This is a genomic window from Bacteroides fluxus YIT 12057 (assembly GCF_000195635.1).
GTDB lineage: Bacteria > Bacteroidota > Bacteroidia > Bacteroidales > Bacteroidaceae > Bacteroides > Bacteroides fluxus.
The window spans coordinates 288,356-346,026 of sequence record NZ_GL882689.1; the positions used below are offsets into that span (position 1 = coordinate 288,356).

34 protein-coding genes (2 of these 34 running past the window's edge) are annotated in these 57,671 nt (G+C 47.9%); 25 read left to right on the forward strand and 9 right to left on the reverse strand.

Annotation, left to right across the window (positions count from 1 at the left end; genetic code table 11):
* Positions 1-55: the beginning of an acyloxyacyl hydrolase gene (locus HMPREF9446_RS14960; RefSeq protein WP_009126568.1), read on the reverse strand. It extends 1,142 nt beyond the left edge of the window; only the first 55 of its 1,197 coding nucleotides appear in the window; the start codon lies at positions 53-55; its stop codon lies beyond the left edge, outside the window.
* 108 nt (positions 56-163) lie between these two features.
* On the opposite strand from HMPREF9446_RS14960, the gene HMPREF9446_RS18795 reads away from it, so the two are divergent.
* Positions 164-346: a hypothetical protein gene (locus tag HMPREF9446_RS18795; RefSeq protein ID WP_148345833.1), complete on the forward strand. Its 183-nt coding sequence runs from the start codon at positions 164-166 to the stop codon at positions 344-346.
* Here HMPREF9446_RS18795 and HMPREF9446_RS14965 read toward each other — a convergent pair.
* From HMPREF9446_RS14965 to argR, 8 genes are all read right to left on the reverse strand, one after another.
* Entirely contained in the window at positions 324-1,979 is a 1,656-nt protein-coding gene (locus HMPREF9446_RS14965; protein ID WP_009126569.1) for an AMP-binding protein, read from the reverse strand. The genes HMPREF9446_RS18795 and HMPREF9446_RS14965 overlap by 23 nt on opposite strands.
* A 19-nt stretch (positions 1,980-1,998) precedes the next feature.
* On the reverse strand, positions 1,999-2,553 hold the full coding sequence (locus HMPREF9446_RS14970) for a helix-turn-helix domain-containing protein (protein ID WP_009126570.1): 555 nt from the start codon (positions 2,551-2,553) through the stop codon (positions 1,999-2,001).
* Between the two features lie 65 nt (positions 2,554-2,618).
* Positions 2,619-3,392, reverse strand: coding sequence for a pyrroline-5-carboxylate reductase (gene proC, locus HMPREF9446_RS14975; RefSeq protein WP_009126571.1), 774 nt, complete (start codon positions 3,390-3,392; stop codon positions 2,619-2,621).
* A 127-nt stretch (positions 3,393-3,519) separates the two neighbouring features.
* Complete coding sequence (locus HMPREF9446_RS14980; protein WP_009126572.1) at positions 3,520-4,641, reverse strand: aspartate aminotransferase family protein; 1,122 nt, start codon at positions 4,639-4,641, stop codon at positions 3,520-3,522.
* Between the two features lie 13 nt (positions 4,642-4,654).
* Positions 4,655-5,623, reverse strand: coding sequence for an N-acetyl-gamma-glutamyl-phosphate reductase (argC, locus tag HMPREF9446_RS14985; protein WP_009126573.1), 969 nt, complete (start codon positions 5,621-5,623; stop codon positions 4,655-4,657).
* Entirely contained in the window at positions 5,620-6,831 is a 1,212-nt protein-coding gene (locus tag HMPREF9446_RS14990) for an argininosuccinate synthase (RefSeq protein WP_009126574.1), read from the reverse strand. Before HMPREF9446_RS14990 ends, argC begins: the two co-directional genes overlap by 4 nt.
* A 12-nt stretch (positions 6,832-6,843) precedes the next feature.
* Positions 6,844-7,401: a GNAT family N-acetyltransferase gene (locus HMPREF9446_RS14995; protein WP_009126575.1), complete on the reverse strand. Its 558-nt coding sequence runs from the start codon at positions 7,399-7,401 to the stop codon at positions 6,844-6,846.
* Between the two features lie 32 nt (positions 7,402-7,433).
* The gene (gene argR / locus HMPREF9446_RS15000; RefSeq protein WP_009126576.1) at positions 7,434-7,907 is read right to left on the reverse strand and encodes an arginine repressor; all 474 of its coding nucleotides are present in this window, start codon (positions 7,905-7,907) and stop codon (positions 7,434-7,436) included.
* A 454-nt stretch (positions 7,908-8,361) separates the two neighbouring features.
* Between argR and HMPREF9446_RS15005 the strand changes: the two genes are divergently transcribed.
* From HMPREF9446_RS15005 to HMPREF9446_RS15120, 24 genes are all read left to right on the forward strand, one after another.
* Entirely contained in the window at positions 8,362-10,887 is a 2,526-nt protein-coding gene (locus HMPREF9446_RS15005) for a glycoside hydrolase family 88 protein (protein ID WP_009126578.1), read from the forward strand.
* A gap of 85 nt (positions 10,888-10,972) precedes the next feature.
* A complete protein-coding gene (locus HMPREF9446_RS15010; RefSeq protein WP_009126579.1) occupies positions 10,973-13,774 on the forward strand; it encodes an alpha-L-rhamnosidase in 2,802 nt (933 codons plus the stop codon).
* Between the two features lie 5 nt (positions 13,775-13,779).
* Complete coding sequence (locus tag HMPREF9446_RS15015) at positions 13,780-15,669, forward strand: rhamnogalacturonan lyase family protein (RefSeq protein ID WP_009126580.1); 1,890 nt, start codon at positions 13,780-13,782, stop codon at positions 15,667-15,669.
* A 260-nt stretch (positions 15,670-15,929) separates the two neighbouring features.
* Positions 15,930-17,450, forward strand: a complete 1,521-nt coding sequence (locus tag HMPREF9446_RS15020; protein ID WP_009126581.1) for a glycoside hydrolase family 28 protein — start codon at positions 15,930-15,932, stop codon at positions 17,448-17,450.
* Positions 17,451-17,488: 38 nt separating this feature from the next.
* Positions 17,489-20,662, forward strand: a complete 3,174-nt coding sequence (locus tag HMPREF9446_RS15025; RefSeq protein WP_039969718.1) for a glycosyl hydrolase — start codon at positions 17,489-17,491, stop codon at positions 20,660-20,662.
* 116 nt (positions 20,663-20,778) lie between these two features.
* Positions 20,779-22,248, forward strand: coding sequence for a rhamnulokinase (locus HMPREF9446_RS15030; protein WP_039969720.1), 1,470 nt, complete (start codon positions 20,779-20,781; stop codon positions 22,246-22,248).
* Between the two features lie 26 nt (positions 22,249-22,274).
* Positions 22,275-23,528: an L-rhamnose isomerase gene (locus HMPREF9446_RS15035; RefSeq protein ID WP_009126584.1), complete on the forward strand. Its 1,254-nt coding sequence runs from the start codon at positions 22,275-22,277 to the stop codon at positions 23,526-23,528.
* A 68-nt stretch (positions 23,529-23,596) separates the two neighbouring features.
* Positions 23,597-24,628: an L-rhamnose/proton symporter RhaT gene (gene rhaT, locus HMPREF9446_RS15040; RefSeq protein ID WP_009126585.1), complete on the forward strand. Its 1,032-nt coding sequence runs from the start codon at positions 23,597-23,599 to the stop codon at positions 24,626-24,628.
* Between the two features lie 63 nt (positions 24,629-24,691).
* Positions 24,692-25,501: a rhamnulose-1-phosphate aldolase gene (gene rhaD, locus HMPREF9446_RS15045; protein ID WP_039969722.1), complete on the forward strand. Its 810-nt coding sequence runs from the start codon at positions 24,692-24,694 to the stop codon at positions 25,499-25,501.
* A 32-nt stretch (positions 25,502-25,533) separates the two neighbouring features.
* Positions 25,534-26,859: a glycoside hydrolase family 88/105 protein gene (locus tag HMPREF9446_RS15050; protein WP_009126587.1), complete on the forward strand. Its 1,326-nt coding sequence runs from the start codon at positions 25,534-25,536 to the stop codon at positions 26,857-26,859.
* A gap of 161 nt (positions 26,860-27,020) precedes the next feature.
* Complete coding sequence (locus tag HMPREF9446_RS15055; RefSeq protein WP_009126588.1) at positions 27,021-27,944, forward strand: AraC family transcriptional regulator; 924 nt, start codon at positions 27,021-27,023, stop codon at positions 27,942-27,944.
* 485 nt (positions 27,945-28,429) lie between these two features.
* Entirely contained in the window at positions 28,430-31,669 is a 3,240-nt protein-coding gene (locus HMPREF9446_RS15060) for a SusC/RagA family TonB-linked outer membrane protein (RefSeq protein ID WP_039969724.1), read from the forward strand.
* A gap of 13 nt (positions 31,670-31,682) precedes the next feature.
* Positions 31,683-33,827, forward strand: a complete 2,145-nt coding sequence (locus HMPREF9446_RS15065) for a RagB/SusD family nutrient uptake outer membrane protein (protein WP_009126590.1) — start codon at positions 31,683-31,685, stop codon at positions 33,825-33,827.
* Between the two features lie 154 nt (positions 33,828-33,981).
* The gene (locus tag HMPREF9446_RS15070; RefSeq protein WP_009126591.1) at positions 33,982-37,302 is read left to right on the forward strand and encodes a glycosyl hydrolase; all 3,321 of its coding nucleotides are present in this window, start codon (positions 33,982-33,984) and stop codon (positions 37,300-37,302) included.
* 23 nt (positions 37,303-37,325) lie between these two features.
* Positions 37,326-38,558, forward strand: coding sequence for a family 43 glycosylhydrolase (locus HMPREF9446_RS15075; protein ID WP_009126592.1), 1,233 nt, complete (start codon positions 37,326-37,328; stop codon positions 38,556-38,558).
* A gap of 250 nt (positions 38,559-38,808) precedes the next feature.
* Positions 38,809-42,051 (forward strand): SusC/RagA family TonB-linked outer membrane protein, encoded by a 3,243-nt coding sequence (locus HMPREF9446_RS15080; RefSeq protein ID WP_009126593.1) that lies wholly within the window; start codon positions 38,809-38,811, stop codon positions 42,049-42,051.
* A 12-nt stretch (positions 42,052-42,063) separates the two neighbouring features.
* On the forward strand, positions 42,064-44,061 hold the full coding sequence (locus tag HMPREF9446_RS15085) for a RagB/SusD family nutrient uptake outer membrane protein (protein ID WP_009126594.1): 1,998 nt from the start codon (positions 42,064-42,066) through the stop codon (positions 44,059-44,061).
* A 155-nt stretch (positions 44,062-44,216) separates the two neighbouring features.
* On the forward strand, positions 44,217-47,078 hold the full coding sequence (locus HMPREF9446_RS15090; RefSeq protein WP_009126596.1) for a glycoside hydrolase family 2 protein: 2,862 nt from the start codon (positions 44,217-44,219) through the stop codon (positions 47,076-47,078).
* Between the two features lie 29 nt (positions 47,079-47,107).
* Positions 47,108-48,484: a pectate lyase gene (locus HMPREF9446_RS15095; protein ID WP_039969771.1), complete on the forward strand. Its 1,377-nt coding sequence runs from the start codon at positions 47,108-47,110 to the stop codon at positions 48,482-48,484.
* Between the two features lie 112 nt (positions 48,485-48,596).
* Positions 48,597-50,744, forward strand: coding sequence for a hypothetical protein (locus HMPREF9446_RS15100; protein WP_009126598.1), 2,148 nt, complete (start codon positions 48,597-48,599; stop codon positions 50,742-50,744).
* A 223-nt stretch (positions 50,745-50,967) separates the two neighbouring features.
* The gene (locus HMPREF9446_RS15105; RefSeq protein WP_039969726.1) at positions 50,968-54,180 is read left to right on the forward strand and encodes a DUF4450 domain-containing protein; all 3,213 of its coding nucleotides are present in this window, start codon (positions 50,968-50,970) and stop codon (positions 54,178-54,180) included.
* A gap of 60 nt (positions 54,181-54,240) precedes the next feature.
* Positions 54,241-56,304: a polysaccharide lyase family 8 super-sandwich domain-containing protein gene (locus HMPREF9446_RS15110; RefSeq protein WP_009126602.1), complete on the forward strand. Its 2,064-nt coding sequence runs from the start codon at positions 54,241-54,243 to the stop codon at positions 56,302-56,304.
* A gap of 7 nt (positions 56,305-56,311) precedes the next feature.
* The gene (locus tag HMPREF9446_RS15115) at positions 56,312-57,325 is read left to right on the forward strand and encodes an aldo/keto reductase (RefSeq protein WP_009126603.1); all 1,014 of its coding nucleotides are present in this window, start codon (positions 56,312-56,314) and stop codon (positions 57,323-57,325) included.
* Between the two features lie 103 nt (positions 57,326-57,428).
* Positions 57,429-57,671, forward strand: partial view of a DUF4136 domain-containing protein gene (locus HMPREF9446_RS15120; protein WP_009126604.1) — the start only. The gene runs 396 nt beyond the window's last position; only the first 243 of its 639 coding nucleotides appear in the window; its start codon is at positions 57,429-57,431; its stop codon lies off the right edge, out of view.

Here is a 57,671-nt window from a genome sequence, read left to right on the forward strand (position 1 = left end):
AGAACATCACTGTTAGGAAAGCTACAATCTTCCAAGCCTGCTTTTTATTTTCCATATGCCGTGTCCGTCTTCATTGTTTTATTAATATTGGGGATAAAGTCTAAATTCCTCGCAAATATAAGTTTTTTATCCATTGGGTCTGTATAAAAAATCTATATTTGCAATGTTAATAGTCAATATGGAGGCACGTTGCTCTGATGCCTTTTTCCGTGTATTGGGTATCTGCCGAACGAAGCGAAGCATCCCCTCTTCCATGACAAAAGAGAGAGGATGCTTCGCTTCATTCTATCTGAAGAGTAATCGTGGCGCTCAGCGGCGGCACTTTACTTCTCGTCGTTCTTCCTGATTTCTACACGGCGGATTTTTCCGCTGATGGTTTTGGGAAGTTCATCTACAAATTCAATGACACGCGGATATTTATAAGGTGCGGTTACTTTCTTCACATGATTTTGTAACTCCTTGATCAGGCCCTCTCCCGCACGTTCCTTATAGTCTTTAGCCAGTACAATGGTAGCTTTTACCACCTGGCCGCGGATCTCGTCCGGTACTCCGGTGATGGCACACTCCACGACAGCCGGGTGGGTCATCAAGGCACTTTCTACTTCGAACGGGCCGATGCGGTAACCGCTGCTCTTGATGACGTCATCCGCACGGCCTACAAACCAGAGGTAACCATCTTCGTCTTTCCAAGCCACGTCACCGGTGTAATAGATGCCGTCGTGCCATGCTTCGTGGGTACGGTTGGCGTCACGGTAGTATTCTTTGAACAATCCCAGTGGCTTGCCCTTGTCCGTACGGATTACGATTTGTCCTTGTTCACCTGCTTCAACGGAACGCCCGTCATAGTCTATCAAGTCAACATCGTATTGCGGGTTAGGCAACCCCATGCTGCCCGGTTTGGGTTCCATCCAGGGCATGGTAGCAACGGTGAGGGTCGTTTCGGTTTGTCCGAAACCTTCCATCAACTTGATGCCTGTCAGTTTTTTGAAGGTTTCGAATACGGCGGGATTCAGTGCCTCTCCGGCAATGGTACAATATTTCAGGGAAGAAAGGTTGTACTTTGTCAGGTCCTCGTGGATAAGAAAACGGAATATGGTTGGCGGTGCGCAGAGGGAAGTGACGTGATAATCCTGTATTTTCTCCAGTATATCGGCGGGGGTGAACTTCTCATGGTCGTACACGAATACATTGGCGCCTGCAATCCATTGACCGTAAAGTTTTCCCCATACGGCTTTTCCCCAGCCGGTATCGGCGATGGTGAGGTGCAGGCTCTCTTCTGTCAGATTATGCCAGAAACTGCCCGTGACGATATGTCCCAATGGATAAGTAAAGTCATGGGCCACCATTTTCGGTTCACCGGTAGTTCCGCTGGTGAAATACATCAGGGAGATGTCATCGTTGGTGTTCGGCTGTTCCGGTTTGACAAAAGGAGCGGCAGTCCCGATTCCTTTATGGAAGTCCTCGAATCCTTCGGCTATTTCCGGGCCTACGCTGACAAGTTTCCGGACGGTGGGTGATTCCGGCATGGCAGCCGTGATATGGTCGGTAATGACACTCTCGCCTGCACAGACAATCATCTTGATGTCGGCGGCGTTACAGCGGTACACGATGTCTTTCTTGGTCAGCAGATGAGTAGCGGGAATCACTACTGCGCCCAATTTGTGTAATGCGACAATGCTGAACCAGAATTCGAAACGGCGCTTCAGTATCAGCATCACCATGTCTCCGCGACCGATGCCGAGGCTCTGAAAATAGGATGCCGTCATATCGGTATATCGTTTCATGTCCGCAAATGTGAATTGCCGGTGCTCGCCTTTGTCATTGGTCCATAACAAGGCGGGTTTGTCCGGTTCTGCTTCTGCCCATGCATCTACTACATCGTAGCCGAAGTTGAAATTCTCCGGTACATTTATCTTGAAGTTTTTGATAAAGTCCTCTTGGGATGTAAAGGACGTTTGTGATAAGAATCTTTCTACCATAACTCTGTTTGGGTTGTATTTACATAATGATGGCGAGGAAGCGTACTGTCTTTCCGTCCATCGCTTTCATTCCATGCGGCAGTTTGGAGTTGAAGTACAAGCTGTCTCCTTCATTTAAGATTAAGTCTTTGCCGTCTATGCTGATCATCATGCGGCCCTCGAGCACGAGGTTGAATTCCTGTCCGGCATGGCTGTTGTAGTGTATCGGCTCGTTGTCCGGTTTCGGCTCGACGGTTACGATGAACGGGTCGGCGGTGCGGTTGATGAAACCGGCGGCAAGTGATTGGTATTTATACGCTTTGGTACGTTCGATGCTTGTTCCTTTGCCTGCGCGTGTCAGGAAGTAAGAACTCATTTTCGGTTCCTCGCCGAACATCAGTGCGTCCAATGAAATGCCATAGTGGCGTCCTATCTTCTGCAACATACTGACGGAGATGTCGAATTCTCCGGTTTCGGCAAGACGGTATTCTTCGGCGGAGATGTCGCAGTCGCGGGCGATGTCTTCGGCCGTGAGTTCCAGGACGTCACGCAATCCGCGCAGACGTTCGGCTATTTGTCTAATCTGTTCATCCATAATTTATATGTATATATTAGTATCATTGATGCCCATTGGGTATTCAAGTTCAATCGCCTGTTTTATCAGACACTTTTCTTTATCGCTTTGATTACGGCGGAAGTGAATCCTTCATGTTCAAGCTCGTTGATTCCCTTGATGGTGATGCCGCCGGGGGTACATACCTTGTCAACCTCAACACTGGGGTGCGTGTCATTGTTCAGTATCAGTTCGGCGGCGCCTTTAACGGATTGTGCCACCATGCGCATGCCGTCTTTAGGGCAGATGCCCAGCTCGATGCCTGCCTGCATGGCTGCCTGGATGTATTTCAGCACGTATGCTATGCCACAGGAAGTCATGGAGGTGGCGGCAGCGAATTTCTCTTCGGGAATCAGCATGGCAAGTCCCATCTGGTTAAAGATATCCAGCAGCAGTGACTCCTGTTCTTTGCTTGCGTTGCGGCTGGCGATGAGCGTCATGCTTTCCAGCTCGCTGATAGCCGTGTTGGGAATCAGACGGAACATGGTCATTTCTTTGTCGGCCACGTAATGCGCCAATTCTTCGAAGGGGATGCCGGCTGCCACGGAGACCAGTATCTGCTTGCTTTTCAGTTTCAGCTCTTTTACAACAGGTTTCATCAGCCAGGGCTTTACGGAAAAGATAATCATGTCTGCGCCGGTAACGGCTTCCTGGTTATCGTTTGTCACCTGTAAAGCGGGGAATTCCTTTTGCAATTCATCCAGTTTTCCCTGTGAAGGGTTGGAGACAATGATATCACTGGCGGGGATAATCGTTCCTTTTGCCAGCCCGCGGGCGATGGAACCGCCCATGTTTCCTGCACCGATAATAGCTATTCTCATGTCTTCTTGTGGTTAAAAGATTCATTGATAGGCAAAGGTAGATAATTTTTCCACAAAAAACGACCGAAAGAGAAAGGGATTATTCTTTTCGGTCGTTTCTTTTGCTGGCTGATTATTTCCTCAAATATTAAAGTACTTTCTGAAAACGTTCCAAGAATGTGTCTGCTTCCCCCATGCTGAGGCAGAGGGGCGGCAATAAGCGGAGCACATTTGTGCCGCTGACACCGGTGAACACGTGCTGTTCCTTCAGCAGTTTCAGGCGTAGTTCTTTGATGGGTTCCCCGAATTCCAGGCCGATCATCAGTCCTCGTCCGCGGACGTCTTTGATTTGCGGGAACTTTTTCAGTTCTGTCATCAAGAAGTCACCTACTTGCGCCGCGTTCTCTACCAAGTCTTCCTGCTCTATCACGTCCAGCACGGCAAGGGCGGCACTGCAGGCGAGGTGATTTCCGCCGAAGGTAGTTCCGAGCTGTCCATATACAGGGGTAAACATCGGGCTGATCAGTACGCCTGCCATCGGGAAGCCGTTGGCTATCCCCTTGGCTACGGTGATGATGTCAGCTTTGATGCCGTTGTACTGATGGGCGAAGAACTTGCCGCTGCGTCCGTAGCCGCTTTGGATTTCATCGAGAATCAAGACGGTGTTATGTTCCGTACAAGTCTGGCGGAGAGCCTGCATGAATTCGTCTGTCGGCAGTTGGATGCCGCCTACACCTTGTATGCCTTCGATAATCACTGCGCAGACATCGCCTTTGGCCAACTCAGCCTTCATGGCTTCGATGTCGTTCAGAGGCAGATAGGTTACATGACCGCAGTCATTGATAGGCGCGATGATTTTAGGATTGTTGGTCACTTCTACCGCCAGTGAAGTACGTCCGTGGAAAGCTTTGGAGAAAGATATGACCCGTGTCCGTCCGTTGTAGAATGAGGACAGTTTCAGAGCGTTTTCGTTGGCTTCCGCACCGCTGTTGATAAGGAACAGCGAGTAGTCATCATAGCCGCATGCCTTTCCCAGCCGCTCCGCCACCTGTTGTTGCAGCTTGTTGATGACCGAGTTGGAATAGAATCCCAACGTGGCTACTTGTTTGCTTATCATCTCTACATAATGCGGATGTGCATGCCCGATGGAGATGACGGCATGCCCTCCATAAAGGTCGAGGTACTCCGTACCGTTCTCGTCCCATACGTGGCAGCCTTTTCCTTTGACGATGTTGATGTCAAAGAGAGGATATACGTCGAATAAATTCATCTTTCGTTCTTCTTTAAAAGGCCGACGGCTTCAGCTTGAGGCCTACAGTCTCTTCCAGGTTAAACATTAAGTTCATGTTGTGGACGGCCTGTCCGCTGGCACCCTTCAGCAGGTTGTCGATGCAGGAAATGATGAGCAGCTTGTCGCCGTGCTTTTCCAGGTGGATGAGGCACTTGTTGGTGTTCACCACTTGCTTCAGGTCGATGTTCTTCTCCACGATGTGGGTAAAGGAATCTTTGGCATAGTATTCTTCGTACATGTGGATGATTTCTTCCAAAGCCACTTTGGTCTTTACTACAATGGTGGTGAAGATGCCGCGCGGGAAGTCGCCGCGGTAGGGGATGAAGTCGATGTCCGCGTCGAAGCTGTTCTGCAGCTGTTTGAGCGATTGCTTGATTTCGGGCACATGCTGGTGCTCAAAAGCTTTATATACGCTCATGTTGTTGTTGCGCCAACTGAAGTGGCTCGTGGCACCCGGTTTCACTCCGGCACCCGTACTTCCGGTGATGGCGTTCACCATGATGTCATCGTTCAGCATCAGATGTTTGGCGAGCGGCAGCAGGCCCAGTTGTATGCAGGTGGCGAAGCAGCCCGGATTGGCTACATGCTTGGCTTTACAAGTGGCACGGCGGTTCAGTTCCGGCAGGCCGTAGATGAAGTCGTGTTCGGGCGAGGCTATGCGGTAGTCCATGGAGAGATCGATGATTCTCAGTTCCTCGGGCACGTTGTGGCTTTCGAGGAACTTCTTCGTGTCACCATGTGCCGTACAGAAAAAGAGTACGTCGATTTCTTCCAGCGGGAGCTGGTCGGTAAATACCAAGTCTGTTTCGCCGTACAGTCCTTCGTGTACGTCGGTTATTTTGTTGCCGGCGTTGCTTGAGCTGTTTATGAATACGATTTCCGCTTCCGGATGGTTGAGCAGCAGACGTATCAGTTCGCCTGCCGTGTATCCGGCTCCGCCGATGATTCCTACTTTAATCATATGCCCTCCTTCTCGTCTTTGTGGTTTGAATAATAAGCGCGCAGCGCTGTGGAGGTTACTTTGATGAAGCCCTTGGCGTCTTCTGCCGTCCATCCTTTCTGCATCTCACCGTATTCGCCGAACTTGTTTTTCACAAGGTCGTCCTTGCTTTCTACACCTACGGTAGAGAAGCAGAGCGGGTGGAGTTCGAGGATAGCCGTACCGTTCACGTTGCGTTGCGAGGATTCCAGCATGGCTTCGATGTCACGCATTACCGGTTCCAGATATTGGCTTTCGTGCAGGAACATGCCGTACCAGTTGGCTACCTGGTCCTTCCAGTATTGCTGCCATTTGCTCAAGGTATATTTCTCCAGGAACTTGTGTGCGCCGATAATCAGCATGGGTGCGGCAGCTTCGAAGCCTACACGGCCTTTGATACCGATAATCGTGTCGCCTACGTGCATGTCGCGGCCGATACCGTATGCCGCACCAATCTCTTCTACCTTCTGGATGGCTTTGATGGGGTCGTCGAATGTCTCGTCGTTCACGGCTTTCAGCTCGCCTTTTTCAAAAGTGAGGCGCAACTGCTCGCTGCCCTCTTTGGTGCAGTGTTTCAGGTAAGCGCTTTCGGGCAATCCTTGCGCGGAATCCAGAATCTCGCCACCGCAGATGGAGGTACCCCACAGACCCACGTTATAGGAGTATTTCAGTTTGGTGAAGTCGGCGGCAAAGCCGTGTTTATTCAAATAGTCTATTTCTTCTTGACGGCTCAGTGCCATGTCGCGTGTCAGCGTGATGATTTCCACGCCCGGAGCCATGACGAGGAAAGTCATGTCGAAACGAATCTGGTCGTTACCCGCGCCCGTAGAACCGTGGGCAATGGCGTCTGCGCCGATTTCGTTGGCATAACGTGCGATGGCCAATGCCTGGAAGATACGTTCGGAACTTACAGAGATAGGATAGGTGCCGTTACGCAGCACGTTGCCGAATACCATATATTTCAAGCTCTTCTCGTAATATTCCTGCGTCACGTCAATCGTGACATATTCTTTGGCACCCAGCTTGTAGGCATTCTCCTCGTTAGTCTTCAACTGTTCGGGGCTGAAACCGCCAGTATTGGCACAAGCTGCATATACTTCGTATCCTTTTTCTTTGGCAAGATACATGACCGTGAATGAGGTATCCAAACCGCCGCTGAATGCGACTACCACTTTTTTCTTCTTTTCCATATCCTTATATTTTTATATTTTATCTTCTTCGTGCAGCTTCGGGTCGTAAAGCATTGCCGTGCAGATGCAGAATTTACGGTTCTTGGCTACCAATATATCGTGGTTGATACAGCCTTCGCAACCTTTCCAGAACGATTCGTCATCGGTCAGTTCGTTGAAGGTGACGGGCACGTATCCCAGCTCGGTATTCATTTTCATGACGGCAGCTCCACTGGTGAGACTGAAAACTTTGGCATTGGGCCAGCGTAGGCGTGCCAGGCGGAAAGAGGCGGTCTTGATACGTTTCGCCAGTCCCAGGCCCCGGTATTTGGGGTGCACTATCAGACCGGAGGTTGCTACATATTGCTTGTTGCCCCAGCTCTCTATGTAGGTGAAACCTGCAAAATCGTCTCCACACAAGGCTATGATGGCCTTTCCCTCTCTCATTTTAGTAGCTACGTATTCGTGTGTGCGTTCTGCGATGCCCGTTCCGCGTACCTTGGCAGCTTCCCGGATGGTATCCAAAATCTTGTCCACGTAAACTTCATGTGAGGCATCAGCCACCATCACATCAATTTGTTTCGAATCCATTTCTCTGTTCAATTAATATTTTTCTTTCTTCTTTATTTAATGTTCGGAATGATCTGTGACAGAAAAGCACGCACTTCTTCGTGGGATGCCGCTTCGTGCACCACCAGCATGATGGTGTCGTCTCCGGCAATCGTGCCCAGGATGACGGGGCATTCGCGGTTGTCGATGTCATAAGCCATGCTGCTGGCATAGCCGGGACGGGTACGGATGACGGCGATGTTGCCCGAAAATTGAAGTGAAACGAATCCGCTGGTCATCAGCATCTCACTGGCACTTTGGTCGTTGGAACGCTTGTACATGATGTTGTTCGGCAATACATATACATATTTCCCGTTCATGTTGGCTGCTTTGGCAACCTTCAGTTGTTTCAAGTCGCGCGACAGGGTGGCTTGTGTCAGTTCAAAGCCTTCTTTCTCCAAAGCCTGCAGCAATTCTTCCTGGGAACTGATGTCTTTGCTTGAGATAATCATCTTGATGGCGTCTAACCGATTGGCTTTTTTCTTCATGTTTCTGTATAATTATTCTAAGAATGGCGCAAAAGTAGGGATAATTTTGGAAAGAATATGCAGAAATCATGGAATTTTTATTCTTTTTATACTATGGACTATTTGAGTGCCCCCGGAGATTTATTCCCGTTGCTAAGCGGACTAATGTTTTCCTTGCTAAAAACTAATCGTCCGACAATTGTTGCATCATCATCCGACGGCTGTTGAATTATCGTCCGACAACTGTCGGACGAAAAGAAAACAACTATGGGACGATTAATTTTTAGTGGACGGGGATGTAGTTTGTGGCAAGGTGGAGGCTTGAAGTCAGGGAGTTTGTCCGAAACGGCAAAAACAATAAGAGAACTGCCAAAACAATAAGGTGATAACTGCCGGAAACTTTTTATATTTGCCGTGCCAACTTTTTGGCGCAAAGAGAATTATTGGATCTTGTAATTTAAACTATTTAAAGCACATGAAAAAGTTTTTAGGGCTAACGGCCTTTTTCCTTTCTTTTATTCTGTGTCCGATAACGGCAAAAGTAACGCTTCCTGCTATCTTCTCCGATAACATGGTTCTGCAGCAAAATACGCAAGTCAATGTGTGGGGCAAGGCGGCACCCGGTGAAAAAGTCACGGTAAAGGCCTCGTGGGCAGACAAGGCTGTGACGGCAAAGGCCTCCGCAAACGGCAAGTGGTCGGTGAGGCTCAAGACGCCTGCGGCTGCCAGGAATCAGTCCGTGACCGTCAGCGGTGAAAATACGATTATTATTAATAATGTGTTGATCGGTGAAGTCTGGCTTTGTACCGGCCAGAGCAATATGGAATACCCCGTGTGCAAGCATCCGGACATGAAATGGATGACGGGCATGACTACCGAAGCCGAGGAACTGAAAGATGCCGACTATCCCGAGTTGCGGCTATTCCGTGTGGAACACCAGTTGGCGCCGGAAGGGGAAATGGACGACTGCAAGGGAGAATGGCTGGTTTGCAGCCCGAAGAACATCTATGATTTCTCTGCAATAGGTTTTGTGTTCGGCCGTAAGCTGCATAAGGAACTGCATGCCCCGGTGGGTATGATACAGTCCACCTGGGGCGGTACACATGCCGAATCGTGGACAAAGATGGAGGTGATGAAGAAAAACCCGCTTTATGCCGGTGTGCTGAAAGATTTTGCCCTGGAGAATGTGAAGCAGAAAAAAGGTTACTGCAAGGTGCCTGCCACGTTGTGGAACGGCATGATCAAGCCTATCCTGGGATATACGGTGAAAGGCAATATCTGGTACCAGGGTGAGTCCAACTCGATTCGTTACGAAGACTACCAGCAGGTATTTACCAATCTGATAAACAGTTGGCGCAAGGAGTGGAAGCAGCCCGACATGCCTTTCTACTTTATGCAGATCGCTCCTCATAAAGGGCAGCCTGCCGGGATTCGTGAAGCACAGCTCAAGACATGGCAGGGCGGACTGAAAAATGTAGGCATGAGCGTAGTGACGGATGCCGCCGATTCTACGGACATCCATCCGCGCGGGAAGCGTGTGGCAGGTGAACGCCTGGCATTGTGGGCGCTTGCCAGGCAGTATGGAAAAGAGGTAGCCTGTTCGGGCCCGCTTTTCAAGACTCTGAAAGTGGAAGGCAATAAAGCTGTCCTGGACTTCGACTATGCCGAAGATGGATTGATGACACCGGATCATGAGCCGGTGAAAGGTTTCCTCGTAGCCGGAGCCGACCGGCGTTTTTATCCGGCTACGGCAGTGATACGTGGCAGTCGTCTGGAGGTGTCTGCTCCGCAGGTTGCGGTTCCGGTAGCTGTGCGCTATGGGTATTGTAATTTCTTCCGTGTGAATTTATATAACAAGGCAGGTCTGCCTGCCGTGCCTTTCCGCAGTGATGCTTGGGAGCCGGGTTCGTATGCACGTTGGTTTGCCGATTCTGAGATGTTGCGTTTTCCGCAGGCTTACCGGCTGGACCATGGCAAGCGCCTGTTCTTCGGCTATGCGCAGGGAGTGGGCTGCTGCGCCATGCTGCAGATGTGGAAAGCTACCGGTGAACGCCGTTATTATGACTATGTGAAGCAGTGGGCCGACTCGCTGATTAATGATAAGGGAGAAATTCATCTGTATGATAAATCTACTTATAATCTGGACTTTATCAATTCCGGAAAAGTCTTGTTTGACCTTTACCGTGAAACGGGTGACGGACGGTATAAGAAAGCGATGGATACGCTTGTCGGGCAACTGAAGAACCAGCCCCGTACATTGCAGGGAGGGTTCTGGCATAAACTGATTTATCAACATCAGATGTGGCTGGACGGTTTGTATATGGCCTCTCCTTTTATGGCCCAATATGGTGCGGAATTCAATAAACCGGAATGGATTGACGAGGCTGTGAAGCAATTCCGCCTTTGCCATGAGCATACGTATGATGCCAAGACCGGTTTGTATCACCATGCCTGGGACGAAAGCAAGAGCCAGCGTTGGGCTGACCCGGCAACCGGACATTCTCCTAACTTCTGGGGACGCAGCATCGGCTGGTGGTTCATGGCGATGGTGGATGCGCTGGATTTCATTCCTGAAGGTCATCCGGGGCGTGCCGACTTGATCGGTTATATCAAAGGCCTGGCGGAAACCTTGCCGAAATACCAGGATAAGAATGGTTTGTGGTATCAAGTGATAGACCAGCCCAAGCGCAAGGGCAATTTCCCGGAAGCTTCCGTAACCACTCAGTGCATGTATGCTTATGCAAAAGCGGTAAATAAAGGGTATATCGATGCAACATACCGCGCGGTGGCTGAAAAGGCTCTGCAAGGTTTGAAAGATAAGTTGCTGGTCGAGAAGCAGGACGGTACGCTGACCTTGACACGCTGTTGCCAGGTAGGCGGACTTGGCGGACATCCGTATCGTGACGGCAGCTTTGAATATTATATAGGTGAAAAGATGCGGGATAACGACGCAAAAGCCACAGGACCATTCATTATGGGATGCCTGGAACTGGAGAAATGAGAAATAGTTGAATTTACGGTCTGACGGCGTACGATTGAAAATCCTTGTTCCGCCGGATGCCGTCAGATGGTAAATAGTACGGTGTATGAAGAAACAGATTTTTTTGATATTGGCTTTGTTTGCCGCCGGTACTCTTCCGGCGCAGGACATTGCCTGGCCTGAGGCCAAGACGGAAGCCAAGCCTGCCGCCCGCTGGTGGTGGATGGGGAGTGCTGTAGATAAAGGGAACCTTACCCGTAATCTGGAAGAGTATGCCGCGGCAGGTATGGGAACGATGGAAGTGACGCCTATTTATGGAGTGCAGGGCAATGATGCCAATGAAATTCAGTTCCTCTCTCCCGAATGGATGCGGATGCTGCAACATACAGAGAGTGAAGCATACCGGCTGGGTATGCAGATTGATATGAATACAGGTACAGGCTGGCCTTTTGGAGGACCGGAAGTGGCGGTAGAAGATGCTGCCTGTAAACTGTTCATTACGGAATATAGATTGAAGGGGGGAGAACGGCTGGCCTGTAAGGTGGAGGTGGCGGATGCCAGGCAGCGCCCTTATGCCGGGCTGGAACGGCTGATGGCTTTCGGACCTGCCCGGTGCCTGGATTTGACGGCAAAAGTAAAGGACGGTGTACTTGACTGGAAAGCTCCGAAAGGAGAGTGGCGCCTGATAGCTGCTTTCTGTGGGAAAACCTTGCAGAAAGTAAAACGTGCGGCTCCCGGCGGGGAGGGATATGTAATGGACCATTTTTCCGCCCGTGCCGTCCGGAATTACCTCGGACGCTTTGAACGGGCTTTTTCCGGTCATGCGGCAGGGACTACCCGGCTTGCCGCTACTGCCTATCCGCATCATTTCTTCAATGATTCCTATGAAGTCTATAAAGCCGACTGGACTGCTGGGCTTTTTGACGAGTTCTTTGCCCGTCGCGGTTATAAGCTGGAAGAACATTTACCGGAATTCCTTGCTGAGGGCGAACGGACGGAGGCTGCCAGACGCATCATTTCCGATTATCGTGAAACGCTTGCTGAACTTCTCCAGGAGAATTTTACCCGCCAGTGGACCGAATGGGCGCATCGGCACGGTTCCAAAACCCGTAATCAGGCACATGGCTCTCCCGGAAATCTGATAGATCTCTATGCTACGGTGGATGTGCCCGAATGTGAAGGTTTCGGGTTGTCTGACTTCGGCATCCGCGGGTTGCGCAAGGACTCTCTGACACGTCCCAATGATTCGGACCTGTCTATGTTGAAGTATGCGTCCTCTGCTGCCCACATTGCCGGGAAGCCCTATACCTCCTCGGAGACCTTTACCTGGCTGACTGAACATTTCCGGACTTCTTTGTCGCAATGCAAGCCCGATATAGACTTGATGTTTGTATCCGGGGTGAACCATACTTATTTTCATGGTACTACTTACTCGCCTGCCGAAGCCCCATGGCCGGGATGGAAGTTCTATGCCACTGTGGATATGAGCCCCACCAATAGTATCTGGCGGGATGCACCGGCGTTTTTCCAGTATATCACCCGTTGCCAGAGTTTCCTGCAGGCGGGCAAGCCGGACAATGATTTCCTGGTTTATCTTCCCGTGTATGATCTTTGGCAGGAGCAGGACGGGCGGCTGCTGATGTTCGACATTCACAAGATGGCGAAGCGTGCTCCCCGTTTTATAGAGGCTGTACACCGTATCAACGATGCGGGATATGATATGGACTATATCTCTGATAACTTTATCCGTACGGCAAAGGTTGCCGGCGGAAAGATCGTAACCTCCGGCGGGACGGCCTATAAGGCTCTTGTCATCCCCGGAGCCAGACTGATGCCTGCGGATGTGTTGGAGAAACTGATGAATCTGGCAAAGGAAGGAGCTACTGTCGTTTTCCTTGACCAATATCCGGAAGATGTGCCCGGCTATGCCCGGCTGAAGGAGCGCCGTGCCGAATTTAACCGTATATTGGGTGATGTCCGGAAAATGGGCAGTACACCGGGCACGGCCGGACGTGTAATTTTCGGTACGGATTATGCCGGGACACTGGCGCAGACCATGGCTGTTCCCGAAGCGATGAAAACCGGGTTTGGCTTGAGTTGTATCCGTCGTGCCCATGCAGAGGGTGCCCATTATTTTATTTCGGCCTTGACTGCCGAAGATACTGAAGCCTGGATACCTTTGGCCGTATCCGCCCGTTCGGCAATGCTCTACAATCCGATGGACGGTACGTCGGGAAAAGCCCGTATCCGCCGGAAGGACGGCAAGACGGAGGTCTTTCTGCAACTTGCTTCGGGAGAGTCGGTACTCTTGAAAACTTTTGCGGAAGTTGATGTACAGGCTCCGGCGTGGAGATATTACACTCCTTGCGCCACACCGGAAAGCGATTTGGCCTGGAACAAGGTACCCGACCGGCGTTGGGGATTCCGTTGGGTCGAGAGTATTCCTGCTGTGGGGAATGTGCCCGACTCGATCTCTCTCGGCTCATGGACGGATTTATCTTTTGAAGGCGCGGAGACTGCGATGGGAACGGGTGGCTATACCACTACTTTTGTGGTTGAAAATCCCGCTGCCGCCGAAGACTGGCTGCTTTCGCTCGGTGATGTGCGTGAAAGTGCGCGCGTGCGCATCAATGGGCGGGAGGTGGCTACGCTATGGGCTGTACCGTACCGCTGTTTCATCGGGCCGTATTTGCGTCCGGGGAAGAACACTCTGGAAGTGGAGGTTACCAATCTCCCGGCAAACCGCATAGCCGATATGGACCGTCGCGGAGTGAAATGGCGCATTTTTAAGGATATAAATATGGCGGCACTTGGCTATAAGAAAGGTACGTATGCCGGATGGCAACCTGTTCCAAGCGGATTGTTGGGGCCTGTGCGTATTGTACCTGTCAGAACGATAAAAGAATAGACATCATGAAAAGACACTTTTTTACGTGGGCAGTGCTTGCTTGTGCCGTCTGCGCTTTGTACGCCCAGGATCCGCGTGAACGGCATTATTTCTATGAAATACTGGATCCCAAGCATGAACCGAAACCATTGGTGGAAGGGTTTGCGCAACAGCGGATTACAGAACAACTGAATCGGGGACTGGTGGCTGTTCCTGCCCGGGATGGCAAGTCCGTGTATCTGAGCTGGCGTTTGTTGGCGTCCGATGCACCGTCCACGGCTTTCCATATTTATCGGAAGGCAGATGGAAAAGTACGGCGTTTGACGAAGAAAGCGATTGGCCGGACTTGTGATTTTGTGGATACTGCCCCTTGTGCCCAGGCCTCCTATTGGGTAGAAGCCATTGTGAAGGGAAAGAAACCTGCTGTTTCGGAAAAGCGGGAGGCAGCGCTCCGGGACTTGAAGGCTTATACTTCCATCCGCTTGAAAGACGGTGCCAAGGCCGGGAAAATAGCTCTTGCCGACTTGAATGGTGACGGTACTTACGACTATATCGTCCGTACTCCCGAAACGAATGTCGATCCGGGCATGCCGGGTGACACTACCGGGAAGACGTATAAGATTTCTGCTTATCTGAGTGACGGCACTTATCTGTGGACATACGATATGGGACCCGGCATCGAACCGGGTATCTGGTATTCCCCCTTCATAGTCTATGACTTCAACGGCGACGGCAAGGCGGAGGTAGCGATCAAGACTGCCGGTACCGATTTTGTGAAAAACGAAAAAGGACGTGTCTGCGGAGGCAGTGAATATCTTTCGGTGCTCGATGGAATGACCGGGAAGGAGATAGACCGTGTGGATTGGCCCGAACGCAATGACCGTTACGGTAATCTGATCCGCCAGAACCGCAATCAGATGGGAGTGGCTTATCTGGATGGAAAGACACCGTTTATATTGGCTGCGCGCGGTACTTATAAACTGATGGTTGTCGATGCCTGGATGTTGAAAGACGGTAAGCTGCAGCGTGCCTGGCGTTGGGACGGTGACGAGGAGAATCCGATTGTCCGCAGTATGGGGGCACACAGTATGGTTACTGGGGATGTGGACGGTGACGGCCGTGATGAAATCTTGCTGGGCTCGTGCATGCTTGACGACAACGGAACGCTTTTATGGTCTTCCGGTTTGGGGCATAGTGACAAGGCGTATCTTTGCAAATTGCACCCCGGTATGGAAGGCATGCAAGTGTTTATGGTCAGCGAACCTAAGAAAGAAGACGGCCGCGGCGTCTCTGTTGTAGATGCCGCTACCGGAAAATTGGTTTGGGGCATCGGGCACGCTACTTATCATGTGGGCGATGGCATGGTGGCCGATTTTGATGCTGCCCATCCCGGTCTGGAATGTTTTGCCAGCGAAGACCGTAAAGGTGGCAGTACGGATAGATATCTGCTGACTGCCGACGGAAGGAAACTGGAAGTGCCCAGAGAGGAAGTGCCGGGATGTCGCAACTGGATATGGTGGGATGCGGATTTGCTGCGTGAGACTTTTAAAGGGGATGACAACCGTTGGGGAGCAGGTTCTTCTTCGGGCGGGCGTAAGCAAAGTATCTGGAAATGGAAAGGCGAAGTCCTGACGGAAGGAATCGAAGGAGATATCTTGCTGATGGCGGATATGGAAGGCGACTGGCGGGAGGAACTGGTTACGGCTTTACCCGGGGAATTGCGTATCTATCACACGAATATTCCGGCCTGTGACCGCCGTGTGACGCTGATGCAGGATGCTTTGTACCGTAGCTATGTGGCACATCGCAGTATGGGGTATCCGCAGGCTCCCGTACCTTCTTATTATTTGGGAAGCCTTCCCGCCGGTTCTTCTCCGAAAGAGAGAGGAGGAGTGGATAGCGCTGCTGCTGAATAATGGTAGGAAAATCTTTTCTAACCGGTTGCTTGATGAATAGCTGATAACGTAAATATTAACATGCCTTTCTCTTCTGCAGGTGTGCCAAAATAAAGATTTAGAACACAAATAATACGAATTACACAACCCCTGCTTTTTAATGACTCCTGATAGTCAGCGATTATCAGATTCGCTTTTTTGGCGTAATTTGTGTAATTTGCGTTCTTTTATCAGTTTTGACACACCTCCGCGGAGGTGAGGCTTCAAAACATTATAAAGAAATGACGAAACAATTGTATGTAATTGCAACTATTTGCTTGTGGATACTCTGTTCCTGCCAGTCTGCAGAGTATAAGTATGAAGCGGTTTATCGTGACCTGCCTTTCGATATGCCTCGCGTAGTGGCTCCCGAATTTCCTGACCGTACCGTCAACCTGAAAGACTTTGGTGCCGTAGGTAACGGTAAAGATTTGTGTACGGAAGCTTTTGCGAGTGCCATCAATACCCTTTCCGGACAAGGTGGAGGGCATCTGATTGTTCCTGCCGGTGTCTGGTTCACCGGTCCTATCGTATTGAAAAGCAATATCGATTTGCATCTGGAAAAAGGGGCTGTTATCCTTTTTTCTCCCGATGTAGATCTCTATCCTCTGGTGGAGACCGTGTTCGAAGGGTTGGATACCCGCCGTTGCCAGTCTCCCATTTCCGGCAGAAACCTGGAGAACGTAGCCATTACGGGAGAAGGTGCCATTGATGGCAACGGTCATTTTTGGCGTCCTTTGAAGCGTGAGAAGGTGACGGAGAGCGTATGGAAACAAACTGTCAGCCGTGGCGGTGTGTATAAGCGTCCCACTTACTGGTTCCCTTATCCGGAAACCTTGAAGGGGGATACTATCAGTAACATGAATGTACCCCGGCACTTGATTACGGAAGAAGAGTGGCAGAGTGTCCGCCATTTCCTGCGCCCTGTAATGGTGAGTCTGATAGAATGCAGGAACGTCTGGCTGCAAGGGGTTATTTTCCAGAATTCCCCGGCTTGGAATCTGCATCCGCTGATGTGTGAGAATGTATTGGTTGAGGAGGTGCAGGTGCGCAACCCGAGTTATGCGCAGAATGGTGACGGGCTGGATTTGGAGTCTTGCCGGAATGCGTTGATTGTCAATTCTACTTTTGATGTGGGAGACGACGGAATCTGTTTGAAAAGCGGTAAGGATGAAGACGGGCGGCGTCGTGCGCGTGTCTGTGAGAATGTAGTGGTAGATGGCTGTACCGTATTTAAAGGTCATGGCGGTTTTGTGGTAGGCAGCGAAATGAGTGGAGGCGTACGCAATGTTTCCGTCAGCAACTGCCAGTTTCTGGGTACGGATGTAGGCTTGCGTTTCAAGAGCAAGCGTGGACGCGGAGGCATTGTAGAGAATATCTGGGTAACCAACGTCTCTATGATGGATATTCCGACGGAGCCGATTACCTTCAATCTCTATTATGGAGGCAAGTCTGCTGTAGAAGTTCTGGAGAGCGGCGAGACAGTTCCTGCTAAAGTGGAACCGCTGCCGGTTGACGAAACCACTCCTTGTTTCCGCAATATTCATGTCAGGAACCTTGTATGTGCCGGTGCACGTCGTGCCTTGTTCTTCAACGGTATTCCCGAAATGCCGATTGACGGCATTGTATTGGAAGATATTGATATAACTTCACGTTTGGGTGCGGAGTTTATCTATAGCAAGAATATCAGTATGAAGAATGTCACTATCCGCAATACGGAAGGGGAGAAGATCGTGACACGCTATTGTGAGGGAATAGAATAGATTTGCCGGTTACCATGAAACATCAAACAAAAGTAAACATGAAAAAACGATATCGTATGGTTGCGCTCTGCTTATGTTTGTCTCTTGTATTTATGGGATGTAAACAAACGGCAGATACGATGGAAGTGGATTTCAAGACCCCTCCGGAGCAGATCCAGACCTCTGTTTATTGGTATTGGATAGCCGGAAATGTTTCGGAAGAGGGAGTGGTGAAAGACTTGCATGCGATGAAGCAAGCCGGAATCAATCGCGCTTTCATTGGTTGTATAGGAAATAGGTCGATGAAGTCTCCTTATCCCAAGGTTGCTTTTGGAAGTGAGGAGTGGTGGAAAGTGTTGCATACGGCTCTGAAGACAGCTACGGAGTTAGGCATTGAAATCGGCATTTTCAATTCCCCGGGGTGGAGCCAGTCGGGCGGTCCTTGGGTGAAGCCCGGACAGGCCATGAGATATCTTACGTCTGTCAGCCGCCAGGTGTCAGGAGGACGGAAAATCAATATAACGTTGGAAAAGCCTGCCGATGACTTTCAAGATGTTAAAGTCATAGCTTTTCCGGCGACTGAAGAAACGGCCGTTCTGTCGTCGGGCAAGGTAGTCTTGCCTCAAGCATCCGGCAAAGCGGCTGTTATCGATTTCTCGGCCGCGGAAGATTTTACGCTGAGAAGCATTCGGGTATATCCGTCTGCCAAGGCTATTCAAGCCAATGCGCGTTTGTCGGTGAAAGAGGAAAACGGATACCGTGAGTTGGCGGAGTTTCAGATTTCCCGTTTTAATGCTGCCTTGAATGTTGGTTTTGAGCCTTATGCTCCGGTTGTGGTTTCCGTTCCCGCCACGGTGGGCAGAAACTTCAGATTGGAGTTGGAGCAGAATGCTGAAAGGTATGAACTGGAAAATGTAGAATTATTGTCACAACCTTTGGTGGAGCGCTATCCGGAAAAATTGTTGGCTAAAATGTATCAGAAGCCCCTTCCGTATTGGCATGAATATCAATGGCGGGATCAACCGGTGCTGGATGACGCTTCTCTGGCGGTTGATCCGGATCGGGTATTGGACATTTCTTCGTCTTTGCATGGCGATAATCTGGAGTGGGATGCACCTGCCGGAAACTGGATTGTCATGCGTATGGGAATGCGCCCGACCGGAGTTAAGAACAGTCCGGCTGATCCGGAGGCCACCGGTTTGGAGACGGATAAAATGAGCCGCAAACATGTGGAAGCGCATTTTGAAGCATTTATGGGAGAGATTTGCCGCCGTATTCCGGAAGCTGACCGCAAGAGTTGGAAAGTAGTTGTACAAGATAGTTATGAGACCGGAGGGCAAAACTTTACCGATGATTTTCTGGCGTCATTTCGTCAGCGTTATGGTTATGATCCATTGCCGTTCTTGCCCGTCTATAAAGGATATGTAGTGGAAAGCCAGGACCGTACGGACCGTTTCTTATGGGACATGCGCCGTCTGATAGCCGACCGTATAGCTTACGACTACGTAGGCGGGTTGCGTGATGTCAGTCATAAATATGGGTTGCATACATGGCTTGAGAACTACGGGCATTGGGGATTTCCCGGTGAATTCTTGCAGTATGGTGGCCAGTCTGATGAAATTGGAGGGGAGTTCTGGAGTTTAGGTGAGTTGGGCGATATTGAGAACCGGGCTGCTTCTTCTTGCGGACACATTTATGGGAAGAACAAGATATCTGCCGAATCTTTTACAAGCGGCGGCCGTCCGTTTACATGTTATCCTGCGGCTATGAAACGGCGGGGAGACCGTTTCTTTACAGAAGGCATTAATAATACGTTGCTGCATGTGTATATTTCCCAACCGTCGGACGAACGGGTTCCGGGGATCAATGCTTCTTTCAGCAGTGAGTTTAACCGTTTGAATACATGGTATCCCCAACTGGATTTGTTCACTTCTTACCTGAAACGCGTAAACTATATGTTGCAACAAGGGGTAAATGTGGCAGACGTAGCCTACTTCATAGGTGAGGATGCTCCTAAAATGACAGGAGTGACAGAACCGGCCTTGCCTGAGGGATATCAGTTTGATTATATCAACGCTGAGGTGATTGAACGTGACTTGTTTGTGAAAGACGGTCTGTTGACGTTGCCCCACGGCACACAATACCGTATATTGGTATTGCCGGAACTCAAGACTATGCGACCGGAATTATTGGCTAAAATCAAACAATTGTTGCATGACGGAGCTGTAGTTTTGGGACCTGTCCCCGAACGGTCACCCAGCGGACAGAATTATGGAGAGGCGGACAGGCAAGTGAGGGCATTGGCTGCTGAACTTTGGAATGGGCTGGACGGTAAGCGGAAAAAGATGTCCCGTATAGGAAAAGGGCTTTTAATGGTGAATATGGATATGGCCGAAGCTTTGGCTGCCATTGGCTGCGTGCCGGATTGTAAATTCCCTGAAGATGTACAATGGTTGTATGGACACAGGAATGTGGGGCGAACGGAAATATATTTCATATCCAATCAGGAAAATAAGGAAGTGACGGCCAGTCCGGAATTCCGCGTGCAACGGATGCAGCCGGAACTATGGAGTGCCATTGATGGAAAAATCCGTTCTTTACCGGCTTACCGGCAGACAGATACAGGAACGGTCGTGCCTCTGAAACTTCATCCGTACGAGAGTGTTTTCATTGTGTTCCGTAAATCTGGCGGGAAACCTGTAGGTGACTTGCTGGCACAGAACTTTCCAAATCCAAAAGTCTGTTCCCGGATCGACAAGCCTTGGAAGCTGACTTTTTGCGATACCTTGCGGGGACCTAAAGGCGTACAGACCTATACGGTACTGGAGGATTTGAGTCAAAGTGGCCGGGAACCTATACGTTATTATTCAGGAACCATTGTATATGAAACGGATTTTACGTTCACGGCTAAACCGGAAGGTTGCGTCTATCTGAACTTAAATCGTGTAGGTGTAATGGCGAAGGTAAAGGTAAACGGGCGGTATGCCGGAGGAGTGTGGACATCGCCCTATCGGGTTGAAGTAACGGATTTGGTAAAAAACGGTGAAAATCATCTGGAAGTTGAGGTGGTTACTACTTGGCAAAATCGTTTGATTGGCGATAGCGGTTTACCGGAATCCGAGCGGAGCACCTGGATACCGGTCAATAACTGGACTATTAAGGATTCTCTGCAACCATCGGGCTTGATGGGGCCGGTAGTGCTGGAAACGGAAAATTACCTTTGGGATAATTGATTCCCCTTTTTCCGCGGATTGTCAAATCTGATACCCTTTCAGTCAAAATCAGTACAGAAGGTAGGGGAGCAATCCCCTATTTTTGTATCATCAAATTGCGACTAAAACTAATTACCATGAAACAATGCTTTTTTGCGGTCGATTTGGGAGCTACCAGTGGCCGTACCATTTTGGGGACTTTTACTTCAAATGGTTTGGAGATGGAAGAGGTGAATCGTTTCCCGAACCGGCTGATTGAAACCGGAGGACATTTCTACTGGGATATTTATGAGCTTTACCGCCACATCATTGAAGGGCTGAAGAAAGCGGCACGGATGGAAGATGTCGAGATAACTTCAATAGGGATAGATACTTGGGGGGTGGATTTTGTCTGTGTAGGCCGTGACGGAGCTTTCCTTCGCCTGCCTTACTCATATCGTGACCCTCATACGGCAGGGGGGCCAGACGCCTTTTTTACGCGTGTACCCAGAAAGTCTGTTTATGAGTGGACGGGGATTCAAGTGATGAATTTCAATTCGTTATTTCAGATGGATACCCTACGCCGGAATCATGACAGTGCGTGGGAAGCGGCGGATAAATTATTGTTTATGCCCGATGCCTTGAGTTATATGCTGACAGGGGAGATGGTAACTGAATATACTATTGCCAGTACTGCCCAGTTAGTGAATGCCCGTACCCGTAGATTGGAAGATAGCCTGCTGCGCGAACTTGGACTGACGCAGGCGCATTTCGGGCGTTTTGTCTATCCGGGCGAGAAGGTTGGAGTATTGACACCGGAAGTGCAACGGATGACAGGACTTGGTGCCGTACCGGTAATTGCCGTGGCAGGGCACGATACAGCTTCGGCAGTGGCTGCCGTACCGGCAATGAACCGCAACTTTGCTTATTTGAGTAGTGGCACTTGGTCGTTGATGGGCGTTGAAGCAGATGTTCCGGTCATCAATAAAGAAACCGAGAATCTGAATTTTACCAATGAAGGCGGTGTGGAAAACACAATCCGGTTGTTGAAAAATATTTGCGGCATGTGGCTGTTGGAACGCTGCCGTGCTTCTTGGGAGGAGACCTCTTATCCGGAACTTATTGCTGAGGCCAATGCTTGCGAGCCTTTCCGCAGCCTGATAAATCCCGATGACCCTTTGTTTGCCAATCCGTCGGATATGGAGCAGGCTATCAAGACTTACTGTTCCGACCATCGGCAGTCCATTCCCGGAACACGTGGGCAGATAGTACGCTGTATTTTTGAGAGCCTGGCTTTACGCTATCGCCAGGTGTTGGATAATTTACGCAGTCTTTCCCCTCGTCCGATAGAGGCATTGCACGTGATAGGGGGAGGAAGCCGCAACGATTTGCTAAACCAGTGGACAGCCAATGCGGTAGGCATCCCGGTAATTGCAGGCCCGTCTGAGGCTACGGGCATAGGCAATGTCATGATTCAGGCATTGGCCGCCGGAACAGCCAAAGACATCGCTTCTATGCGTCAGCTCATTAACCGTTCCATTCCGTTAAAGACTTTCTTGCCGGAAGATGCGGAGGTCTGGGATGCCGCTTATCTGCACTTTAAGCAACTGACAGCGAACAATTCATAATTTATAACTCATATAAATCATATATCATGAAAGAAGAATTGATAAACAAGGCGTATGAAATCGCCAAGGAACGCTATGCCGCCCTTGGTGTAGATGTAGAGAAAGTAATGGAGCAACTCCGGAAAGTGTCTGTCTCCATGCACTGTTGGCAGGCAGATGATGTGCTTGGTTTTGAATCGGCCGGTTCGTTGACGGGTGGCATCCAGACTACAGGAAACTATCCGGGCAAGGCTCGCAATATGGAAGAATTGCGTGCTGACATTCTGAAGGCTGCTTCTTATATTCCTGGCAAGCATCGCTTGAACCTGCATGAAATCTACGGTGATTTTGGCGGTACATTTGTGGACCGTGACCAGGTAGAGGTAAAGCACTTTGAAAGTTGGATGCAGTGGGCCGCCGAAAACGGAATGAAACTGGATTTCAATTCCACTTCTTTCTCTCATCCGAAGAGCGGGAATCTCTCCTTGGCTAATCCGGACAAGGGCATCCGCGATTTCTGGGTGGAACATACGAAACGCTGCCGTGCCATTGCCGAAGAAATGGGACGCCGCCAAGGGGACCCTTGTATCATGAACCTTTGGGTGCATGATGGAAGCAAGGACATTACGGTGAACCGTATGAAATACCGGGCGCTTTTCAAGGACTCTCTTGACCGGATTTTCGCGACGGAATACAAGAATATGAAGGATTGCCTTGAATCTAAAGTATTCGGAATCGGTCTTGAAAGCTACACGGTTGGTTCCAATGAGTTCTGTGTAGGTTATAGTGTACAAAACCAGAAGCTGATTACGATTGATACCGGCCACTTCCATCCTACGGAAAGCGCAGCCGACAAGGTTTCGTCCATGCTGCTGTTTGTTCCGGAACTGATGCTTCATGTCAGCCGTCCGATACGTTGGGATTCCGACCATGTAACGATTATGGATGATCCTACCCTTGAACTCTTCCAGGAAATCGTTCGCTGCGATGCATTGGACCGTGTGCATATCGGCCTTGACTATTTCGATGCTTCTATCAACCGTATCGGTGCATACGTGATCGGTACGCGTGCGGCACAGAAGTGCATGTTGCGTGCGTTGCTCGAACCGTTGGCTAAACTTCGTGAGTACGAGGCGGCCGGCCAGGGCTTCCAGCGCTTGGCTCTGCTTGAAGAAGCAAAAGCCCTTCCTTGGAATGCTGTTTGGGATATGTTCTGCCTGAAGAACAATGTTCCGGTGGGTGAAGAGTTTATTGCCGAAGTAGAGAAATATGAGGCTGATGTGACTTCTAAACGTAACTAATGATAGTCTCTCCCCTGAACCTCCCTTTACATGAGGAGGAAAGGGGGAGAACCTTTAAATGATATATTATGAATACACTGATAGGATTACTTATCATTGCCGTCGGCAGCTTCGGACAGAGCAGTTCGTATGTCCCCATAAAAAAGGTTGACGGATGGTCTTGGGAGAGTTTCTGGTTGGTACAGGGGCTTTTTGCGTGGTTGGTCTTTCCGTTGCTGGGAGCGCTGCTTGCCATACCTGCCGGTAGTAGCCTGATGGAACTTTGGGGGGCAGGAGGTGCATTGCCCGCCATTGTATATGGTGTTCTTTGGGGGGTCGGCGGCCTGACGTTCGGTCTGAGCATGCGTTATCTCGGTGTAGCCTTGGGACAGAGCATTGCCCTCGGTACCTGTGCGGGTTTCGGGACACTGTTCCCGGCTCTGTTTGCAGGGAAGGATCTGCTGCATGGAGATGGGCTGATGTTGCTTGTCGGTGTTTGCATAACGTTGGCAGGGATTGCGGTAATCGGTTATGCCGGTAGTTTGCGTTCCAGGAACATGAGTGAGGAAGAAAAAAAAGCTGCAGTGAAAGACTTTGCGTTGACCAAGGGGCTGTTGGTAGCTTTGCTGGCAGGTGTGATGAGCGCTTGTTTTGCGCTCGGACTGGATGCGGGTACTCCCATAAAAGAAGCTGCATTGGCCGGTGGAGTCGCTCCGCTTTATGCCGGACTTCCTGTCATCTTCCTGGTGACCTTGGGAGGCTTCTTTACGAATGCCGGGTATTGTATCCAGCAAAACATAAAGAATAAGACAGGACATGAATATTTCTCTGTAAAAGGCGCTACTTTTATCAATAATCTTTTATTTTGCGCTTTGGCCGGTGTGCTGTGGTATTCACAATTCTTTGGCCTTGAGATGGGAAAGAGCTTTTTGACAGACAGTCCGGTACTCCTGGCATTTTCCTGGAGCATCTTGATGTCGCTCAATGTTACGTTCAGTAATGTTTGGGGGATTTTGTTGAAAGAATGGAAAGGCTGCGGACAACGTACCGTCGGAGTCCTGCTCCTCGGGCTGGCCATACTGATTGCGTCTATTATAGTGGTAGCTATGGCGCAGGCATGAGACAAGTGACAAACAGTGCGGTAGTTTCAATCGTAAATCGTTAAATTGTAAATGAAAAATAATATGGAATCAATATTGAATAATCGTCCGGCATTGGCTGCTGAAGTAAACAAAGTGGCCGAAGTAGCCGGTTATCTCTGGCAGAAAGGCTGGGCAGAGCGTAATGGCGGTAACATTACGGTAAATATCACCGAATTTGTAGATGATGCTGTCAAGGCTATGCCTGCTATCAGTGAAGTAAAACCTATCGGCGCTACTTTGCCTTATCTGAAAGGTTGCTATTTCTATTGTAAGGGTACCAACAAACGTATGCGTGACTTGGCCCGTTGGCCGATGGAGAACGGCTCGGTCATCCGTATCCTTGATGATTGCGCCAGTTATGTCATTATTGCGGACCAACCGGTACAGCCTACTTCAGAGTTGCCTTCACATCTCTGTGTGCACAACCGCCTTATCGAAAAAGGTTCCCCTTATAAGGCATCCGTACATACACACCCTATCGAATTGGTCGCCATGACCCACAACAAGAAGTTCCTTGAGAAGGATGTGGCTTCTAATTTGCTTTGGAGCATGATTCCCGAGACGAAGGCTTTCTGTCCCCGTGGCCTGGGCATTACTCCTTATGAACTTCCAAGTTCCGTAGAATTGGCTGAAGCTACCATCCGCGAACTGGATGAATACGATGTCGTGATGTGGGAGAAACACGGGGTCTTTGCGGTTGATGTGGATGCGATGGCAGCCTTTGACCAGGTGGATGTCCTCAATAAATCGGCGCTGATTTACATGGCTGCCAAGAATATGGGGTTTGAACCGGATGGAATGAGCCGGATACAGATGAAAGAAATGTCTGTTGCTTTTAACTTACCCAAATAACAACACCCTGCAATATTATTTAAAACGTTATTATGAAAAAAATATTTATATCTTGCATGCTGCTGCTGTCTGCTGCCGCACTTTCCGCACAAGTAGAGCTGAAAACAGCTGCTCAGGCAAAACTTTCTGCAGCGGATGTTGCAGTGAAAATAGCTGACCGTATTTTGGCCGCTACTACCTACGAATTCAAGAATACAAAGACGGGCGAGACTTATAAATCAGTGAAGAACCTGCCTTTGGATATGAATGTCCGGGTGGCTTGCAAGTACAATAACTGGCATTATACCAATGGGGTGACTCATATTGCCCTGATGGAGTTGGCAAATAAAACCGGTGAGAAGAAGTACGATGACTATGTCCTTAAGAATATGAATTTCGTATTCAATGAAGGAAATCTGGACTTCTTTAAGAAGCAGTATGACAAGGCTATGAAGGATGGAGGATGGTATGGCGTCCGCAAACTGAGCTGGCACATGATTTTCCGTGGCAAACGTCTGGACGACAACGGGCCTATGGGGGCTTCTCTGATTGATTTGCAGATGAAACACCCTAATAAGTCTTTCTTGAATTATATCAATGAGACTGCCGATCACCTGAACTATGCGGAACCTCGTCTTGAGGATGGAACCATCGCCCGCATTTGGCCGCATGTCAACACTATTTGGGCGGACGATGCGTTTATGGCCATCTCTTTCTTGGCGCGTATGGCTAAAATGACCGGTGACAAGAGATACATGGACGATGCCGCCAACCAGGTAGTGAAGTACCATAAATACCTTTGGTGTCCTGAAAAGCAGATATTCTATCATTGTTACCATACGGACAACAAAGAGCACGGTGTTGCTCATTGGAGTCGCGCCAATGGTTGGGTTTTCATGGCTACCGCCGATTTGCTGGAAGTAATGCCGGAGAATCATCCTTTGCGTGCGGAAGTGCTGGAGTGCTTCAAGCGCCAATGTAGCGGTGTGGCACGTTACCAGGGCAAGAATGGCCTTTGGCACCAGTTGCTCGACAAGGAAGATTCGTATGAAGAAATCACCGGGACTTCCATGTTTGTTTTTGGTATAGCTCGCGGTGTGAAGCATGGATGGCTGCATCCGGACTTTATCTATGTGGCAGAGCAGGGCTTGAAGGGCATGCTGAGCAAGATTTCCGAAAATGGAGATGTCACTACTATTTGTGTAGGTACGGGCATCATGCCGTCCCTTGCATATTATTACAATCGTCCTACTCAGGTAAATGACCCGATGGGAGAAGGCCCGGTGCTCCGAGCTTTGATTGAGATGATGGACGCGCCGAAATATACGGAGATTAAAGCGGAACACCAGTACGATAAAATTGTGGTTTCTAAAAAATAAGCACCTCATATCAGGTCGTTTTGTACTCCCTCTGCTGTAAACTGAACCACGGCAGAGGGAGTTTTGTTTTCACGTTTTTCCTATGAAAATTGCAGGCATTACATCTTATTCTCAGAAATAATCCCTATTTTTGTCCCAAAGCATCATGAAGGACACGTATTATGACCAAGGATTATAATGATTTAGGAGTAGAGTTCAAGTATCTTATTGTAAATGACATGGACCAGAGATATGGTCTGTGGGTAAATACAGTAGGTTTCCAGTCCATCCAGCCGAATACGCCTTATCCCTTGAAGGACCATCCTTCCGGTTATTTCTTTAATGCCCAGAAAGGGCGTGTCCTGCGCGAATATCAATTGGTATATATAACGAAAGGCAGAGGGCTGTTTTCTTCGGAGACAACTCCTGAGAAGCAAGTCTGCAAGGGACGGCTGATGGTGCTTTTTCCCGGACAGTGGCATACGTATCATCCTTATCAGCAGACGGGATGGAATGAATATTACATTGGTTTTGAAGGGCCTGTCATTGATGATCTGATGAAGGGCGGCTTTCTTTCACAGGAAAACCAGGTGCTTGAAGTAGGACTGAACGAGGAACTTGTCTCACTTTTTTCCAGAGCCTTGGAGATTGCGGAAGCTGATAAGATTTCTTCCCAGCAATATCTTGCGGGAATCGTCCTGCACATGGTGGGAATGATTCTTTCTATCTCCAAAAACAAGATATTCGAGTTGGGGGATGTTGACCAGAAGATAGAGCAGGCCAAAATCATAATGAATGAGAATGTCTTCAAGGATATTGATCCGGAAGAACTTGCCATGAAGCTGAACATCAGTTATTCTTGGTTCCGTAAAGTCTTCAAGGATTATACCGGTTATGCTCCTGCAAAGTATTTTCAGGAGTTGAAGTTGCGCAAGGCCAAACAACTGTTGGTAGGCACTTCACAGTCTGTGAAGGAGATATCCTTTATGCTCGATTATAAATCTACGGAACATTTCTTTTCCTTATTTAAAAAACGTACAGGGTTTACTCCGTTGGAATATCGTTCTTTCGGCAGGGAAACGGAGGTTGAGGAAAGTGAATTGTGATTTTTACTGATATATATACCATGTAAAGGATTCCCGGGCAAATGTACAAAGACCCGGTAGTCGGAATTCTTTTTTTGTATGGAAGAACTTTGTTCAAAGCTTGTGAATATCCGTTCGCAGGCTGTGAATATGTGTTCGCAACCTTTGAATATCCGTTCGCGCACTGCGAACAGAGATTTCTCTTAACTCCGCTAACTTTTAGTCTTAACTCCGTAAGTCTTTTCTTCAGCTTCCCGTAAAGTTTTCAATAGGTAGTTTCCTGCAGGGGCATACGGTATCTTTCAGGTACTAATTACGTTAACGGTGTATAAAGAGTTTGGAATAAGAACGGGCGATAAAAATCAAAAAGTGAAGTATTGCAGTCAAAAAATGTAAATAGCGCAGCTATTATATTTTATAAATTTGCGCTTACAAACCCTGTGTTCGATAACGGATGCGATATTTGTTAGGCTTGAATTTATTAATCAAATATATATTAATAATCTATGAGAATCTTACACAAAAATCTCTGCCTGTTGATGCTTCTGCTGATAGGCTTCCCTCTCAGCCTTTGGGCTCAGAACAAGACGATTACCGGTACGGTCCGTGATGCGCTGGACGTGGTGATTGGCGCTTCTGTAACAGTGAAAGGTAATAGCGCCATCGGTACTATTACCGATATGGACGGTAAGTTTACACTCTCTGTACCGGCTTCCGCCAAAGAGCTGGTAATTTCGTTCATCGGTTATGATAATCAGACTGTGACTATCGGTAACAAGACTCATTTTGATGTGACTATGAAAGAATCTTCCGTGATGTTGGAAGAGGTTGTAGCCATCGGTTATGCAAAGGTTAAGCGTAAAGACTTGACGGGAGCCACTTCTTCTGTTTCCTCCGGTGAACTGGCCGCTGTTCCGGCCATGACGGCTGCACAGGCCTTGCAGGGTAAGGCTGCCGGTGTGAACATTGTCACTAAGAGCGGTGCTCCGGGAGCCGGTGCCAATATTACGGTTCGTGGCGGTACATCCATTACACAGAGTACAGAACCGCTTTACATTGTGGATGGTTTTGAAATGAGTGACGCCCTTAGCAATATAGATGTTGCCGACATTGAGAGCATCGATATCTTGAAAGATGCTTCTTCTACTGCTATTTATGGTGCCCGCGGTTCCAATGGTATCGTTTTGATTACTACCAAGTCCGGCAAGAAAGGCAAGACGCAAGTAAATTATAATACGTATTTCTCTTTTGATGTCCTCAGCAAAAAGTTGGATGTGATGTCCAATGCGGAAGACTTTGTGAAATACCAATATGAAATGGCTGTTTTGCAGGGTGGTACAACCAACTTCAGTACGGTATTTGATAATGTGGCCTCCGATGCTGCGGATTTCTATACGGGAGCTTACGCTCGTATTGCTGACCGTTATGCAGGTGCACAGACGCTTGATTGGCAGGATGAAGTGTTTGGCGGTTCGGCTTTGACACAGAATCATAATGTAAACGTGTCTACCGGAACGGAAAAGACCCAGGTTATGTTGAGCTATAACTATAGTGGTCAGGATGGTCTTTTGGCTAAGCATGGAGTAAATAAAAGTTCTTTCCGTGCCAAAATAAATTCTGAACTTTGGAAAGGTATTCGTGTAGATGTGAATACAATGTTTTCTTATAAAAAGACATTGGGTGGCGGCGCTTACTCCGGAATGAAGAGTGTGCTTTTGCAGCCTATCATTGGAGGTACGAAATATACTTTGGATGAATTGCTGAACACGCAGACTTATCCGGACCTGTCGGGACTGGATACCAGCTATGACACGGCCAACCCGATTATAGCCAATGATGCTTCTACTTCTCAGAAACGTTCCCGTTTATATACTATTAATGCCGGCGTTGAATTCGATTTGTTAAAGCACTTTACTTGGCGTACGGCGGGCAGCTATACTTGGTCCAGCAGCAAGGATACATCCTTTGCCGATGAAAAATCCACCTCGTATATTATGGATGCGGCAAATACCGGTATTAATGGTAGTATCAATAATGGTGAATCTTTCAAATGGCAGATTACCAATACTCTGAATTATAACCAGACATTTGCTCAGAAGCATAAATTAGGTGTGCTTCTGGGACATGAAGTTACTTATTCAGAATCGGAAGGCAATAAACTGTCTTTGGTAAAATTCCCGTATCCTAATTTCGGATTGGATAATATTGACCAGGCTACGGTAAAAGATAAATCTGTAAGCCATTCTCACAATGGGATTGTCTCTGCTTTTGCCCGTGTAAATTATACATTCGACGAACGTTACCTTTTCACTGCCACGGTTCGTGGTGACGGTTCCTCCAAGTTTGCCAAAGGTAACAAATGGGGTATCTTCCCTTCTGTTTCCGGTGCATGGCGTATTTCAGAAGAAAATTTCTGGAAGGAAAATGCCATTTCAAATACAGTCAATAATTTGAAATTGCGTGTAGGTTATGGTGCTACCGGTAACTGTAATATCAGTGACTATATGTACACCACTTCTTTCAAGCAAACCGATTATCCGTTGAACAATACGGAAGGTAATCTGGCCTATACATTGGATGAAACACTTGGTAACAGGGATCTGAAATGGGAAACAATGCATTCTACCAATATCGGTTTGGACTTTGCTCTTTTCAACAGCCGTGTGAATGTTACTGCCGAATGGTACAATAACCAGGTAAATGACTTGTTGCTGAAATGCATTATTCCATCTACCACGGGTTATAAAAGCCAATTCCAGAATGTAGGTAAGATTCGTAACCGTGGTTGGGAATTCTCTGTGAATACGGTGAATATACAGACCAAGAACTTCCGCTGGACAAGTGATTTGAATTTGGCATTCAATAAATCCAAAGTCATTTCTTTGGAGGACGGGCTCGACACAAAGACTTTCAGTGTAGGTGGCAACCGTTCCGGACAGGTAAACTATTATGCAGTGGTAGGCCAGAGCTTGGGGGAAATGTATGGCTATATTTATGATGGCGTTTATACCACCGATGATTTTGTTCAAGGTGCTGATGGAACATTGACTTTGAAAGAAGGAGTAGTCAGACCCAACAGCGGTACTCCGCAGCCGGGTGACATTAAGTTTGCTGCCGATGGCGTAGATAAGAACGGCAATCCGCAATTTACTCAACAGAAGGTGAAGATCGGTAATGGTACTCCGGATTGTATCGGCGGTTTCAATAATACTTTCCAATATAAAGGTTTCGACTTGAGTGTATTTATGAAGTTCTCTATCGGTAACGATGTATATAATGCTACCAAACACAGTATGAGTCCGTACGCCGCTTTCCAGAATGTACCTACTGAATTCGGTGACAACTATTATCGCTTGATAGATCCCGTCACAGGCCAGAAAGCCACCTCTCTGGAAGTTATCAAGTCATTGAATCCGAATGAAAGTGCACGCAACTGGAGCTTGAGCAAGACGAACTCAAGCTATATCACATACCCTTCTTCTTATTATGTGGAAGATGGTTCTTACCTGCGTATTGCACAAGTAACTTTGGGCTATACTTTGCCGAAGGTCTGGCTGAAGAAATTCTTTATCTCCAATGCCCGCTTGTATTTCACCGCCAATAATCTGGCTACCATTACGGGCTATTCCGGTTATGATCCGGAGGTTTCTGCCGGCAGTGATCAAGTGGTTTGTACGCCGGGGTATGATAATTCTACGTATCCGCGCTCCAGAAGCTATGTAATTGGTCTTAACTTAACATTCTAAACTTTACAATGTCATGAAAAAAGTAAAATTAAATATGAAGAAGCAGTTGATATTGCTGCCTGCCCTGGCATTATCATTAGGAATGACTTCCTGTTCAGATTGGCTGGAGATGCCTTCTTACACCTCCGCCGATACCGAAACCGTATTTGCCAATGAGGCTACGGCCGATGCATACGTGTTGGGATGTTACAGGGGGATCATACCCACTGATATGATTTATCAGTTGGCCGAGGGCGAAACGGTGAGCCATCCCAGTGAAGATGGTTCGACGAATAACTCGAAGTATAACCTTGCCAACTGGTTTTATGGCAGTGGTTCTCCCGACTGGACTACCACCACGCTTTTCAATGAGGAATATGGTGCGATCGAGTCGGCCAATATCGGTATCAAACGTCTGAAAGCCATGCCTGAAACGGCAAAGCGCAACTCTATGCTGGGTGAAGTGCTGGGGCTCCGTGCGTTTGCATACCTCAATCTGATCAGTATTTATGGGGATGTGCCGGCTATTTGGGAGCCTTTGGAAGATATGGACGCGAATGACGAAAATACATTCTATCCCAAACGTACGTCCCGCGATGTCATTTATGACCAGATTATAAAAGACTTGCAGGAGGCTGTAGGTTACTTGCCTTGGTTCAGCGAAAGCGGCTATGTCACTACCGAACGCTTGACCAAGCAGGGGGCGTTGGCTTTGCTGGCCCGTACTGCTCTTTATGCGGGCGGTTATTCTTTGCGTTGGAATCTTGAAACCAATGATCCGGCTACTTTGAAAGTGGAGCGTCGCAGTGACGAGGCACGGGTTCGTGAGCTTTACCAGATTGCGAGTGATGCCTGCAAGGAGATTATAGGCCATGGTGAGAACTCGTTGATTCAGGCAAAGAACGATATGAGCGGTTTCCAATATATGTGGTATAATTTCTGCCAGCGTAATTTTACTTCCATCAATAATGAAATGATTTTCAGTTTGGCTCAATACGGATCTACCACAAATTCCAAGTGGGGGGTATATGCCCATCCTGGTACCCGTGGCGGTTTGTTTGGGTCCCGTAAGGCTATGATTTCTATCTTGCCTACTTATTATTTGTCCTTTAAACCGGAGGATACCCGTCGTGATGTGACCTGTACCTCATACAGCATCTATTTCCTGGAAAAAGGAAAGGCGGATGATACATGGGTGGATGTAGGTACTACTTATTCTTGCATTATGTCTGGCAAGTTCCGTATCTCCTGGTGTGTGGCTCCGGCTCCTGACGCTACCAAACGTAATCTGAATATTCCTATCATCAGCTATCCTGATGTGTTGCTGATGTATGCGGAAGCACAGAATTTCTTGAATGGCGGTCCTACAGGAGAAGCAGTCAGTGCCTTGAAACAGATTCGTGACCGTGCCGGTATCGGTTCCCTTGACATCCCCTCTTCTAAAGAGGCGTTTGACGATGCGTTGGCTCAAGAACGTAAATGGGAGTTGGGCGGTCAGTTGTTCCTGCGTACGGATTTAATCCGTATGGGACGTATCTCAAAAGAGATCAGAGCCACACAGCAAGCTATGAAGGATCTCTCGGACCGTAAGGGAGAATATGCGGACGTTCCTGTTTATCGCTTGTATAAGTTCCATAAGGATGCTCAGGAATATGGTGATAAATTCCTTGCCCTTGAATATATCGAGCTGACCGACGCACAGGAGATTGCCATTGCGACAAATGTTCCGAATGAGGTGAAAGTGAAGGATGATAAAGGAAAAGACGTGGTGGATAAAAAGGCTACTCAGCAATTGTATGATGCCTATCAGGCTGAGCTGCTTGATATTGTCCGTGCCCATGGCATGAAAGTGTCGGAGGGTGATAAGTGGTATCCTTGTAATATGTTCCAGGCATACACCAGTACGTTTAATGGCAAGGCTCGTAAGGCTGTAGGCTTCGGCGGTGGTTTCAACGCTTTGCAGATTGGCAAGATCCTTTATCAGAACCCTACCGGTTCTTTTGAAAATGGTGGTAAATATCCGAATTGGATTGCCGCTCCTGATGGCAGTGATGGTATCTACTACGGCTATAAAGAGAACTTCTCGGAGTTATTGCCGTTAGCGGACAAGTCATCCGGTCATCCGTTGGTTGACAATCCGAACCTGACGCAGCTTCCCGGTTATACAAGCTCAAAATAAGCGGTAAAGCTGTCTGTTATGATTGAATTTTAGGTTAGTAAATGAAAAAAGGGCGGACGCTTTGATTGTGTTCCGCCTTTTTTTGTACTATGTTTGTCTCTAAGGGTAAATAGCCTTGCCAAGGGTGCCGTTAAATTATTTTCTTGTATAAAATATGAAAAATGAATATACGATGAAGTATATATCCTATTTACAGATGTATGTGTGTCTGATAGCTGCACTGTTTCTTCTATACGGTTGTACCTCTGCTACTCTTCCTTGTCAGCCGGTTTTGGCCGATGTGCTGCATGGCTTTGAAAATCCGCAAGATTCTACACGTACAAAAGTCTGGTGGTTTCATGGTGAAACTGAAACTACACGTGAAGGAATTACTGCCGATTTGGAGGCTTTCCGTCATGCAGGTGTCGGTGGAGTGGTTTACTATGATCAGGTACATTCTAAAAAAACGGAGGCACTGGATGCTTTTTCAGATGAATGGTGGTCTATGCTGTATTTTGCAGCCCGGGAGGCTGAACGTCTTGGATTGAGCTTTGAAGCACACGTCTCTAATGGATTTGTTGCCGGTGGTCCGTGGATTACGGAAGAATTGGGTATGCAGATGTTGGCTGCTACTGATACTTTGGTGCATGGTAGGCAAAGCTTCTGCGGAAGATTGTCTCTGCCACAAAATAAATACAATTATTATCATGATGTTGCGGTATTGGCTTTTCCTGTTTCCGGAGATCAATGGATAGCGAGTGATGCCCTTTCTCCTGTCATAACGTCTAACTTACCGAACTTCCCGGCAGCGGAAATTTTTTCAAAATATGGCTCATTAGTATGGATCCCTGCCCAGATTCCAGGCAGATCGGTTTATCTGAATCTGGATTTTGGTAAAAGGTTTACTGCACGAAGCATTACTTATCAGGTACGTCCACGGGGAAAAGCTACAACAAGTGCGACAAATGTTCCTGCTCCTCCAGGAGATGTATTTGTGGGAACGGGATATCAAGTATTGCCGGATTTGGGAGAACTGGAAGTATCCGATGATGGAATACATTATACTAAAGTTTGTACATTAACCCCCATTTATAAAGCTCATTCCTCCTGGAAACAGAAAACGGTGTCATTCCCTGCTGTAACAGGACGATATTTTCGTTTGAATCTGCATGACTGGTATATGGAAAATGACAGTCGCCGGAATATACAATTGGGTAATGTGGTATTGTCTCCACAGGCAAAGGTTGACCAATGGGAAGAGAAAGCGGGATTGTTTTCTGAGTATATAGAGAAAGACCATACACCTTCTTACCGGCCAAATGAAGTGATAGACCGGAACAAGATTGTGGATATTTCTCAATTTATGAAGGCGGACGGGACACTCTCGTGGAATGTACCGGCAGGGGATTGGGTGATAATGAGGTTTGTCAATATTCCTACCGGCGGAAAGATCAAACATGGCCGCGCCAATTTGATGGGACTGGAATGTGATAAAATGTCAGTGGCTTCAACAAAAGTACAATGGAATAATTATTTTAAAGTTATTCTAGACTCTTTGGCGAAACATGGCTTGCCGTTACATGGGATGGCAATGGATAGTCATGAGGCGGGTTCTCAGAATTGGACTCCCGGTTTTGATGTTGAATTCCTAAAAAGACGTGGCTATGATTTGAAAGGTTTTCTGCCTGCGATGTTAGGGCATGTTGTGGGGAGCTCGGAAGAATCGGATGGAGTTCTGTATGATGTTCGCCGTACGATAGCAGATTTGATTTCAGATAACTATTATGGAACTTTAAATGAACTTTGCAGGGAGGCAGGAGTACATTTTACGGCACAAGCTACAGGTAATGCACTTTGTATTGTAGCTGATCCTATTCAGGCAAAGGGGAAGGTGGATATTCCTCAAGGTGAATTTTGGGCCATTCATCCGGATGGGAATTATGATATTAAAGAAAGTGCTTCTGCCGCTCATATATATGGTAAAAAGATAGCTTCTGCAGAGGCGTTTACCGATGTGAAGTTCAGTCAATCCCTTGCGTATATGAAGTCTCTGGCTGATTATGCTTATTGTTATGGAATCAATGAGTTTGTAGTATGTGCTTCAGCTTACCAGCCTTGGTTAGATAAATTGCCGGGTAGTACAGGTGGCGGACGCCATTATTGCTTGAATAGAAATAATACTTATTGGGATTATAGCAAGCCTTTTTGGGATTATCAGGCGCGTTGTGCTTATATGATGCGGCAAGGGATGCCTGTAGTTGATCTGTGCATTTATTTAGGTGAAAATGCACCGGTAAAAATACTGACACATCGTTTACCGGATATACCAGGTGGCTATGACTTTGATGCTTTTACTTCAGATGCTCTGTTTAACAGAATGTCTGTAAAGGATGGAATGGTTTCCTTACCTGACGGCATGAGTTATCGGATGATGATTTTACCCCGGAATGGGGAATTGACTTTGGCGGCATTAAGAAAAATTGCGGCATTGGTCAAACGGGGTGTGAAAGTATATGGGCATAGAGCTATTTATTCTGGTTCCTATACTGATATTGCAGAGAAAGAGGAATATAAAACCTTAGTGGAAAAACTTTGGGGGAGTAAATCTGCTTCCTCAGGGATCAATCGTTATGGAGAAGGGGCCGTATGTTGGGGGATGACATTGACTGAAGCCCTGAAGGAGACTGGCTTGAAGCCGGACGTCCAAATGAATAGAGGGGATATGAAAAAAGATAAGATCTGGTTCGCCCATCGTCGATTGAAAGATGCTGATGTTTATTTTCTGAACAATCATACAGATCAGGCAGTAGCCGATACCTTCTCTTTTAGGGCTTTGGGGAAAGTAGCTGAGTTATGGAACCCGGTTACCGGATTAAGATATGCCTTGCCTTCAACAACGTCCGGCGAAGGTATGCAGGTCTGTTCGTTGGCCATGGCTCCCCGTGAAGCTTATTTTGTGTTTTTTTCGGAACATAAATCCGGAGATTTATCTTTGCCTTTGACGGGAGAGAGGAGAATAGAAAAAATAGAAGGAACCTGGAATGTGTATTTTGATCCTAAAATGGGTGGTCCTGGAGAGGTGAGGTTTGACGAGTTGACAGACTGGACTTTAAATACCGATACTGATATCCGTTATTATTCTGGTACGGCTGTCTACAGGAAGGTTGTTAACATGCAGCAAGTTGATGAGGGTGGACGTTTGTTTCTGCAGTTTCCTATTTTGGCAGATATAGCCCGCATACGGGTAAATGGCCATGAAGCAGGTATTGTCTGGTGTTCTCCCTGGCAGATTGACATTACGGATTGGGTGCTTCCTGGAGAGAATAAACTGGAAATTGAGGTAGCCAATTCATTGATGAACCGGATGACAGGTGATGCCTCTCTGCCGCAGGCAAAACGTATTACATATGCTGTTCCGGAAATAGCATCACCGGAGGATGAATTACTGCCTTCCGGTATCATTGGAGATATGATATTGATTTATTATAGGAAATAATATAGCGAATAATTACAATACTTATGAAACGAATATTTTTATTGTTTGTGATGGGATGTGTTTGCCGGGTTTGGGCATATTGTCAGGAAACTGCTTATACCGCCCCTCTTGCTGAAATGGCATGGGCCAAACAGTTCTCGGGGGTCAGTGGTCCGGGCGTTGCCGTGGAAGGTGACGGCAGGGGCGGTTGGCGAAGTGGAGCGGATGGAGTTCTGTACTATGGCAACCGGCCTCGTCCGGAATATAAGGAGGGAACTCTGCGGATGTGTACAGGCTCCGCTGTGGAATCAGGGCTGGTGCCTCCGATAAAACCCGCTTGGGAACTGCATCTGCGCGACGGTGTAGTGACTTTAGGAGGAGATGGCAACTATTACCTGACGGGATCTTCCGGTGATAATATCTGGGCCTGGGCAAAGGGCATTGAACTATGGAAATCTGCCGATTTGCATAAATGGGAATATGTAGGTTTGGTTTGGGATATAGATAAGGAAGCCGATGATTGGGTCAAGGCTTGGCGCAAGCATCCGCGCCGTGCCGTACGGGCTGTCTGGGCGCCGGAGATACATTATATAAAAGGCAACTATTTTATTTGCTTCAGCATGTGTCCCGATGGTATCGGGATATTGAAAAGTAGTACAGGAAAACCGGAAGGGCCTTATGTTAACGCCTTCACAATAGACCGTCCCATTGTAAAGGGTATCGATGCTACCTTGTTTGAGGATGAAGATGGTAAGGTTTACTTTACTTATGGCCGTGCGGACGAGATAGCCTTGCTGAAAGAGGATATGAGTGGATTGGCCGAACCTTTCCGTAAAATAGTGATAGAGGATCCGGACCACAATCCCGCGCACCATGCAAAAAAATGTGTCGGGCGTGGTATGAATGATTTGGGACATGAAGGGGCGGTTCTTTTCAAGCGCGATGGAAAATATTATTTGGGGGCGGCAGATAATTACGAAGGCAGGTATTCTACATGTCTTGGTATTTCCGATAATATCTATGGCCCTTACAGGAAAAGGCATGAATCTATACCTTGCGGTGGAGGAACAGGCTTCTTTAAGGACAAGGACGGTAATTGGTGGTGCAGTTATTTTGGTAATGACAGCCAATCGCATTTTAGGGAAAAGATAGGCTTCATCCGTACGGATTTTACAGAAGAAGGATTGGCGTATCCTGCCAAGGAGCAGCCTTTTGTCCAGCCGAAGGACCGGAAAGAGTGGGAGCGTACTTGGAATAAAGTTTGGAAAAACAATTAAATTGTCTTGCTTTTTGTAATCTATTGATTATTAATGATTAATCCTCCGCCATCTATTTGCGGAGGATATTTTTTGTTATTTTATAGCTAATTGGATTTAAATAAAATCAAAAAATAAATAATAACAGCCAAAATGAGCATGGTGAATTCATAAAAGCTTCTCTACTTTTGCATTCACAATATTCGTGTCCGATAACGGAGTTGCTTGGTTAATCTTAAATTTATTTATTAAATCTATATATTAATAATCTATGAGAATCTTACACAAAAATCTCAGTCTGTTAATAGTTCTGTTGATAGGCTGTCCTCTAAGCATTTTTGCTCAGAACAAGACGATTACCGGTACGGTCCGTGATGCATTGGACGTGGTGATTGGTGCTTCTGTAACTGTGAAAGGTGATAATTCTACCGGTACAATTACCGATATGGATGGTAACTTTAAACTTTCTGTGCCGGCTTCTGCCAAGGAGCTGGTGGTTTCCTTTATTGGCTATGAAAATCAGACGGTGGTTATTGGCAACAAGACTCATTTTGACATTACGCTGAAGGAATCTTCCGTGATGTTGGAGGAGGTAGTGGCTATCGGTTATGCAAAAGTTAAGCGTAAAGATTTGACGGCAGCTACCTCTTCGGTAGGAGGAAAAGACCTTGCCAAGGTGCCTGTTACTACTGCTGCTCAAGCATTGTCCGGTAAAGCTGCCGGTGTGAATGTGGTACAGCAGAGCGGTGCTCCGGGAGCGGATATTCAAATTACTGTCCGTGGAGGTACATCTATCACGCAAGGATCCGAACCCCTTTACATAGTGGATGGATTCCAGATGGACAATGGACTTCAGAACGTTGATATAAATGATATTGAAAGCATTGATGTAATGAAAGATGCTTCCGCTACAGCTATCTATGGTTCTGCCGGTGCCAATGGTGTTATCTTGATTACGACAAAGTCCGGTAAGGCTGGTAAGACGGAGGTTAATTACAATAGTTTCGTTAGTTTTTCAAAACTGGGAAAGAAACTGGACTTGCTGAGTGTGGAAGACTATGTGAAGTATCAGTATGAATTCCAGCTGTTGCGCGGCAATGAGGATAATTGGGCTGGGATTTTCGGTGGCGATGTCAATTCTTCTGATTTCTATACCGGTGTATATGACCGTATTGCTGATGGATATGGCAACCGTGCCGGCATAGACTGGCAGGATGAAGTGTTCGGAAAGACAGGTATCATGCAGAATCACAATGTGAATATCAATGGAGGTAGTGAAAAAACTAAATATATGTTGAGTTATAACTACACTGGTGAAGATGGCATTATGGCGAAGCATGGTTATGAGAAGAACAGTATCCGTGCCAAAATCAATCACGAGTTATGGAAAGGTGTCCGTTTTGATTTTTCTACCAGTCTGCAAATGACAAAAGTTGATGGTGGGGGTTCTTTGGGAGGTACGCTGAAGCAGACCATCCTGCAGCCTGTAACCGGAGGTGAGCGATGGACCAATGACCAGTTGTTGGGAATGGATTTGGGCAGTCTTTTTGATGAGATGCCGGGTAGCAACAATTATGATACCAACAATCCTATTCTCAATAACAATGCCATCACAAACGAGAAATACACCCGTATGGCGACTGTAAATGCGGGACTTGAAATAGACATTATTAAGAACTTGACTTTCCGCACTGCAGGAAACTATCAATGGAAGCAAATACGTCATGATTATTGGGATGATGGCAGTACAAAAACGGCTGCTTCTAATCAGAGTCCCAATGGGTATGGTTACCGTAACAATGATGAGGCATTCCAGTGGCAGATAACCAACACGCTGAATTATGCTTTCGATGTGAAAGAGAATCATCATTTCAATGTTTTGTTGGGACAGGAAACTACTTATTGGGAGTCTATGAACTTGGATAATGAATACCGTAAGTTCTCTGACGGAAACTTCGGACTGAATGATGTGAGTATGGGTACTCCCAATACATGGCAATCAGGAAAGAGCAAAGTGGGATTGGTTTCTTTCTTCGGGCGTCTTTCTTATAACTTCAAAGACCGTTATTTGTTGAATGCTACTTTACGTGCTGACGGCTCTTCCAAGTTTGCTAAAGGAAATCAGTGGGATTATTTCCCTTCTGCCTCTGCGGCATGGCGTATTTCCGAGGAAGGTTTTATGGAAGAAGTGAAAGATGTATTCCAAAACTTGAAATTGCGCGTGGGTTATGGCGTGGCCGGTAATAACAAAATTGACAATAATATGTACGCTACTTCTTACGGTTCCGGTCATTATGGATATAACGGGAACGATTATATCACGTATGTACCGGGCACTACCCTTGGCAATAAAGATTTGAAGTGGGAGAAGACCAAGACTGTCAATGTAGGATTGGATGTGTCTGTATTGAACAGCCGTGTAAACCTTTCGGTTGATTGGTATAATAATGAATCAGCCAATTTGTTGATAAAAAACAAGATTCCTACTTCTACCGGTTATTCCAACCAGTTCCAGAACATTGGTTCTATCCGTAATCGTGGAGTAGAAATCGTATTGAATTCTACCAATATCCGTACCAAGGACTTTACTTGGTCAATGGACTTTAATATTGCTTTCAATAAGTCAAAAGTATTGGAGATTTACGGAGACGCCGAGACTGACCATTTTATTCAGGACTATGAGTCTCGTATGGGTTTTAAAATACAGAAAGGTAAGTCTTTGGGTCAATTTTATGGCTTGATTTATGATGGAATATACACGACTGATGATTTTACTCAGAATGCTGACGGAGGGTACACACTGAATCCTGGTGTTCCTTATCTGAAAGGTTCCAATCGTGATAACGTGAAGCCGGGAGATGTCAAGTATAAACCTACAGCCGGTGAAACTGATGACAATGGAAATCCGGTATGGAGTGTGAATGACCGTACGGTGATTGGTAATGCCGCGCCTAAGTTTACGGGAGGATGGAACAATACTTTCACTTACAAAGGATTCGACTTGACTATTTTCATGAACTTTGTTGTAGGTAATGATGTGTTCAATATGAGTACTCAACGTTTTATAGGTCCGTATCTGGCCAATCAGAATACCATAGCCAAGATGGCGAACCGCTTCATGCTGATTGATCCTCAGACCGGAAAGGAAAGCACAGACCTGAACCGTCTGGCAGCGATGAACCCGGGACAATATAGTAAGGATATCATGTGGAATATATCCGGCAATAATAAGACCGCCATCAGTGATCATAGCAGCTACTATCTGGAAGACGGGTCTTACCTCCGCCTGAATACTATTACATTAGGATATACATTGCCCAAGGCTTGGGTGAACCGGGCTAAAATAAGTAATGCGCGTATTTATTGTACATTGAATAATATCCATACGTTTACCGGGTATGAAGGTTACGACCCGGAAGTGTCTGCCTCAAGCAGTGCCTTGACACCGGGTATTGATAATTCTTCCTACCCTCGTGCAAAGAGCTGGGTAATCGGTTTAAACTTAACATTTTAATTCAAAAGAGATATGAAAAAGATATTTACGATATTGGGCATATCTGCCTTGGCGCTGGCTTTTGCTTCTTGCGAAGATTGGTTGGATATGCCTTCCGAATCAAAGGCGGACAGTTCTTCTATTTTCAATACGATAGGCCGGGCGGAGATGACTACCGTAGGCGCTTATACTTACTTGCATTCTCAGGAATTGGGTTATCAGTTGCTGATGGGAACGGATGAGTCGGCTTCCAATGAGAGTAATTCCAAGTATAATGTATCCAATTATGACTATACCAATCTGACGGGTATGTTGAGCAAGACTTATACTTGGATGTATCAGGCTATTGAATATTCCAATGTCTGCATCAGTAATTTGCCTAAGATGAAGGGGGCGACAGAAAGTGAGCAGAAGAAGATAAACTCTTTGTTGGGCGAAGCTTTGGCTATTCGTGCGTATGCTTATTGGAATCTGGTGCGTTTCTATGGAGATGTTCCTTATGCCGATGTTCCCACTGCCGAACTGGCTACTTTTTCTTCCTCACGTGTAAGCCGTGATACAATCTATGATCATTGCGTCTCCGACTTGCAGCGTGCTGTGAAATTATTGCCTTGGCGAAGCGAAGGGATGGTTGATACTCCCGAGCGTTTTACGAAGAATTCGGCCTACGGTATTCTGGCACGTGTGGCTTTGTATGCTGCCGGTTACTCTTTGCGTTGGGATTTGAATACGGTGCCTTATAATGCCGGTACGGTTGAGATAGCTCAACGTAGTGATGCGGCCCGTATTAAGGAACTGTATCAGATTGCGGCGGATGCTTGCAAGGCAGTCATCACTAAGGGGGAAAATGGTTTGGTGGAAAATTACGACCAACTTTTCCGCGATTTGGCCAATCAGCAATACAACAGGGAGACGATGTTAGAGTATGGCATGTTCGGCACGAATGCACAGGATGTCCGTACGGGTTATACCAATGGCATTCCCACCAGTGGAACAGATAAGGCCGGTTTGGGTAAAGGTGGAAGCCAGATGTTTGCTTTTCCTACATTTTATTTTGAGTTTGACGAGAACGACCAACGTCGTGACGTGTCAGTTTGTAACTATGGACTTCGCTTGTCCGATAAGGGAAATGCTTATCAGATGGAGACATTCATAGGAATGGGAGTAGGCAAATATCGTATTAACTGGAAGAAAGTAAGAGGCGCTTCAGATAGTAAACGTGACATTAATTGGCCATTGTTGCGTTATTCGGATGTTTTATTGATGTATGCTGAAGCTTTGAATGAATTGAATAACGGGGCTACGGCTGAAGCAGTGGATGCCGTGAAGAAGGTACGTATGCGTGCGTTCCGTGACAATGCCTCACTAATGGGCGAGATACCTACCGGTTATCAAGAGTTTAAGGATTTTCTTATCAAAGAACGCAAGTTGGAACTTTCTAATGAAGGATTGCGTAAAAGTGATTTGGCGCGTTGGGGTATATTGGTGGATCACTTGACTGCTGAAAAGGAAAAATTGGTTCAGTTGGCAAAGCGTGAAGGGGAGTATGCCAGTGTAGATGTATATCGTGCCTACAAACTGACATCGAAGCCGGACTTTGAAGACCCTACCATTGCATTGCCGTATATATCCATGACTGAGCAGGATTTGGTGGATATGGGATTGAACGAGGAGGCTTTGCAGATTATGCATACCTTGAATAATGGTTCTAAAGGCGCTTTGAAGACTAACTTTTATGAAGCGGACGGGAAAGTTTATTTTAAGAAAGAGGATGTGCCTGCTGGTGCAGGCAAGGTGGAGGAAGTGGAATATACCATTTTGAATATGTTCAGTATCAATTCCATCAAGCAGAAAGGAAACCTCTGTGTGGAAGATGTGGAGGGGATATCCTCTAACAATGCGTGGATTACAGGCAAGACCGGTGTATTTTATGGCATGAAGAAGAATATGGTTGAGATCTTGCCATTCAATACAACGAATATAATTGATGTAAATCCGGGACTTGCCGGTCAGCAGCATCCCTGCTATTAATGATTGTTTGATTTTCAGGTTAGTGAAGAGGGAGAGGCGGACACTTTTCGGTGTGCCGCCTTTTTCTTGTCATTTTGTGTAGCTGGAAAGTCATTCTTCTTATCTCTTTTTTGATAGATATTTTATTACTTCGTATCCTTAAATTGAAATACATTATGAAGTATCAACCTGTTTTTTTGTTTTTCTGGTTTCTTCTTTTATGCAGTGGTGTATCTGCTCAGCAGACCGAACGCCAATACCTTTCAGGTACAGGATTAAACAACACTGTAACTTGGCGGTTCCGTTGTTCCGAAGGCCGGAACAGTGGAAAATGGAGCAAGATAGAAGTACCTTCCCAATGGGAGTTGCAAGGTTTTGGTGAATATACCTACGGGCGTTGGTATAAAAAGAAAGGGGTGAAGAATCCCAGCATGGAGGAGGGCGTTTATCGTCGCACGTTTACTGTGCCGGCCGGTTGGAAAGGGAAAAATATACGCTTGTGGTTTGACGGGGTAATGACGGATACGGAGGTGCTTGTGAATGGTTTTTCTGCCGGAGAGACGCATCGTGGAGGCTTTTATCGTTTTTCTTATGATGTGACTTCGATGGTGAAGTATGGCGCTTCCAATAAGATAGAGGTACGGGTCAGAAAACATTCGGACAACAAGTCTGTGAACGCAGCCGAACGAAAGGCTGACTGGTGGCTGTTCGGCGGTATATATCGTCCGGTATGGCTGGAGGCTAAGCCGGAGATGCGTATTGAGCATATAGCGGTAGATGCGCGGGCAGATGGCGATATGCGGCTCCATGCCACCTTGAAGGGGTTGAGGGGGAAAGAAAAACTTGTAGCTGCCTTGCGGTTGGCGGGAGAGGTGGATGAGACTCCACAGAGCCGGACCTGGGAGATTGGGCACGACAGTGTATTCACCCATTTTTGGAACGATATCGAGCCTTGGACTCCGGAGGCTCCTCGGCTCTACGACTTGGCTGTTTCCTTATTGAACGGGGAAGGGGAACAAGTACATCAGACAACTGTCCGCATAGGATTCCGTACCGTTGATTTCCGGCCGCGTGACGGCATCTATCTGAATGGTACCAAATTAGTGATGAAGGGAATCAACCGCCACTCTTTCCATCCCGATGGCGGGCGTACTACCGACAAAGAAATCAGCATTCAAGATGCCTTGCTTATCAAGGAGATGAACATGAATGCCGTACGTTCCCATTATCCGCCGGATGAACATTTCCTGGATGCTTGCGATTCATTGGGGTTGCTTTATGTCGATGAACTTGCCGGCTGGCAGAATGCATACGATACGGCCACCGGCGGCAAATTGGTGAAGGAGATGATAGAAAGGGATGTGAACCATCCTTGTATCGTACTCTGGAGCAACGGGAATGAGGGTGGATGGAATACGGCCACCGACAAATTATTTCACCTGTATGATCCGCAGCACCGTCATGTCATCCATCCTTGGGCAGATTTTGATGAGTTGGATACTCATCATTATCCGGCTTTTCTGACGGGTGTAGGGCGTTTTACCAATGGCTATAAGGTTTTCATGCCTACGGAATTCATGCACGGACAGTATGACCAGGGGCATGGTGCGGGATTGGAAGACTTTTGGGCACGCTATACGGCGCACCCTCTTTTTGCCGGAGGTTTTATGTGGGCATACAGTGATGAAGCTGTACGGCGGGCAGACCGTAATGGAATGTTGGACAGTGAAGGATACAATGCTCCCGATGGCATTGTAGGCCCTTACCGTGAGAAAGAAGGCAGCTTTTATTCTGTACGCGAGATCTGGTCGCCGATAAAAGTGGAGCCTTTGATGGTGACTTCTTCTTTTAAAGGACGTTTTTTAGTGACCAACCGTTATCTGTTTACCAATTTGAAACAGTGTTCCATGCGTTACCGTATCCTTTCTTGCCCTTCTCCACTGATGGGTGGGGCGGGTGTATGTGTCGTGGACAGCGGGGCGGTGGAACTGCCTCCTCTGGAACCGGGTGAAACCGGATATGCCTGTATGGCCGCATGGGCTGATTGTGGAAAGCCGGAGACGTTTTTTAAAGGAGACGTGTTGGAGTTGGAGGCGGTTGCTCCCGACGGCAAGAGCGTCTGTACCCGTACATATCCCATTCGGGGCGCAAAGAACTATCTTGATGCCCAACTGGCTTCCTTGAGAGTTACCGGTGAGGGCGGCAATGTGGAAGAAACCGATTCTTTGGTCATACTGCATTCCGCTATGGTGGATATATCTTTCCGTCGAAGCAATGCCACGGTTTGTTCAGTCTTGAGAAAGAGGGACCACCATATAATTCCGTTGAAAGACGGCCCGTTGCCTGTAGGCATGCAGATGAAACTGGTTTCTCTTACCGCCCGTACGGAGCGGAACGGAGATGCCGTACTTTGTGCCCGTTACCGGGGAGGAGCCGACTCTATAGTATGGCGTTTGCGTCCGGATGGTTTGTTGAAGATGGATGCCGTGCTGCTGAACCGTGCTTCGGGCGGAGGAGGTTTTGACGATGCCTTTACGGATGAGGCTGTCCTTAATTTGGGTTTTACGTTTTCGTATCCCGAAGAGGAATGTACAGGTATGCGCTGGATGGGCCGTGGCCCTTACCGTGTATGGAAAAACCGCATTCCCGGTACGAATTATGGCATTTGGCAGAAAGACTTTAATAACACCATTACCGGCGAGAGTACGGACAGACTGGTTTATCCGGAGTTTAAGGGGTATCATGCCAATCTTTATTGGGCTGTAATCCTCGGCGAGAAGTCTGCTTTTACCGTTTATTCTGCCACGGACGGGGTGTTTTTCCGTGTATTTACTCCCGAAGAGCCTCATGGACGTCAGGATGGCATCCATACCATGCCCGACTTTCCATCCGGTGACCTGTCTTTCTTGCTGGATATCCCGGCCATCCGTTCGTTTAAACCGGTTAGCCAGCATGGCCCTCAAAGCCAGCCAGGGATTATCCGTATCAAGAAAGGAGATGAGGGGTTGAGGTTAGGACTATTGTTTGATTTTCGATAATAAATTGATTTTGAAAACTTATGCATATTATGAAAAACTTCTTTTTTGCCGCCTGTTTGCTTCTGGCGGCTACTTGCATGCAAGCACAATCCATAGCCTTTCCGGGTGCTGAAGGGTATGGCAAATATACCACCGGCGGACGGGGCGGGCGTGTCCTTACCGTTACGAATCTGAATGACAGCGGTAAAGGCAGTTTCCGCGATGCGGTGGAGCAGCGGGGACCCCGTATAGTAGTCTTTGCTGTAGATGGTACCATTGAATTGAAGTCTCCACTTCGCATAATCAATGACAGTATTACCATAGCGGGACAGTCTGCTCCGGGAGATGGTATCTGCCTGAAAGATTATCCTCTGGTGGTGAATGCCGGTAATGTGATTGTCCGTTATATCCGTGTACGGGTAGGAGACAGGTATCACCTGGATAGCGACGGCTTGGGAGGCGGGCGTTACGGGCAGAAGAATGTAGTGCTCGATCACCTTTCTGTAAGCTGGAGCATCGACGAATGTCTTTCCATTTACAAAACGGAAAACCTGACAGTGCAGTGGTGCCTGGTGGCCCATAGCTTGAATACTTCAGTTCATACCAAGGGGAGTCATGGCTTTGGAGGTATTTGGGGAGGTTATAAAGCGACTTTCCACCATAATCTGCTGGCAAACCATGCAAGCCGTAATCCCCGTTTTTCTTCGGTAGATGGTACGAAGTGGGTGGACTATCGTAACAATGTGGTGTACAATTGGGGATTTAAGACTGCATACGGCGGAGGGCATCATGCCGAGATAAACATGGTGAACAATTATTATAAACCGGGCCCTGCCTCACGGCATCACCGCTTGCTTGATGTGGCGGAAGATGGTACGGGACGGTATTATGTGGCCGGAAATGTGATGGAAGGTGATGATGCCGTGACACGCGATAACCAGGGGGCGGTGACCGATTGTGCCGGAAAGTGCTACATCCGTAACAGGAAGAGTGCGGCGCCGGATTCAGGCATCTCTCCGGAGGCCGTTCCTACTCCGGGCGAGGAGTGTACGTCTTGTCTGGTGGACGCTCCATTTCCTTACGAGCCGATATGTGAAGATACGCCGGCTGTGGCTTATCAGCGGGTTTTAGCTTCTGTGGGGTGTAGTTTCTCGCAGGATGATTACGACTGTGAGGTTCTGCGCCAGGTGAAAGAAGGTATCGGCACGTTCGGTACAGACGGTATCATCAACTCGCAGGAAGATGTGGGTGGCTGGCCTGTCTTGAAAGCAGGAAAAGTACGGAAGGACAGTGATGGCGACGGCATGCCGGATGCATGGGAACTGCGGCATGGGCTGGAACCGAAGGACGCATCCGATGCATCTGCCTATACATTGGATAAAGAGTTTACTAATGTCGAGGTCTATCTGAACGGTCTGGCTTTATAGATTATCATTTATCTTAGCATTTCTGCCAAACCAAACAGAGCTTGGCTGGCGGGGAAACGCTATCTTTGTGCTCGAACACAACTGTAACTATTAATCAAATATATTAGATACCATGAAAAAATTGTTTTATTCCTTGCTTGCCGTTGCTTTGGCGGCTTGCGGTTCGGAGAAGCAAGCTCCGATTGACCGTGAAGCATTGGTAGCGCGTAACAATCCCCGGGTTTCTGCATTCGATTCGTTGGCTTCGCTTTCCGTGGGCAACGGTGAATTTGCCTTTACGGTAGATGCTACCGGGTTGCAGACATTTCCGGAAATGTATTCCAAAGGTGTGCCTCTGGGTACGCAAAGCCAATGGGGGTGGCATAGCTTCGGCAATCCCGACAACTACAAGCGGGAAGAGTATCTGAAAGAGTATGATTTCGGTCGCGGACATAAAGAGATATATGCTTGCCAGTTCAAGGAAGATGGTCGTCAGAAGGGGGCTGCCAATTGGTTCCGCATGAACCCTCACCGCCTGCATCTGGGCATTGTCGGTCTGGAACTGGGCGAAGGAGTGAAGGCTTCGGATATCACGGACATCGACCAGACCCTTGATTTGATGAAAGGAAAAATCACCAGTCACTTTATGCTGAACGGAAATACGTTCGATGTAGAGACAGTCTGCCACCCGCAGCTGGATATGATTTCTACCAGAGTAACCGACCGTGCGCATGCCGGAATCAACCTTCGCTTTCCTTATCCTACGGGAGCTCATGCCGATGATGCCTGCAACTGGGATGCCAATGACAAACACTCTACGGAGATTGTGCGCCAGGACGCGCAAAGTGCCTTGTTGAAGCGTACGTTGGACGAGACGACCTACTACGTGACCTTGCGTTGGGAAGGGAAGGCTGCGTTGGCTGAAAAGTCAAAGAACTATTTCGTGCTGACTCCTGAAGAAGATATGCTCGCCTTGTCCTGCCGTTTCACGGCAAACTTTGAAGGAACTGTGTTCGAGAGCGAACCGGGCGTTTACTCCGGTGACAAGCCGTTGCCCTCGTATGCTGAAACCGCTGCCGCAAGTGACAGCTATTGGACCGGATTCTGGAAAAACGGTGCGGCTGTCGATTTCTCGCATTGTACGGATCCGCGTGCTCCGGAATTGGAACGCCGTGTCCTGTTGAGCCAATATTTGCTTGCCATCCAGTCTGCCGGAACTACGCCTCCGCAGGAAACGGGTCTGACTTACAACTCCTGGTTTGGCAAGTTCCATCTGGAAATGATCTGGTGGCATCAGTCCTGGCAGGCTCTTTGGGGACATCCCGAATTGCTTGACCGTACATTGGGCTGGTATGAGACCGTAGAGCCCGTTGCCCGCGAAATAGCCCGTCGCCAAGGCTTCGACGGTGTCCGTTGGATGAAGATGACCGATCCGAGCGGTGTAGAGGCTCCTTCCAATGTAGGCAGTTTCCTTATTTGGCAACAGCCGCACTTTATCTATCTGGCGGAATTGGTGTATCGTGCCAATCCTTCCGATGAAATTATCAAGAAGTATAACCATTTGGTACAGGAAACGGCCAAGTTCATGTACTCTTTCGCCACTTACGATGAATTCCACGGACGTTTTATCTTGAAAGGAGCCATTCCTGCACAGGAAACGCTGCGTGCTGCCACTACCATTAATCCTCCTTTCGAATTGTCTTACTGGCATTATGCCATGCAGACTGCCCAGAAATGGCGTGAACGTGCCGGCGAAAAGCGTAATCTGGAGTGGGATGAGATGATTGACAAGCTTTCTCCTTTGGCTTACAATGAAGACAGTTTATATCTTGCTTCGGAAGATGCCGTCGATACGTATAAAGACATCCGTTTCACAAGTGACCACATGGCCGTATTGGGTTCTGTAGGAATCTTGCCGATGAACAAGCTGATCCGTGCGGATTATATGAAGAATACGCTGGACTGGATTTGGGACAACTGGAACTGGGGCAAGACCTGGGGATGGGATTATCCGATGACTGCCATGAATGCTGCCCGTCTGGGCGAACCGGAAAAGGCGGTAGGTGCTTTGCTGATGGACAAGCGTACCAATACGTATCTGCTGAACGGGCATAACTACCAGGATGGCCGCCTGCGTTGCTACCTGCCCGGTAACGGTGGCTTGCTGACTGCCATCGCCATGATGTGTGCCGGCTGGGATGGCTGTGAGACAGAGAATCCGGGGTTTCCGAAGGACGGAACCTGGGATGTTCGTTGGGAGGGACTGAAGCCGATGCCGTAAAGGAGAGATACTGAATCCTTTTTTTTATTTTTGACAGATAACTTGTGTTGGGACTGAGGTACATTCCCATAACGACTGAACCGGATTCTCATAACGACTGAACCGAGTTCCCATAACGACTGAATGCATGTCCCACTACCAATCATTGGGGTGGGACATGAATGCTTCTGATACATAGCTGTTTATGCAGGATCCCTATTGTTGTACTACGAAAAAGAAATCTATGAAAGTTTTTACCATTTATATTTTGCTCTTTTGGGGGTGTGCAAACTGTTGCTTTGCACAATACGCCTCTTCTTCGAAGCTACCGAAGAAGGCGGGTGACTTGATTGAGTCCACATCTTACAATGACCATAAGCGAGGTAAACCCCGTACGTTGCAATATCTGCCTGATGGCGAGGATTTTGTCTGCGTCAACGGGAAGAACCGTTATACCCGTGCCCTTTATGGCAGCCACACGGCATGGCGCCTGGAAACCAGTGACCGTCCTGTCTTTGCCACTTATGTGAAGAATGACAGCCGCAATATCCGTTTCCGCCTGCATTTGCCGGGTGGCGTGGTTACTCCGTTGGAAGAAACCTCCTGGTGTGAGGCACGCTATACTCCCGGACGCCGCAGCTATCGGTTGAAAGATGACGCCTGGGGAAAAGAAGCGCTTGTGGAGATGGCCGTACTGGCAAGCCCGGACGAAGAAGAAGCTTTGTGGCGGATATCTGTACGGAATCTGCCGGACGGTTGCAGACTGGAGGTGCTGAATGCTCCGATACGTCTCCGGAAACTTTCGCGCAGCGGTGATATGGGGGCGGATCCTCCCGGGTGTTTCGATCCTTCCGAAGATGGAAGGATCTTACAGTCGCTGAGTTGTCCTTTATCTCCGGTAGCGCCTTTATATATAGGCATCTCTGCCAATGTGTTGAAGCAGATGGACGGCGCAGCCTTGTTTGCCCGGTATGAAGATGCCCGCAGTGCACTTGCCGGACGCATCAGGTTTACTACTCCCGATCCTTATTTCAATACCCTTGGAGGAGCTCTTGCCATAGCTGCCGATGGAATTTGGGACGGGCAGGTTTGGTTGCACGGAGCCGTGGGGTGGCGTATGCCCCTCAGCGGTTGGCGTGCGGCTTATACCGGTGATGCGTTGGGATGGCACGACCGTGCCCGTATCCATTTTGATGCGTATGCGGCGAGCCAGGTGACGGAGGTTCCGAACACTATTCCGCATCCGGCACAAGACTCGGCACTTGCTCTGGCCCGTTCGGTAAAAGAATGGGGGACACCGCAGTACAGCAACGGTTATATCTGCCGTAATCCTCGCCGGAACAATCAGATGCATCATTATGACATGAACCTGTGTTACATTGATGAACTGTTGTGGCATTTCAACTGGACAGGTGATTTGGACTATGCCCGCCGTATGTGGCCGGTACTGACCTTGCACCTTGCTTGGGAGAAGCGTAATTTTGATCCGGATAATGACGGATTGTATGATGCGTATGCTTGTATCTGGGCAAGTGATGCCCTTTATTATAACAGCGGGGCCGTGACCCACAGTTCTGCCTATAATTACCGTGCCAATCGGCTGGCTGCCCTCATCGCCGAGAAGATAGGAGAAGATCCGGCGCCTTACCGGGATGAGGCGGATAAAATATTGAAAGCATTGAACAGCCGTCTGTGGCTTCCGGAGAAAGGTCATTGGGCGGAATTCCAGGATTTCATGGGACATAAACGCCTGCACGAGAATGCTGCCGTATGGACTATCTACCATGCGATTGACAGCGATGTGGCGGATTCTTTCCAAGCCTATCTGGCCACCCGTTATGTAGATAGGGAAATACCGCATATCCCTGTGGTCACTTCCGACAATGCCGATATCAATGCAGGGGGGTATGCAACGGTTTCCACCACCAACTGGCTGCCTTATTCCTGGAGTATCAACAACGTCGCTTTTGCCGAAGTGATGCATACCGCCCTTTCTTATTTCCAGGCAGGACGTGCGGAGGCGGGATTCAAGTTGCTGAAAAGTTCTGTCCTTGATGGCATGTATCTGGGCGAGAGTCCCGGTAACTTTGGCCAGATCAGTTTCTATGACGCTGCGCGCGGAGAGTGTTACCGTGATTTCGGCGATCCTGTCGGTGTGGCTTCCCGTGTATTGATTCAAGGACTGTACGGTATATTGCCCGATGCGTTGAACGGACGCTTGCTGCTGAAGCCCGGCTTTCCGCAAGAGTGGGAATATGCGGCGCTGCATACACCGGATATTGATTTTGATTTTAAAGCCGGTGCGGCTGCAACAGGCATTTTCTCTTCTCGGGACCTTTCTGTATATACAGTCACTCATCATTTACCCGCTGTCCATACCGTGGAGTTACAGTTTCCTGCACGCCGTTCGCGGGTAGCTCATGTCAAGGTGGACGGAAAGAATGTTTCCTGGAGTTTGGTGGAACATGCTGTCGGATGTCCGGTACTTGCCGTTTCCGTTCCTGCTTCTGCAGGCAGGCAGATCGAAGTTCGTGTGGCATGGGAGGGAGAATTGATTGCCGTTCCTTCTCCGGAAGATTCTTTTCCTGCTTCCCGTATAAAGGAGGAAGGTCCGGTGAGGTTCGTCGCCATGGAGCAGGACCAGATGAAATGGTGGGCTCCGTTGGAAAGCCCCCAAGCCGCCAAGGGCGAAGGGGGCGCTGTTTCTCCCGCAAAGGCGTCTGTGGTATTGGATAATATCATTCCTGATAAGTGCGTGCCCGTAGTTATGGACCAGGTATTCAATGCCTGTGTCACGGACATTTTCCGGAATGAATATCTGTCTCCCCGTTCTCCATATACTACTTTGCAGTTGCCGAAACAGGGCATCGGCGAATGGTGCCACCCTTTGAAAACCGCAGATATCGATGATTCCGGCCTGCGTGCTTCCGTACGTGGCGGTTTATTGGAAACAAAACTGGGAATTCCTTTCCGCACGCCGGCTGAAGGACGGAATATTGCATTTACCTCACTTTGGGATAATTATCCGGATAGTCTGGAAGTACCCTTGAAAGGGAAGGCTTCACGTGCCTATCTGCTGATGGCAGGCAGTACAAACCACATGCAATGCCACATAGACAATGGGATAATCCGGGTTTACTATACGGATGGAACGTGTGATACATTGCCCCTTGTCAACCCCGATAACTGGGCGCCTATCGAGCAGATATTCTTTGAGGACGGCAAGGCTTTCAACCGCAAGGCTTCTTCTCTTTATCGTTTGCGTTTGAAGACGGGAGAGGTGAGTGATAACTTTGGTGAGGAATTAGGCTTTCCGGGAGTGTCACGTGAGGTTGACGGTGGCGCGGCCGTATTGCTGAGCATGCCTTTGGACGGGCAGAAAGAACTTTCCCGTCTGGTTCTGGAGACCCTTTCCAATGAGGTCGTGATTGGAATTATGGGAGTTACGCTCCAGTAAAGGGGTTGAATAATACCGGAATGTTCCTTATATTTGCAGCATTGTATATAGATTGAGACAATGATGGGAAATACGATGAAATATCTGTCGATGTGTTGCTGCCTGTTATGGGGAACCTCTCTGGTGTGTGCGGACGATACGGATGAGTTGAAACGTATCAAGGAGAACTATACTTCCATGTTGCTCCCGGTGGCGGAGGCAGTGGATTCGTTGCAGGTCGACTGGAACCGGATAGAACCGGAGCGGGAGATGTCCGACCAGGTAGTGGTAGAACTTCATCAGCGCTATCCTTTTGATTTGGCCAAAATAGAGGGTTATGTGGCAAAGCTGTCTGATGACGGTTCGTGGACTGACATAAACTATCTTGACAAGAAAAGATCGGGCTGGGAGCCTAAGCAGCATGCCGAACGAATATTGGAATTGGCCAAACTGTACTGTTCTCCTGTTACCGGTTACTATCGGTCGGAAACCCTAAAGCAGGTCATTCACCGGGCTTTGGGATATTGGTTTTCGGCAAAGCACAAATGTCCGAATTGGTGGTATAACCAGATAGGCATTCCGAAAACTTTGGGGACGGCCTTTATTCTTTTGGAAGACCAGTTGTCCGGACAGGAGAAGGCGGGAGCCATAGAAGTAATGGAGAACTCCAAATTCGGCATGACGGGTCAGAATAAAGTATGGCTGGCCGGTAATGTGCTTATCCGTGCCCTTTTGCAGAACGATGCGGAGCTTGTGAAGATGGCACGTGATACCATTGCTTCTGAAATCGTTTTGGGCAGAAGGGAAGGAATCAAGGATGACTGGAGTTTCCATCAGCATGGCCCTCAGCAACAATTCGGAAATTATGGGTTGTCATTTGTTTCGGGCATGAGCTTCTTTTATAGGTTGTTCAAGGGGACTGCTTATGAGTTTGACGGGCCACAGGTGGATATTCTTACTTCTCTGGTGAATGAAGGTTATAAGTGGACGATATGGAACCGGATGATGGACATCAGTGCGCTTGGCAGGCAGCTTTTTCACAATGCACAGCTGCATAAGGCGTATGGGTTGGCGTTTGCGGCTGCCGATCTTGGGATTGGGGGCTTTCCTGCCCGGGGAAATCTTTTGGTTGGACATAAACATTTTGACGATTCCGACTATACGGTACACCGGAGCAAGAGTTGGATGGGAACAGTCAAAATGTCTTCCAATCGTGTGATAGGTACCGAACTGGTGAACGAAGATAATCTCAAGGGGTATTATCTGGGAGACGGTGCCACTTACTTTTATGTCCGTGGAGATGAGTATCTGAATGTGTTTCCGTTTTGGGACTGGCGTAAGGTACCGGGAGTGACCGCTTATGAGGATGTGGCTCCGGTTCCCGACATCAATGTTACAAGATCAGGAAATAAAACGGATAACGTCGGCGGATTGAGTGACGGGAAGTGTGGAATGGCGGCTATGGAGTTGAACAGGGATGGGCTGACAGCCTGTAAGGCATGGTTGTTTACCGGTGATGAAGTGCTTTGCCTGGGAGCTGGTATCAGTTCGGACAGCGCTTTGTGTGTTACTACATCCATAGATCAGCGTTTGCAGTGTGGCACATTAGAGGTTCTGGACAAAAATGCCTGGAGAGAAGTGTCGGGTAAGGAAAACTTTCTGAAGGAAGATTTGCGCTTCTTCCACGACCGTACGGGATATGTTGTTTTAGGAAGTGGCAATTGCATGGCGGAAGCCGGTAAACGCACCGGAAGTTGGCATGATTTTATGAAAATGTATCGTCCGGCCACGACAGAGGGAGAGGTGGTGTCCTTATATCTTTCTCATGGCGTGAAGCCGGAAAATGCCGGCTATCAATATCTGGTATTTCCGGACAGCAATAAGGAAGCTATCAAAGATTTTGATGTAAATGGCGTAAACGTCATACGGAATGATGCAACAGCCCAGGTTGTATCGATGCCTGCTGCCGGGAAGGGGTACTGGATAGCTGCATACAAGCCTGTGCAACTGGATATGGAAGGACTGCCTTTGGAAATTCATGTTCCGGGGATATATTATGTGGAAAGGGAAAACGGCTGCCTGCAGCAAAAGTCGGTGAAGCCTTTCAGGCCTTCGGGAAAAAAAAGGAATTTTCATTTTAAATAGACCAGATATGATAAACCCCATTTACTCTCCGCTGCCCGAACGGTACGACAGCGGCATGAAATACCGCCGTTGCGGCAAGAGCGGTATCCTGTTGCCTGAGATTTCCTTGGGATTGTGGCACAACTTCGGTGATGTGGATACTTTTGCCAATTCCCGGGCGATGGTACATTACGCTTTCGACAGAGGTATCACTCACTTTGATCTTGCCAACAATTACGGCCCTTCTTACGGCTCCGCCGAAGAAACCTTCGGAATGATCATGAAAAAATCCCTTATGCCCTACCGGGACGAATTATTCATCTCCACCAAAGCCGGACACGACATGTGGCCGGGACCTTACGGCGAATGGGGTTCCCGCAAGTACCTGATGGCAAGCCTCGACCAAAGCCTGAAACGGATGAACCTGGATTATGTGGATATCTTCTACTCCCATCGCTACGACCCCAATACTCCGGTTGAAGAGACGCTGCAAGCCCTGGTAGACATTGTCCGCCAAGGTAAAGCGCTCTATGTGGGCATATCCAAATATCCGAAAGATGTAGCGCAAGATGCTTATTATTATCTGGAAGAAAGAGACGTGCATTGCCTGCTTTATCAAGGTAGGTACAATCTCTTCAACCGTGCACCGGAAAAAGAAGGCATCTTGCGGCAAGCCAAAGAAAACGGAACCGGATTCATCGCTTTCTCTCCATTGGCGCAGGGGCTGCTTACCGACCGTTATCTGCATGGTATTCCTGATGATTCCCGCATGGCGAAAGGCAAATTCCTGAAGAAAGAAGTGCTGACCGATCGGGTTTTGCACAAAATCACTGCGCTGAATGAAGTGGCAACCGGACGGGGACAAACATTGGCCGAAATGTCGCTGTCATGGTTGTTGAAAGATGATTCGGTAACATCCGTCATAGTTGGGGCGAGTTCCGTAACACAATTGTCCGATAACTTGAAAGCCCTTGAAAACACGTCTTTCTCTGCCGAAGAGAAAGAAAAGATAGAGATGATAAGTATGGATTTTCACCTTTAACGTATTCTTCCGTGAACTTTTTATATCTTATCTTGTTTTTTCTCACAAAAGCCTAAGGTACCATAGGGCAGGAATTTTATTTAACCTAAACAATTATAGAAGTATGAAGAAATTTATTCCCCTATTATTAGCGGTCTTTGCAGTGACGCTTGCCTCCTGCGAGAAGGACCCCGACATGGATAAGCTGGACAATAACTATCTGGTTTATACCAACTATGACAAGAAGGCGGATTTCAAGACCTTCCAGACTTACTATCTGCCGGATAGTATTCTCGTCATCGGTGACAGCAAAGAGGCCGAATATTGGAAAGATGAAAATGCCCAGGAAATTCTCAATGCTTACATT

Coding starts and splice junctions, on each gene's coding strand:
- HMPREF9446_RS15015 (WP_009126580.1), top strand. CDS start 13,780: ATGAAAAGACACTTTTTTACGTGGGCAGTGCTTGCTTGTGCCGTCTGC.
- HMPREF9446_RS15050 (WP_009126587.1), top strand. CDS start 25,534: ATGAAAAAAATATTTATATCTTGCATGCTGCTGCTGTCTGCTGCCGCA.
- HMPREF9446_RS15075 (WP_009126592.1), top strand. CDS start 37,326: ATGAAACGAATATTTTTATTGTTTGTGATGGGATGTGTTTGCCGGGTT.
- HMPREF9446_RS15100 (WP_009126598.1), top strand. CDS start 48,597: ATGAAAAAATTGTTTTATTCCTTGCTTGCCGTTGCTTTGGCGGCTTGC.
- HMPREF9446_RS14990 (WP_009126574.1), bottom strand. CDS start 6,831: ATGGAAAAGAAGAAAAAAGTGGTAGTCGCATTCAGCGGCGGTTTGGAT.
- HMPREF9446_RS14965 (WP_009126569.1), bottom strand. CDS start 1,979: ATGGTAGAAAGATTCTTATCACAAACGTCCTTTACATCCCAAGAGGAC.
- HMPREF9446_RS15085 (WP_009126594.1), top strand. CDS start 42,064: ATGAAAAAGATATTTACGATATTGGGCATATCTGCCTTGGCGCTGGCT.
- rhaD (WP_039969722.1), top strand. CDS start 24,692: ATGGAATCAATATTGAATAATCGTCCGGCATTGGCTGCTGAAGTAAAC.
- argC (WP_009126573.1), bottom strand. CDS start 5,623: ATGATTAAAGTAGGAATCATCGGCGGAGCCGGATACACGGCAGGCGAA.
- proC (WP_009126571.1), bottom strand. CDS start 3,392: ATGAGAATAGCTATTATCGGTGCAGGAAACATGGGCGGTTCCATCGCC.
- HMPREF9446_RS15005 (WP_009126578.1), top strand. CDS start 8,362: ATGAAAAAGTTTTTAGGGCTAACGGCCTTTTTCCTTTCTTTTATTCTG.
- HMPREF9446_RS14995 (WP_009126575.1), bottom strand. CDS start 7,401: ATGGATTCGAAACAAATTGATGTGATGGTGGCTGATGCCTCACATGAA.
- HMPREF9446_RS15010 (WP_009126579.1), top strand. CDS start 10,973: ATGAAGAAACAGATTTTTTTGATATTGGCTTTGTTTGCCGCCGGTACT.
- HMPREF9446_RS15035 (WP_009126584.1), top strand. CDS start 22,275: ATGAAAGAAGAATTGATAAACAAGGCGTATGAAATCGCCAAGGAACGC.
- HMPREF9446_RS15060 (WP_039969724.1), top strand. CDS start 28,430: ATGAGAATCTTACACAAAAATCTCTGCCTGTTGATGCTTCTGCTGATA.
- HMPREF9446_RS15070 (WP_009126591.1), top strand. CDS start 33,982: ATGAAAAATGAATATACGATGAAGTATATATCCTATTTACAGATGTAT.
- HMPREF9446_RS15095 (WP_039969771.1), top strand. CDS start 47,108: ATGAAAAACTTCTTTTTTGCCGCCTGTTTGCTTCTGGCGGCTACTTGC.
- rhaT (WP_009126585.1), top strand. CDS start 23,597: ATGAATACACTGATAGGATTACTTATCATTGCCGTCGGCAGCTTCGGA.
- HMPREF9446_RS15055 (WP_009126588.1), top strand. CDS start 27,021: ATGACCAAGGATTATAATGATTTAGGAGTAGAGTTCAAGTATCTTATT.
- HMPREF9446_RS15025 (WP_039969718.1), top strand. CDS start 17,489: ATGAAAAAACGATATCGTATGGTTGCGCTCTGCTTATGTTTGTCTCTT.
- HMPREF9446_RS18795 (WP_148345833.1), top strand. CDS start 164: ATGTTAATAGTCAATATGGAGGCACGTTGCTCTGATGCCTTTTTCCGT.
- HMPREF9446_RS15020 (WP_009126581.1), top strand. CDS start 15,930: ATGACGAAACAATTGTATGTAATTGCAACTATTTGCTTGTGGATACTC.
- HMPREF9446_RS14970 (WP_009126570.1), bottom strand. CDS start 2,553: ATGGATGAACAGATTAGACAAATAGCCGAACGTCTGCGCGGATTGCGT.
- HMPREF9446_RS15110 (WP_009126602.1), top strand. CDS start 54,241: ATGATGGGAAATACGATGAAATATCTGTCGATGTGTTGCTGCCTGTTA.
- HMPREF9446_RS15080 (WP_009126593.1), top strand. CDS start 38,809: ATGAGAATCTTACACAAAAATCTCAGTCTGTTAATAGTTCTGTTGATA.
- HMPREF9446_RS15065 (WP_009126590.1), top strand. CDS start 31,683: ATGAAAAAAGTAAAATTAAATATGAAGAAGCAGTTGATATTGCTGCCT.
- HMPREF9446_RS15030 (WP_039969720.1), top strand. CDS start 20,779: ATGAAACAATGCTTTTTTGCGGTCGATTTGGGAGCTACCAGTGGCCGT.
- HMPREF9446_RS15090 (WP_009126596.1), top strand. CDS start 44,217: ATGAAGTATCAACCTGTTTTTTTGTTTTTCTGGTTTCTTCTTTTATGC.
- HMPREF9446_RS15105 (WP_039969726.1), top strand. CDS start 50,968: ATGAAAGTTTTTACCATTTATATTTTGCTCTTTTGGGGGTGTGCAAAC.
- argR (WP_009126576.1), bottom strand. CDS start 7,907: ATGAAGAAAAAAGCCAATCGGTTAGACGCCATCAAGATGATTATCTCA.
- HMPREF9446_RS14980 (WP_009126572.1), bottom strand. CDS start 4,641: ATGAATTTATTCGACGTATATCCTCTCTTTGACATCAACATCGTCAAA.
- HMPREF9446_RS15115 (WP_009126603.1), top strand. CDS start 56,312: ATGATAAACCCCATTTACTCTCCGCTGCCCGAACGGTACGACAGCGGC.